The following is a 44,962-nucleotide window of genomic DNA, read 5'->3' as shown; positions in this document are numbered from 1 at the left end:
GGCGGGTGCGTGGGGGAGGTCATTCCGCGTGCTCTTCTTCCTTGGTACCTGCGTCTTCAAGTCCCGCGAGCCGCAGCAGCAGCGGCTTGACGTCCGTCGCCGCGAACTCCGTACGTGCCGCCCCGGGCTCCGAACACAGCAGTACGGGCCCGTGGTCCGGATCCTCCGGCAGCCGGCCGTGGCTGCCGCGCACCCCCGACGGGTCCAGCGGGACGGTCTGTATCCGGTAGCGGAACCCGAGCTTCTTGCGGGCGATCTGGCCCACGGCCTTCAGCTTCACCGCCGGGACGGTCTCGTCGTACAGCAGCTCGGCGGGGTCGTAGCCGGGCTTGCGGTGGATCTCCACCTGGCGGGCGAAGTCCGGGGCGCGCTCGTCGTCCAGCCAGTAGTAGTACGTGAACCAGGCATCGGAGTCGGCGACGGCGACCAGCTCGCCTGACCGCTCGTGATCGAGGCCGTACGCAGCCTTGCCCTCCGCGTCCAACACCCGCTCCACACCGTCGAGTTCGCCGACGATCTTCGCGACGGCCGCGGTGTCGGCCGGGTCCCGTACGTACACATGCGCCACCTGGTGATCGGCGACGGCGAACGCGCGGGAGGTCCAGGGGTCCAGGTACTCCATGCCGTCCTGCGTGTAGACGTCCAGCAGTCCGGCGCGGCGCAGGGCGCGGTTGATGTCGACGGGGCGGGAGACCGGGGTGATGCCGTACTCGCTGAGCGCCACGACGGTGGCGCCCTCGCTGAGGAAGTGGTCGATCAACGGGCGGAGCGCCTCGTCGAGTTGGCGGGCGGCGCGGGCGGTGGCGGGGGAGCCCGGGCCGGAGCGCTGGGGCTCGTAGTCCATCTGCGGGATGTAGACGAGGGTCAGGTCCGGGCGGTGCTCGTCGAAGACCTGGCGGGCGGCGCCGAGGATCCACTGGGTGGAGGGCATGCCCGCGTTCGGCCCCCAGTAGGTGAAGAGGGGGAACGGGCCGAGCCGGTCGGTGAGTTCGTCGTGCAGGGAGGGTGGCCAGGTGTAGCAGTCGGGTTCCTTGCGGCCGTCGGAGTAGTAGACGGGCCGCGGGGTGACGGTGAAGTCGACGTCCGCCCCCATCGCGTACCACCAACAGATGTTCGCCACCCTGTAGTTGGGGTCGCTCTTCCTGGCCGTCTCCCAGATCTTCTCGCCGCCGACGAGCGCGTTGTGCTGCCGCCACAGCAGCACTTCGCCGAGGTCGCGGAAGTACCAGCCGTTGGCCACCGCGCCGTGCGTGCTCGGCGGTTCCCCGGTGAGGAAGGTCGACTGGGCCGTGCAGGTCACCGCGGGCAGGGTCGTCCCGAGCCGGGCCTGGAACCCGCGTTCACCGAGGGCGGCGACGGCGGGCATATGGCGCAGCAGCGTCGGGGTGAGCCCGACGATGTCGAGCACGACGAGCCGGTCGGTCATGACGTTTCCTCCTTCAGGCCGAGCCCGGTCAACCGGTCCCTGGCCCAGGCGAGTTCGGCGGCGATGCCCCCGGCCAGGTCGGCGGGCGGCCGGGGCAGCACGGACCAGGTGTAGGTCTCCACCTCGATGTGGTCACAGCCGGCGACGGGGCCGCCGAGCAGTTCGGCGAGTACGGCGGTGAGTTGGGGCGCGGTGGTACGGAGCGGGGGTTCGGGCTCGGCATGCAGCGGGGCGTGGAAGTGGACCCGCCAGGGGCCTCGGTCGGTGGGGAGCCCGCCGGCCAGGGCATCGGGGAGGTCGTCGACACCGAGGATCGTGCCCTCGGGCAGCGCGCTGTGGCCACCGGGCGCGCCGTGCCTGCCCGGCGCTCCGTACCCGCCGGGCGCGCCGTGCCCGCCCGGGCCGCGGGCAGGTCCCGAGTCGGCGTGGCCAGTCGGGTCGCCGGGCCCGCCGACGGACCTCGGCCCGGCGGGAGATCCGTCGGCCTGCCTGTCCGACTGACGGGCGCCGCCGGAGTCGCCGGGACCGTTCGGGTGCCAGGTCCCGTAGACGTGCCCGGTCCCGTCCGCTTCCTCGCCCGCCGCCACACCTCGCTGGCGCGGAATCCGCGGCCCCACGACGGCCAGCCCTTCGCCCGGCACGCCCGAGGCTTCCCAACTGCCCTGCGCAGCAAGCCTCGTACGCGTCTGATGCAGAAACCGCGGCTCCGCAAGCCGCCCCAGCGCCGCCTGCGCAGCCGGGTCCGCCGGATCGTCCGCCTGCACCGCGCAGGATGCCTGGAGCTTGACCACCGGCAGCCCGGCGGCGGACAGCCGCGCCAGTGCGGCGCGCGGGTCCTCGAACTGGACCGCGAGATGGCAGGCGTCCAGGCAGATGCCGAGCCGTTCCGGGTCCAGGCCGCCCAGTTCCCGTGCCGCCTGCGCGGTCGTCTCGACCACGCACCCCGGCTCCGGCTCGAAGCCGACGCGGACCGGACGGCCGGTCTCACGCTCGATCGCGGCGAGTCCGTCGGCCAGCCGGTCCAGGGCGCGGCGGGCGGTGTGGGAACGTTCGGCCGGCCAGGGCGTGCGCCAGGCGAGCGGAAGCGTGGAGACGCTGCCGCGGAGGGCGTCGTCCGGGAGGAGGGCGGTGAGGACGCGGGCGCAGTCGAGGGTGTAGGTAAGGCGGGCCTCGTCCGTCCAGTCGGGGAGATAGACGTCCTTCTTGACGACCTCGCGATGGAAACCGGAGTACGGGAAGGCATTCAGCGTGACGGTCTCCAGGCCCCGCGCGCTCAGCTCGTTCTTCAGCCGCCCCAACGCCCGCTCGTCACCGACGAGTTCGGTGACGACATCGCGGGCCAGCCACAGGCCGATGCCGAGCCGGTCGACGCCGAGCCGTTCCCGCACGGGTTCGGCGTAGGCGGCGAGCTGCGCCAGCACCCCGTCCAGGTCCTCCGCCTGGTGGACGTTGCTGCAGTACGCGAGATGGACGGGCGTCCCGTCGGGGTGGCGCAGGCGCATCGGCCGCTCACTCTCCGCCGCGCTTGATGGAGTTCCCCTGGTAGGTCACGGACTCGTCGGGCTTGGGCTCGTCCAGGACCGGGTCGAGGTCCAGCCGGCCGCTCTGCCCGTAGAAGGCGACCGGGTTGCCCCACATCACCCGGTCGACCTGGTCCACGGCGAACCCGGCCGCCAGCATCGCCAGACCGGTCTTCCGGGTCTTCAGCGGATCGCTGCGCCCCCAGTCCGCCGCCGAGTTGACCAGCATCCGCTCGGTGCCGTGCTCCTGGAGGATCGCCACCATCCGGTCCTCGCTCATCTTCGTCTTCGGGTAGACCGAGAACCCGGCCCAGCAGCCGCTGTCGAGAACCATGCCCACCGTGAGTTCATTGAGATGGTCGAGCACGACCAGCTCGGGCGCGATCCCCGACTCCCGTACGACATCCAGCGTCCGCCGCGTGCCCGCCGCCTTGTCGCGGTGCGGGGTGTGGACGAGGGCCGGAAGCTCGTGCTCGATGGCGAGCTGGAGCTGCCGGGCCAGGGCCTCGTCCTCTTCCTTGGTCATCGAGTCGTAGCCGATCTCGCCGACCGCGACGACCCGGTCCTTGGCGAGATAGCGCGGCAACTCGTCCAGTACCGGCATGCAGCGCGGATCGTTGGCTTCCTTCGGGTTGAGGGCGATCGTGCAGAAGTGCTGGATGCCGAACTGCGCGGCGCGGTACGGCTCCCAGCCCAGCAGCGAGTCGAAGTAGTCGTAGAAGCTCTCGGGCGAGGTGCGGGGCTGGCCCAGCCAGAAGGCCGGTTCGACGAGGGCGCGTACCCCGGCGGCGTGCATGGCCTCGTAGTCGTCCGTCGTACGCGACGTCATGTGGATGTGGGGGTCGAAGATGCGCATGTTCAGGAGACTCCATCGAGGGCGGCGGGGCGGTCATCGGCGGGCGCGAAGGCTCGGATGACGGGCGTGATGTCGTCGGGCACGGCACGTCCGGCCGCGATCCGCTCGCGTGCGAAGTCGGCCAGCATCCGGGCGAGTTCGGCGTCGGCACGCTTGTCGAGTCCGGCGACGCGCTCGAGCGGGATCTCGTAGAAGACGCACTTCAGGACGGCCTGCCGGTACTCGTCGTCCGGGAGATGTCTCGCGGCGTACGGTCCGAGGGCGGCCTCGATGAGGGTCGTGTCGTTGCCGCGCAGCGTCTCCCGCACCAGGAAGAGGAAGCGGCCCTCGTCGTCGATCAGCGGCAGCGCCCGCAGTACGGCCCGCTGCTCGGCCGGATCGCCGTGTCGATGGAGCGCTCCCACGGTCGCGACCAGCGCGGAGTCGTGCAGCGGCAGGGCGGTGAGCAGTACGGCGCGGGCGGCCTCGTCGATGGTCCAGTGGTCATCGATCCTGGCCCGGCCGCAGCGGCGGCGGACGGCGGGGAAGAGGGCGCCGATGGCCGTGGGATCGGCGAGGACGCGGTCGACGGCGGCGTCGAGCCAGGCGCGGGCCTCGGGCTCGAGGGCCGTACGGAGTTCAGGTATGCCGGAGATCATGGTCGCGCTCTCTGTGCTCACTGTGCTGCTTCTTGAACTGCCTCTTGTGCTTTCTGCTCTCTCTGCTCCGTCTGAACCTTCGATGTTTTCGGCGCCGTCCGTCGGAGGAACTCGATGGAGCGCTGGGCGACTTCGGGTGCGTCGAGCGAGCCGCCCTGGATCTCCACGGAGACCAGCCCCTTGTGCCCGAGTTCGTCGAGCGCGGCCAGCACCGGCCCGAAGTCGATCTCACCGTCGCCGAATTCGAGATGCTGGTGGACACCGCGCTTCATGTCCTCGATCTGCACGTTCAGCAGATGGGGCGCGGCCAGCTGTACGCACTCAAGCAGCGGAATCTCCTCGACGCAGTGGGCGTGCCCGATGTCCAGCGTGACCCCGAACAGCTCATGCCCGCCGAGCCGTTTCCCCAGCTCCAGGCACCGCTCCACGGTGTCGACGAACATGTACGGCTCCGGCTCGAAGGCGAGGGCCACGCCATTGGCCTCCGCCGTCCGCAACACCGTCTCCATGCCCGCCGTGAGCCGCTTCCACGCGTCCTCCTCCGGCAGCCCCTTCGGCGCGGCACCACTGCACAGATGGACGGTGGGCGAACCCAGGTCGGCCGCGATCCAGATCGCCCGCCGCAGCAGATCGACGCGCCGCTGCACCCCCTCCGACATCAGCGTCGGCTCGTGCTTGCCCCACGGGTCGAGTAAGTAGGGCGCCCCCGTCTCGACCGTGACGCTGAGCCCGTACCAAGCCAACTCCCCCGCGAGCGCGTTGACTTGGCGCGGCAGATCTTCGGCGTACGGATCGAGGTGGCCGTGGTCGAGTGTCAGCGCCACCCCGTCGTAGCCGAGGTCGGAGAGCACGGCGAGCACATCGCTCAGGCGGTGGCTGGTGAAACCGTTGGTGCCGTAGCCGAATCGCAGATCCATGAGTGGCCGTCCTCGGGTCGCTTTCAGGTCGCTCTTCGGGTCAGGTCGGTGACACGCGCCGGGCCAGCCGCCGCGCCAGCGGATGCACGGCCCCCAGCGCCGCCGCTACCACCGGCGATCCGCCCCGAGCGGTCAGCGCCGTCTGCAAGGGCACAAGCCCCAGAATCCCGGCTCCCACCGCTCGCCGTACGTTCTCTCCGGACGGCTCCCGTACGGCCTTGACCTGCGCCAGTCCGTACGTACCGAGGTAGCCGAGCGCTCCGGCGGCGGCGACCGCGGCGGTACGCGCGTCAGGGTGCCGCCCCGGTCCGGAGGGTGCGGTGCCCGCCGCCGCCAGCGCTGTCGCGGCCGACACTCCGAGCGTGGTCGCGGGCAGCCGCGCCGGGGCGCCGGAGATCTCGTGCCGGCTGAGGGCGGTGAGCGTGTACGTATGCAGCCCGACCAGGGCCGCGGGCACGAGCCCACGCCGCCCGGACTTCGTCCCGCCGGCGGTGACCGCGCCCGCGAGCACGTCCAGGGCCCGTGCCCCGGCCATCGCGGCGGGACCGGCCTTCGTTGACTTCAGCTTCAGGTCGTACGCCCAGATCAGCCCCGTCAGTGGCAGCGCGACGCCGAGGCCGCGGCGACCGCCGGAGAGGGCCGCGAGTCCGAGACCGGCGGCGGTCAGTCCGCCGGCCAGGGAGAGGGCCGTACGACGGGGGACGCGGCCGGAGGGGACGGGGCGCTGGGGGCGTTCGACGGCGTCGATGGTGGCGTCGGCGTAGTCGTTGAGGGCCATCCCGGCCCAGTAGAGGCAGACGGAGGAGGCCATCGTGCCCACGGTCCGCGGTCCCAGGGGGCGGCCGGCGGCGGCGGCCCCCGCGAGGATGTCGCCCGGGACGCTCAGCGCGGCCGGGGCACGTACGAGACTTGCCAGGTCAGCGAGGCGTACGGGGCGGGATCCGAAGCGGACGTCCGCTTTCCGGTCGTTCATGAAAGCAAGTTACACGCGCTGCTTGAACATTCATTCTTGAGCTTTGTGGGAATTCTGTGATGAATGTGGCCACGGGTGGATGTTTCCGTTTGCGTGTTGAGTGGTTCCGTTGAATCGGCCATCCATCCACCTTATTGACTTTCGGTTGGGTGAACCAGAGGATTCCCGGGGTGACCCACACCGAGCACCCGTACGCCGGCGGTCCGGCCCCTCTCCCTCCCGACCTGGACGAGGCCGTCCACCGCTGTCTCGTCGCCGGATTCGACGGCACCACGACCGTCCCCGACACCCTGAAGCGGCTCATCGACCGCGGCCTCGGCGGCGTCATCCTGTTCACCCGCAATGTGCGCGACGCGGAACAAGTCCGCGAACTCACGGACACGCTGCGCGGCATCCGGCCCGATCTGCTCGTGGCCATCGACAACGAGGGTGGCGACATCGGACACCTGGTGAGCGCGGGCGCACCAGAAGTCCCCGGCTCCTTCGCCCTGGGTGTCGTGGACGACACCCGGCTCACCGCCCGCTGCGCCGACGCCCTGGCCGGACACCTGGCCTCCCTCGGCATCACGGCCTCGTACGCCCCTGTCGCCGACCTCCAGCACCACCCCCTGAACCCGATCGTGCGCACCCGCTCCTTCGGCGCCGACCCCCAACTGGTCTCCCGGCATCTGCGCGCCTGGATCACCGCCACCCAGGCACGCGGCGTCGCGTCCTGCGCCAAGCACTTCCCCGGTCACGGGGGCACCGTCACCGACAGCCACCACGATGTGGCGGTCGACCCGCGTCCGTACGACGAACTCGATCTCGACCCCTTCCGGGCCGCGATCGCCGTAGGTGTACCGATGCTGATGAGCGCGCATGTCGTGTTCCCCGCGCTGGATCCCGACCGCCCGGCCACGCTGAGCCCCCGCATCCTGAGCGGCCTGCTGCGCGACGAGCTGGGCTTCGACGGCGTACTGGTCAGCGACGCCCTGGAGATGAAGGCGATCGCGGACAGGTACGGGGAGGCGGCCGGGGCGCGGCTCGCCCTCGAGGCGGGCGCCGATCAAGTCGTCGTCGCCGTACCGGACTTGGGGGTCACGGTCGGCTGCCGGGACGCGGTGCTGGACGCGGTGGGCAGCGGGGCGCTGCCGGCGGAACGGGTGCGGGAGGCTGCGGACCGGGTCCGGCGGCTGGCAGATCGGTATGCGGCGCCGGTGGCTGAGAGCGCGGTCGCGGTTGCCAGGTGGGATGTCGGGGCCGGGTTGGAGGCGGCGCGGCGGGCGGTACGGGGGCCTGTGCCGCATGTACGGGGAGCCCATGTCGTCGACCTTTTCCCGCCGCCGCATCCCGCACTCAACTGGGGCGGCGAGGACTTGCTGACGGAGGTACGGGCCCTCGACCCCACGGCCACGGGGACGGCGGTCACTCGGGCTCCGGCGGATCTGACGGACCTCGCCGCCGAACTCCTGCGCCGGGCCGAGGGCGCGCCGCTGGTGGTCGCCACGTACGACGCGGCCCTGCATCCCTGGCAGGCCGAACTCCGGGATGCGCTGTTGACCGGGCGGGCGGACGCGGTCAGGGTGTCGACGGGGCTGCCGGACGGCGGTGACGTGTGCTCGTACGGGCGGGGGCGGGTGAACTTGCGGGCGGTGGCGGAGGTGTTGGTGGGTGTTGCTTGAGGTCAGGCAGATCTACCCACCTCGGTCATTCACTCATCTACTCATCCACTCGTTCACTTGCGGCGCTTGGCGTAGCGGTTACGTCGTCAGAGGTCAAAGCCCGGGCCGATCGCCGGCGTGCACGCAGCCAGAGGGCTCCACCACCGCTGGTGACCACTACGACGGCAATCCCGCCGGTCAGCCACCACACCCATGAGGCGATGCTGTTCGTCTTGCCCGATACCGTCATCAGCTCGCGGTCTCTCGACGTGTCGACCGAGGGGAAATCCCGCGGCAACGTGATCTCGTCGTCCTCGCTGAGGATCTCGTTGTTCGCGCGGAAGTCATCCAAGTCCTGGTAGCTCTTGCCCTCGTGGTCCACTATCGCCACGTTGCCGTTGGGCTGGCACACGAGGAACAGCGGGATCGAATCGATCCTGGCCTTCCCCTTGTGCTTGACGAAGACCTTCTGGGTGTACACCTTTCCAGGGGATTCGCAGCGGGTCTGCCGAGTCGCGGACGACGCCTGCACGTGGGTCGTGGCCGCAGACGAAGGCGATGCGACCATCAGCACGGCGAGCGTCATCGCAGCCGCACACAACGCGTGGACGGCGATGCGGGTTTGCGTCTCCCTACCGGACACGAGTGATCTCCTCTCACTCCGTCGATCGCCGACGGCAGTGTTACAGCACGTGCCCGGGACCCGTCCCGACATGGTCGTCCTCGCGGTCGGCGGGTCACAGACAGGACAGGCCTCACTCCGGGCGCCGGTGCCGCCGAAGTCCAAGGTCGATCTGTACGCGGCGATCCTCCGTGATGCCCGGGCGGGGATGTCGAACCGGTCCGTGCAGCGCAAGTACGGGGTGGGCTTCCGCTATTGCGGTGCGATGGCTTTGAGCCAGTCCTCGACGGCGAAGACATCTGCCCACTGCGGGAACAACTTTTCGGTGAGCATCGTGTGCACCTCGGGGTCGGTGTCGAGGCAGGCGTCCGCCAGGACGGTGAGGCCGAAGTCCAGGTCGATGGCGTGCCACAGGGTGGACAGCACTACAGCGCTGGTGGCGATGCCGGTGAGAACAAGGCTGTTGATATCGCGAGCCCTGAGTACCAAGTCGAGGTCGCTGCCCGAGAACGCGCTCCCCCGCCTCTTGGTGACCACGACGTCGCCCTGCTGGGGCGCGACGTCGGGATGGATCTCGGTGCCAGGCCCGCCCTCGGTGAACAGACCGGCCCGCACGGCGTTTGTGATCACCTTGTTGCGAGGGCTGACTTCCGGATCGCCCGGCCGTAACCCCATCACCACGTAGATCACGGGGATGCCGGCAGCCCGGGCACCGTCGATCGCCCTGCGCAAGCGCGGCAGATATCCGGAACCGTCGTCGGCGATGGCCACGACGTCCCGTTGGACGTCCATCACCAGAAGCGCGCTGTTCGCCATGCTTGCCGTCCCTTCTCCGTTGGGAAACAAGGGCAAGCCTGGTGGATCAACCGAGCAGCGGTGGAGGTTTCGGAGATCCTCATCAGCGTCGCGCCGCGGTGCGCCCATGACCGGTGTCGGTTCTGGTTCTGGCACAGATCTTGGGGAGCGGTCGCGGAGCGTCACCGCAGTTGTCTCGACAGTGCCCGAGCCCGAACTGAGGCAGCAGTTTGGCTGTCCCGCACTCAGGTCGCAGGCCCGCCGTCATCGAGAGCGGCGGGCCTGCCTCTCCTGACGGCTACGGACGTATGGTCTGGCCTTGCGCGGAGCCTTCCACCGCTGTCACATACGCCCGGGCTACCTCGGAGACAGGAGTTCCGTCGTTCCCGTCTACGCCCATGCTTTCCAGGGTTTCCTTGATCCACCCAGGGCTGATGAGATTGATGCGAAGCCTTCGCGGCAGCTCGCCGGCTGCGTTGCGGACGAAGCCTTCCAGGCCGGTGTTGACGAGAGCTCCCAGCGAACCGCCGGCCAGCGGAGTCGAGAAGGTACCCCCTGTCAGCGTGATGGAGCCGCCGTCGCGTAGACGGCGCACAGCTCGTTGAACCAGCGCGACCTGCCCCAGCAGCTTGCCCTGTATTCCGGCCACGATCTCTTCATCCGCCACTGACTCCAGGTCCACCAGCGGGCCGCTGGCGGCGCAGCACACCACAGCATCGAGATCCGGCACCTCATCGAAGAGTGCGTCCAGGGAAGATGGGTCTTCCATATCCACCTTCACCGGCCCTCTGCGGGATCCCTTGAACACCTGATGAGAAGCCTCTAACGCACTGGCAACAGCGCTGCCGATCGTTCCTGTCGCTCCGATCACAAGTACCTTCATGCCACTGATCATGTCAGGGCCGACAAGACACTAGCGACCTCATTCTCCGCTCGGCCCCAGACCCAGGAGAGCGGCCGTGGAAGGCTACTGAAGCAGGATCATCTCGCGGAGTAATTCGAATCCCGCTCGTCCGTGGAGCTGCCTTTTGCTCTTCTTGATGCGGTTCACGGCGCCTTCGGTGCCGCCGGAGCTCCAATGCACGGTCGGTCACGTGCGGTGGTCGTAGAGCGGTAGGTGGGTAAGGCAGTTGCACAGCCCCATCCGCAGCTGCCGCCCTCGCCGGTCCCGTGGGGCGAGGTGAGCCTGGTGCAGGTCGGGGCCGTCGTTGTCCTGGTGACCCCGCTCTACTTCGCTCCCGGCGTCCGCCGCCTCGCGCGGTCCGCGCGGTTCGCCCTGCTCGAGCCCGTGCCTGCCTGGCGGCCCTGGCCGTGATCGTGGCCCTCCAGGGGCACCTGGTGTGACCTGAGCCACTCCCGGAGTGTTGCCTCCGGCCCGAATCGATGACGTAGGCGGTGACGCCGCGGTATCAGTACGTCAGGTGAAGTCAGGGCATCCGAATGAGTTCCCTGATGCCTCGCGCACTCAAGTACTCCGCATCATCCGCCCATGCCGCCCTCACCACCGCCGGGCGTACTCCCTCGACCCGCAGCCGCATCCACTCCTCGAAGTACGCGCCGCCCGGGCCGGACACGGAACGGGTCGCGGGTGTGCAGTCCAGAACCAGGGCGGTGTCGCGGGGCTGCGCCGAGTGTGGCCCGGTGCGCAGCTTCGCCACCGCGTCCGCGAGAGCCGAAGCGATGGGCTTCGCCCGGCCCGTGGAGTCGAAGAGGCCCAGGGTGTACTCCAGTTCCGGGAAGTCGGCCAGGGAGCGGTCGACGTCGTGGGAGCACCACCAGGTCACGCCCCACAGGTCCGTGCAGTCGGCCGCGTTCAGGACGGTCGCGCGGGCGAAATCAGGGGCGTCGGACGCGGGGATGTGCGGCTCGGGTGCTCCGGTCTCCTGGACCCAGACCGGGCGGGCCGGTTCGGTGGCGTACGCCTTGGCGAGTTCCACTCCGTACTCGGCGAGGTGCTGGACCTGCGGGGAGCGGGGGCCGTAGCGGCGTGCGCAGTTGGCGGAGAACACCCAGGGGTGGACGGTGGTCAGGTCGCCCTTGCGGGCGGAGGCCTCGGGGGTGAAGGGGTGGTCGTCGCCGTACCAGGCGGCGTCGTAGGCGGAGTGGGTGACCAGGCCTTCTGCGCCGAGTCCGGAGCGGGCGGCGGTCAGCAGCGTGTCGAGGTAGTGGTCGACCTCGTCTGGTGTGACCGGGTTGTGTTCGACGAGGTTGTTGAGTTCGTTGCCGAGCTGGAGGCCGAGGAGGTTGGGGCGGTCGGCGAGGGCGCGGCCCAGGACCCGTAGCAGTTCGGCCTGGGCTTCGATGGCTTCGGGGTCGGTGAACACATTGCGGTGGTGCCAGCTGCGGGTCCACTCCGGGTAGAAGTCGAAACTGGACAGGTGGCCCTGGATGCCGTCCACGAGTACGCCGAGGCCGGCCTCGGCAGCCAGGTCGACCAGGCGCACCAACTGGTCGACGGCGGCGGTGCGGATGAGCTTGCGGTTGGGCTGGAGGAGCGGCCAGAGGTGGAAGATCCGTACGTGGTCGAGGCCCAGGCCGGCTATCTGCGCCAGGTCCTCGCGTGCGTGCGCAGGGTCGAAGTCGTGCCAGGAGTGGAACCAGCCGCGACGGGGGGTGTAGTTGACGCCGAAGCGCAGGGCTGCGGGTGCGGTGGGAGTGTGGATGGAGACCTCCTCCGGTTGGGCTCCGTCGAGTTTCGCCGGAGCCCGACGAGCCTCGTCGGGCCTTGTCTCCAGCGAATGTATCAACCACCATGGTCGCCAATGAACAATGATTTGAACCAGGATCTCGTGGTCGGCCTGGATGCGGGCGGCACTCGTACGCGCGCCGTCCTGGCGTCCGCGCGCGACGGCCTCCTACGCGGTGAGGGCGCCGCGGGACCGGGCAACGCCCTGACCGTCCCGGTGCCTCAGCTCACCGACCACCTTGCCGAGGCGGTCGCACAGGCCGTTCCGGAGGGGCTGCGCGGCCGGGTGGTGGCGGTGGCGGGTGGATTCGCGGGAGCGTCGCGTACCGCTGCGGACGAGCCCGGCCGGCTCAACGCCCACTCCGCCCTCACGTCGGCGCTGCGGCGACTGGGCATCGCCGCCGTATCGGTCGAGGTCTACAGCGACATCGAGGCCGCCTTCGCCTCCGCGCCCGGCACCCCCGCGGACGGCCTCGCCCTGGTCGCCGGCACCGGCGCGGTCGCGGCCCGCATCACCGACCGCCGCTGCACCGCCACCGCGGGCGGTGACGGCTGGCTCCTCGGCGACGACGGCAGCGGTTTCTGGATCGGGCGCGAGGCGGTGCGTTCGGCGCTGCGTATGGCGGATGGGCGGGGTGGTCCTACGGTGCTGGCCGCCCTGGTCGGCCGGGAGCTCGGGCTTCCGGACGACGTGTTGCCGGGCGGTGGTGAGGCAGAAGGGCCCGCCTTCACGTCCCGGGGACAGCGCGAGGCGTATCGCATGCGGCTGCTGCCTGCCGTCATGGATCAGCCGCCGATCCGGCTCGCCGGGCTCGCACCGCTGGTGAGCGAGGCGGCCCGTGGCGGAGATGCCGTCGCCACGGCCATTCTCCGCGAGGCGGCCGATCAACTCGCCGAGACGGTACGTGCGTTGGGCTGCCGACCAGGGGAACGGCTGGTTGCCACCGGCGGGTTGCTCGGCGCGGGAGGGCCTCTTACGGAGGCGGTGCATCGTCGCCTGGGCAAGCTCGGGCTGGAGGTCGACCAGGTGACGGACGGCTGTGGCGGTGCTGTGGCGCTGGCCCGACTGGAGCGCGAGTTCGCCCCGGCCAGCCGCATGCTGACCGTTCCTACAGACTGAGCGGGAGTGAGTCCTGGTGCCAGGCCTCATGCTCAGCCGCGTGTCCCGAACGGTGTTGGACACGCTGGTTCCCCGCTGTGACCGCACGGCCGGGCGCCGCCCTCGGGGGGCTGGTTCCGTTCCGTGTCCGGCGGAGTCCCTCACGTCCCCGAGTACCGCGATCGGCCTGGACGTTCCGATGCCCGCCACCATCGCTCTGGTGATGGCGGGGCGGTTTCGTCCGTCGCCGGATCGGATGCCCGAGGGCGCGCCTTCCGATCGCGATGCCCGCCGCGTCATGGCGGGTCATCGCACGCTTGTTGCTGGTCAGGGGCGTCTTCCAGTGCTCGGCGCCCCACTTGGAGGTATACGCCGCATCGACGGCGACCAGGGCCAGGCCGTGCTCGGCGGCCATGTTCACCAGCCGGGCCTTGACCTTGCCGGTGGGGATGCCGTGGATGAGCTGACGGAAACGCTTGTTGCGGCCGAACTTCTCGCGGGTCTTCCCGTCGGAGAAGTCCAGGTCCTCGACGGCGATCGCGCTCACGCCGATCCGGGTGGCCCAGCGCAGCAGCCGGCTGAGCGCGTGCCGCAGCTGCGCGTCGCGGTGGTCCGCGCTGCCGGTCAGGTCGTAGGTGAACCGGCGGGGATCGCCGACCGGGTTGCCGTGCGCATCGAGGCGGTAGGCGGCGAAGTGGTCGGCGTTGGTGTCCACGCCGATCAATCCGCCCGCCCGCGCCGCCTCCAACCCGATGGCCTGCACGGCGGGGCGTTTCCAGGACGCGGTCAGGTACCAGCGGCCCCGGGCCACGTCGTAGTGGATCTCGTAGGCGACCGCCCGGTTGTGGGCGATGCGGTCGGCCCACTCTGCGCCCCGGTGCCGGAACGCGACGCGGGCCGAGAGGACGTACCGGCCGCGCGGGCTGTTGGCCAGGTACTGAAGCGGCTTGGGCAGTTTGATCGAGGCCTCGCCGTCTGGTGTGACACGGATCGTCTCGTTCCCGAACCGCTTGCCCGACTCCCCGTCCGCGCTCAAGGACCAGCGCGCCGCATTCCAGCGTTCCCGCCATACCGTCTCGGTGAGCCCGGCGGCGGTCAGGTTGTGCCGGTTCCTGGCGAGCTTCTTCCCGCCGCGCACGACGTGCACCCGCCCGGTCGCGATGTCCTCCTGAACGGTCGTGAGACGGGCCTCAAGGATGTGCAGACGGCGCGACTTGTGAAACCACTCCGCCGGCGACCGGTAGCCGCCCGGCTTGCCCTTGGTGCCCTTCTCGCCGATCGGGAGGGACAGGCGGTGCCGAAGCGTGCGGATGCCGTCGGCGAGGTTGTCGCGGTGGGTGAACTGGCTGCGACGGGCGAGTGCGTACTGATCGTGTGTGCCCTTGGTGATCGCACCAGCCCACCGCGACGACGACCGTGCGGTCAGGTCCTGCTTGCGGGCGGCCCAGGAGTCGTTGGTGCGCTCGAAACCGGCCCGCGAGTACAGGGCGAGGTCAGCGGCTGCGAGAGAACCGAGGTGGGCGCCGACCAGGCGCAGGACCTTCTCGTCCTGGGGCGTGAGGTCCTTGAGCCGGTCACGGATCGCGACACCCGTCGCGTCCTGGACCACGAACGGCTCCCGGAGCGGACGGAACGGCTTCTTGGCCTCGTTCATTTCGCGGCCGCCTCAAGGGCTTTCTGCGCCCGGTTCCTCGCCGAGCGGCGGCCGTACAGGCGGGTGCAGAACGAGGTCAGCACCTCGGTCATGTCGCGGACCAGGTCGTCCTCGCCCTCGCCCTCGCCCTCGTCCAGGACGACCAGGCGGCGGCCCTGCGCGGCCAGGGCGGCCTCGACGAGCTCGACGTTCATCCGGCCCAGGCGGTCCTTGTGTTCGACGACGACGGTCGTCACCGCCGGGTCGGCCAGCAGACGGCGGACCTTCACCCGTGCTCCGGTCATGCCGGAGGCGATCTCCGACTCCACACGCACGACCCGGTGCCCGGCCTTCGCCGCCCACTCCACCAGCCGCGCCGCCTGCCGCTCCAGGTCGGCCTTCTGGTCGTGGGAGGAGACCCGAGCGTACAGGCCCACACCACCGGTGACATCGACACCCTGGTGGGCCTCGATGTTCACCAGGATCGTGCGCGGACCCACCCGCATCGCGGGCACCGGCAGCGTTCCCTCACGGAACCAGCGGCGCGCGGTCTGCGGGTGGACACCCTGGGCCTTCGCCCACTCGGTCAGATTCACAGAACCGACCGTACGAGGCACTCACCTATGAATGCTCATGATCGCTCGTTCTTCACTGGAACGAGTGCAGTTCAAACCCCCAACCAGACTGCCCTCTACCGCAACCCCACCGCCTCCATCCAAGCCCGTACCCGCGACCTGCTCAGCCGAATGACGTTGCGTGAGAAAGTCGGGCAGCTCAACCAGCGCATGTACGGCTGGAATGCCTACCGCCGCACCCGGTCCGGCTTCGAACTCACCGAAGCCCTCCACGCCGAAACCGAACGCTTCGCCGGACTCGGTGCCCTTTACGGACTGCTCCGAGCCGACGCCTGGTCGGGCGTGGACCACGCCACCGGAGCCGGCGCCGCGGACAGCGCGGCGCTCGCCGACCTGGTGCAGCGCCACGTCGTGGGCGAAAGCAGGCTCGGCATACCCGCCCTGTTCGTCGAGGAGGTCCCCCACGGCCACATGGCCCTGGACGGCACCGTCTTCCCGGTGAACCTGGCCGTCGGCGCCACCTGGGATCCCGAGCTGTACGAGCAGGCCGCGGCCCACGCGGCGGTCGAACTCCGTTCCCGCGGTGCCCACTTGGCGCTCGTCTCCGCACTGGACATCGCTCGCGACCCCCGCTGGGGCCGCACTGAGGAGTGCTTCGGGGAGGACCCGTACCTCGCGTCCCGTCTCACCGAGGCTCTCGTACGCGGCATGCAGGGGAACCCCGGCGAACTCTTCGCCCCCGACAAGGCCCCCGTCGTGCTGAAGCACTTCGCCGGCCAGGGCGCCACCATCGGCGGCCGCAATTCCGCCGAGTCCGAACTCGGCGCCCGCGAACTCCACGAGATCCACCTCCCCGCCGCCCGCGCCGGTGTCCGGGCCGGAGCCGCCGCCGTGATGGCCGCGTACAACGAGGTCGACGGGATGCCCTGCGCCGGCAACCCCGCCCTGCTCACCGAACTCCTCAGAGAGCGCTGGGAGTTCGAGGGCCTGGTCATGGCGGACGGCCTGGCCGTCGACCGGCTGGCACGCATCACCGGCGACAAGGTCTCCGCCGGCGCGCTCGCCCTCAACTCCGGTGTCGACCTGAGCCTGTGGGACGAGGGCTTCACGCACCTGGGGGAGGCGGTCGAGCGGGGCCTCGTACGCGAGGAAACCCTGGACGCGGCCGTCACCCGAGTCCTCCACCTGAAGTTCCGCCTCGGCCTCTTCGAACGCCCCTATGCGGCAGACCAGTTGGCAACCTCGAGAACCCCTCCCGCAGCCGCCGCGGCCCCCGCAACCGCCGGCCGGGATCTGAGCACCGCCCTCGCCCGGGCCGCAATCACCCTCCTCCACAACAACGGCGCCCTCCCGATCCCCTCGACCGCCACCCGTATCGCCGTCCTGGGCCCGCAGGCCGCCACCACCGCGCACCAACTCGGCGACTACACGGCCCCGCAACGCCCCGGCACCGGCACGAGCGTGCTCGCCGGGCTGCGGCGGTTCGCCGCGCCCGGGGTGGAGATCACGCACGCCCGCGGCTGCGCCCTCACCGGCGGCGACACCTCCGGCATACCCGAAGCCGTCGCCCTCGCCGGCGCCGCGGACCTGGCCGTGGTGGCGCTCGGCGGCAGCAGCGCCCGTACCCCCGAGACCGACTTCGCGGCCAACGGGGCCGCACAACAGGCCAGTTCCCAGATGACCTGTGGCGAGGGCGTCGACCTCGCCGGGCTGCGGCTCGGCGAGGCGCAGTACGCGCTGTTGCGCGCCGTCTCGGCGACCGGCACCCCCGCCGTGGTCGTCCTGGTGCAAGGGCGCCCATACGCCGTCCCGGAGGCGGCGGACCTGTCGGCGGCGCTGCTCACCGCCTGGTATCCGGGCCCGTGGGGAGGAGACGCGATCGCCGAGATCCTGCTCGGCCACGCGGACCCGAGCGGCCGACTTCCCGTCTCCGTCCCCCGCTCGGCGGCCCAACTCCCCGTCTACTACAACCACAAGGACACCGAATACGGCGCCTACGTGGACGAAAGCGCCGAGCCGCTGTACTCCTTCGGGCACGGCCTGTCGTACACGACCTTCGCGTACGGTCCGCCCCGCCTGTCGGGGCACACAGTGGCGGTCGATGTCACCAACACGGGGGAGCGGCACGGGCGTACGGTCGTCCAGTTGTACGTCCGGCGGCTGCTCACCTCCGTCTGGCCCCGCACCCTCGAACTGTGCGCGTTCGAGGCCGTCACCCTCGCAGCGGGTGAGCTCCGTACGGTCACCCTGCACCTCGACCCCGACCAGCTCGCCGGCACCGGCACCGCCGAGATCCGCGTCGCGGAGTCCGCCCGGGCCGCGCTGACCGCCGTACCCGTCGTACTGCGCCTCACCAGGTGAGACCGGAGGCCCGGCGGCGGTGTCCGCACTACAGGTCGCCCGCCCGCCACCGGGCCTCTTCCGCATCGAGGTCCGCACGGTTCGGCGTGCGGTCGCGCACGATGGCGAGCCAGTCCAGGACGAGCCCGGCGAATGCCTCGTCGAGGCGGGGTGCGACCGGGCGGCCGTCCGCGCAGAGCAGCGCCGCCAGCAGTGGTCGCGCTGCGGGATCGCTCATGTCGCAGGATCCGCACAGCGCGGTTTCCTTGTGGCCGTCGACCCGTTCTCCCGCACGGTTGCTCCAGGCGTGCGGGTAGCGCGCCGACAGGAGTACCGGGATCGCGCAGCGCGGGCATACGGAGGTCTCGGAGATCCGTACCTCGATGGTCTCCGGCCGGTCCGGCGCGGGTGTCATGCGAGGCCGCCCCAGGCTTCGGCGCCGAAGGTCCCCTTCACGTCGGAGGCGACGGTGGCGGCGTTCACCTTGGCGTGCAGGGCGTAGACGGTGGTCTTCCGTACGCCGTGGACGCTGAGGCGGACCGGGCTGTCGCCCGGATGGTCGGCGAGGATTCTCTTCAGCTCGCACACCCGCTGCTCGGTGAGCCGGTGGGCGGGGAGCGCGAGCCGGACCGATGGCCCGCCGCCGTGCTCGGCCGAGGAGACGTCCAGCACCTCCAGTTCCCTGCCGAAGATGTTCAGGGTGGCGTCGCGGTCCTCGATCCTGCCCCGTACGGAGACGACGTGGTCCTCGGCCAGTGCGTGCTGCACCAGTTGGTAGGTGGCGGGGAAGAACAGGACCTCGACGGAGGCGTCGCGGTCCGCGAGGTACACGACCGCCCACGCGTTGCCCTGCTTGGTCACCTTCCGCTGGACACCGGTGATCAGCCCCGACAGCCTGACCTCTCCCGTGGTGCGGCCGGAGGCGAGGAGTTCGGCGATGGAGCAGTCCCGTGCGGCGGCGAGCATATGTCCGGCACCGTCCAGCGGATGCGCGGACACATAGAGGCCCAGCATCTCGCGCTCCAGCGACAGCAGTTGCCGTCGGGGCCACTCCGCGTCGTCGACGGGGAAGTCCAGGCCGAAGCCCGGTTCGGCGTCCTCGCCGCCGAGCCCGGCGAAGAGGTCGTCCTGGCCGAAGCTCGCGGCCTTCTTCACCGGAGTGATCGCGTCGATGGCGTGCTCGTGGACGGCGGTGAGGCCCTTGCGGGAGTGGCCGAGTGAATCGAAGGCGCCCGCCTTGATGAGCGACTCCACGGCCCTCTTGTTCAGCGCGGAGAGGTCGGCCTTCTCCAGGAAGTCGGAGAACGAGGTGAACCGTCCCTTCCGGCGGCGGGCGTCGATCACCGCCTCGATGACGCTGTCGCCGACATTGCGCACGGACCGCAGTCCGAACCGCACGTCGTCGCCGATCGCGGTGAACCGTGCGACGGACTCGTTCACGTCCGGCTGGAGGACACGCACCCCGTTGGCGCGGGCGTCCGCGAGATAGACGGCGGCCTTGTCCTTGTCGTCGCCGACCGAGGTGAGCAGGGCGGCCATGTACTCGGCCGGGTAGTTCGCCTTGAGGTAGGCGGTCCAGTACGAGACGAGGCCGTAGCCCGCGGTGTGGGACTTGTTGAAGGCGTAGCCGGAGAACGGCAGCATCACGTCCCAGATGGCCTTGACCGCCTCGTCCGAGTAGCCGTTCGCCTTCATGCCGCCGTGGAACTTCTCCCACTCCGCGGCCAGGACCTCCGGCTTCTTCTTGCCCATGGCACGGCGCAACATGTCCGCTCCGCCCAGGGTGTAGCCGGCCAGCTGCCGGGCGATGGCCATGATCTGCTCCTGGTAGACCAGCAGGTGGTGGGTGGTGCCCAGGATCGGGTCGAGGGCTTCCTCCAGCTCCGGGTGGATGGGGTTGGGCGCCTGCTTGCCGTTCTGGCGCAGCGCGTAGTTGGTGTGGGCGTTGGCGGCCATGGGGCCGGGCCGATAGAGGGCGTTGGCGGCCGCGATGTCCTCGAACCGGGTCGGTTCCATCAGCTTCAGCAGGGCGCGCATGCCGCCGCTGTCGAGCTGGAAGACGCCCAGGGTGTTGGCGTCGGCCAGCAGCCGGTAGGTCTTCGCGTCGTCCAGCGGGATGACGACGGTGCCGGGATCCCCGTCCAGAGGGTCCACGGTGGCCAGCCGGATGCCGCGGTTCTCGCGGACGTTCTCGATGGCGTGGTCGATGACCCCCAGGTTCCGCAGCCCCAGGAAATCCATCTTGACCAGGCCCATCGCCTCGCACGACGGGTAGTCGAAACCGGTGATCCGCGCGCCGTCCGCGGCTCGCAGGTGCAGAGGGATCCGGTCCGTGAGCCGCGTCTTGGAAAGGATCACCGCGGCGGCGTGCACACCGGTGCCCCGGGTCAGGCCCTCCACTCCCCGGGCGGTGTCGACCACCCGCCGGACGTCCGGCTCGCTCTCGTACATCTGCCGGACCTCACCGGTCTCGGCGTACCGCGGGTGGCCGGGGTCGAACAGCGCGGCGAGCGGTGCAGGCTTGCCGTTCTGGTCCGGCGGGAGCGCCTTGGTGATCCGCTCGCCGTGGGAGAACGGGTAGCCCAGGATGCGTGACGAGTCCTTGATCGCGTTCTTGGCCTTGATCCGGCCGAACGTGTTCACCAGGGCGGTGAACTCCTCGCCGTACTTCTCGATGACGTAGCGGACCATGCGGTCGCGCTGCCGGTCGTCGAAGTCCAGGTCGACGTCCGGCGGGTTGATGCGCTCGGGGTTCAGGAACCGCTCGAAGAGCAGGCCGTGCTCCAGCGGACACAGCTCGGTGATGCGGGTGGCGTACGCGACGAGCGATCCGGTGGCCGAACCACGGCCCGGGCCCAGGGGGATCCCGTTGGCGCGGGCGTGGCGGCAGATGTCCGCCACGACCAGGAAGTACGAGCTGAAGCCCATCGGGCCGATCACCGACATCTCGGTCTCGAACCGGTCCAGGACATGCCGTGGGACCGGATCGCCGTAGCGCATCGCCAGGCCCTTCAGCACCTCCGAGCGCAGCCACGACTCCTGGGTTTCGCCCTCCGGCACGTCCGGAAACCGCGGCATCTCGTCGACGTGGTCGAAGACCTCGTCGTAGGACTCGACGCGCTCGGTGATCAGCAGGGTGTTGTCGCAGGCCCGCGGAAGCTCCGCGAAGAGGTCCCGCATCTCGGCGGCCGTCTTCAGGTAGTAGCCGGAGCCGTTGAAGCGGAAGCGGTTCGGATCGTCCTTGTTCTTGGCGACGCCGATGCACAGCAGGTTGTCGTGGGCGTCGGCCTGGTCCTCGGTGACGTAGTGCGCGTCGTTGGTGGCCAGGAGCGGGATGTCCAGCTCCCCGGCCAGGCGCAGCAGACCGTCGCGGACCTCGCGCTCGATGGCCAGGCCGTGGTCCATCAGCTCCAGGAAGTAGTTCTCGCGGCCGAAGATGTCCTGGTAGGCCGCGGCGGCGGCCCTCGCCTCGGCGTACTGGCCGAGCCGCAGACGGGTCTGGATCTCTCCGGAGGGGCAGCCGGTGGTGGCGATGACGCCCTCCGGCCGCCGCGCGATCAGCTCGCGGTCCATGCGCGGCTTCCCGGCCGGGAACTGGCCCTCGTAGCTGGCCTGTGTACTGAGCCAGAACAGGTTCCGCAGCCCCTGGGCGCTGTACGCCCACATGGTCATGTGGGTGAAACGGCCGCCGCCGGAGACGTCCTTCGAGCCCTCGCCGTCATCACCCACAGCGCGCCGCCCGCCCGGACCCCAGAACTCCCGCTTCCGGGAGAACCGGGAGGAGGGCGCCACGTACGCCTCGATGCCGATGATCGGCCTGACGCCTTCGAAGTCCTTCGCGACCTGTGCGAACTCGTAGGCGCCGAACATGTTCCCGTGGTCGCTCATGGCGATCGCGGGCATCCGCTGCCGGGCCACCTCGGCGAACATCGGCCGCAGCTTCTGCGCGCCGTCCAGCATCGAGTACTCGGTGTGGTTGTGCAGATGGACAAAGGGATCAGGCATGGGCGAGTGGCCTCCGCTCAACGACACGTTGACTCGGGGTATCAAAGCGAGCGGTGAATCCGCAGATCAAACAACCAACGAACCGCCGTCACTCAACCAGACGTTGTATGGCTAGGGTGGCGGGCATGGATCTCAACGCCGTGCGTACCTTCGTCGCCGCCGTGGACGCGGGTCAGTTCCAGAAGGCCGCCGCCGACCTCGCGCTCACTCAGCAGGCCGTCTCCAAGCGCGTCGCGACGCTCGAGGCGGATCTCGGCGTGCGGCTGTTCACGCGCACGGCACGCGGCGCCGAACTCACCATCGACGGGCAGGCCTTCCTGCCCCACGCCCGTGCGCTCCTCCAGGCCGCGGAGCGGGCGGCCGCCTCCGTACGGCCCGGCGGCCGGGCATTGCGCGTCGACGTGGTCGGGCGCCGCACCGCGACGGGCGGCCTGGTCCGCGACTTCCACCGCGCGTATCCCGACATCGAGCTGGACGTGGTCACCCTGTTCGACGCGGACCGGGCCATCGACGCCGTCCACTCCGGCACGATCGACGCGACCTTCCGCGCCGTGGTCATGCCCGGCCGTCGGCTCCCCGACGGCATCGAGGCCATCCCGATCCTGGACGAACCTCTCCAACTGGTCACCAGCCCCGCCCACGAACTCGCCGGGGCGCAGACGGTCACCCCCGCGCAACTCGCCGGCTGCCGGATCTGGATGCCCGGCAACTCTCCCGGCACGGAGTGGTCGGCGTACTACGACGAACTCGCGGCCACCTTCGGCTTCACCGTCGAGGTGACCGGCCCCAACTTCGGCGTGGAAGGCCTGCTCGACACGATCGCCGCATCGTCGACGCTGGCGACCTTTCTCAGCGAACGGACCCCGCTGGTCTGGCCCTCCGGCTACGACCTGCGGCGTATCCCTCTGCAGGATCCGACCCCGGTCTACCCGCACTCACTGCTCTGGCACGCCGACAACTCCCACCCCGCCCTCGCCGTACTCCGCGACCACCTCGTCTCGGCCCGCCCCGGCCATCCCGGCACCGAAGTGTGGAAGCCCGCCTGGGCCCAAGCCTCGTAAGGCACCGTCAGATCTTCACGGCCCCCGAAGAAACCCCCCGATAGAACCACCGCTGCGTGATCACAAACAGAATCAGCACCGGAATCACCGAGATCACCGAACCCGCCATCACCATCCGCTGGTCGTACCCGAACGACGAGGACGACAGCCGCGCCAGACCCAGCGTCAGCGTGAAGTGGTCCTCCGAGCGGAGCACGATCAGGGGCCAGAGGAAGTCGTCCCAGGCGCTGATGAAGGTGTTGATGGTGACGACGAGGATCGCCCCGTACGCGGACGGCAGATACAGATGGCGGAACCGCTTCCACTCGCCCGCACCGTCCAGCATCGCCGCGTCCTCGATCTCGCGCGGGACGGCGAGGAACGCCGCGCGCATGATGAGGACGTTGATGGCGGCGACGAAGCCGGGCAGCCAGACGCCGACGAGGTTGTCGACCAGGCCCAGGTCGCGGATGCTGAGGAACAGCGACACCATGATCGACTCGAAGGGGAACATCATGGACGCCATCAGCAGCACCCACACCAGCTTGCGGCCCTTCCAGGCGGGCTTGGAGAGCATGTAGCCGGCCATGGTGGAGAAGACGAGCTGGCTGGTGATGGAGATGACGGCGACGAAGAAGCTGTTCCTGATGTACGTCCACACCGGGACCTGGTCGAAGACCTGGCGGTAGGCCCGCAGGGACGGGTCCTGGGGGAAGAGGGAGGCGCCCGCGCCGAAGACGTCCTCGCCCGCGCCCTTGAGGGACGACAGCAGTTGCCACAGCAGTGGTCCGACGGTGATGCCCAGGACGAACAGCAACAGCAGGTAGCGGACGATCAGTTCGCGGGAACGGCCGTAGTCCCGCCAGCGGGGCATCAGGCGGCGGCGTTTCACGACGGCTGTCGTTGTCGTCATGCCTCGTCCTCCTTTGTCAGGCGCTGGGCGAGCAGGGTGAGGCCAAGGGTGAGGGCGAAGAGGGCTACGGAGACGGCGGCGCCGTAGCCGGCGTTGCCGGTGAGGGGGTCGAGGCCGACGTCGCGGATGTAGAAGGGGAGGGTGCGGTCGGCGCCGCCGGGGCCGCCGGTGGAGCCGCCGAGCATGTAGATCTCGGTGAAGATCCGCAGTGAGCCGATGCCGGTGAGTGTGCCGACCAGCATCATCGACGTACGGACGCCGGGCATGGTGATGTGCCAGAAGCGGCGGATGGAGCCCGCGCCGTCCACGGCGGCGGCTTCGTGCAGTTCCTTCGGGACGTTCCCGAGCGCGGCCAGGTAGAAGATCATGTACCAGCCGAGGCCCTTCCACAGCGTCAGGCCCATCGCCGACAGCAGGATCAGCCACGAGTCGGACAGGAAGGGGATGGCCTCCTTGATCAAGTGGCCTTTCTGCAGCCAGGTGTTGACCAGGCCCTGGTCGCTCAGCAGCCACTGCCAGCTCAGGCCGACGACCACGCTGGAGGCGAGGACGGGGGTGTAGAAGGCGGAGCGGAAGAAGCCGATGCCGGGCAGGTTCTTCTCGACCAGCACGGCCAGCACCAGCGGCAGCAGCACCATCAGGGGGACGACGATCACCGCATACAGCAGGCTGTTGCGGGTGGCGAGCCAGAAGTCCGAGTCGCCGAACATCCGGGTGTAGTTGTCCAGGCCCACGAAGCCCGCGGCGCCGCCGAGGGGTTTGGCGTCGGTGAAGGACAGGATGAGCGTGTTGAGGAACGGCCACACTCCGAAGACCGTGACGCCGACGACGGCCGGAGCCATCCACAGCCAGGGCAGCCACCACTTGCGGTAGAGCGCCGCGCCCCCCGCGTCCGGTGCCGGGCCGGGCGTCACGGAGCGGAGGACACGGCGCAGCGGCCCCGGCGGAGGTGGCGCGGGGGAAGCGCCGGGGCGCGGGGCGCCCGCCCCCGGGGAGGTGGGGGCGGGCGCCTTGTCGAGAATGCGCAGGGGGCGTACGGCCATGGGTCAGCTGCCCTGCTCGATCAGCTCGTTGGCCTTGGACTGAGCCTCGTCGAGGGCGTCCTGGGCGCTCTTCTTGCCCTGCATCGCCAGCTGTATCTGGGCGACGACGGCGTTCAACTCGCCGGGCGTGAGGGCGATTTCGTCGGCCGTGGCGGTCTCGCGGTCCTTGGCGACGATCTTCCGGGCCTCCGCGAAGGGGTCGGTGCCCTCGACCTTCTGGAAGAAGGGGTCCTTCAACGACTCGGTGGTGGAGGGGAAGATGACGACGTTCGGGTCCTTCGCCCACTCGAGCTGGTTCTGCGCGTTCGTCAGGAACTGTGCGAAGGCCAGCGCGGTCGAGGCGTTCTTGCTGGTGGACGCGACACCGACGTACTGCGGGGCGCCGACGGTGTGGCCGAGTGCGTCCAGCATGAAGGGGGCGACGCCGGTCTTCTCGTAGACGGTCGGGTTGTTCTGCTGGATGAAGCGCAGGAAGTTGGGGTTGGTGGGGCCGTAGACCAGCTTGCCCTGGCCGTAGACGTTGGCCGGGTCCTGGGTGGAGGAGAGGGAGTCCCTGGGCATCCCGCCGGCCTTGTAGAGGCTGGTCATGGCCTCGACCCACTGCACGGTCTTCGGGTCGTCGGCGAAGGTGAACTTCTTGCCGTCGGCCGACTTCACCTCGATGCCCATCTGCTGCCAGTCGGCGGGGATGCGGTGCTGCGGGTTGGCGAGGAAGGCGTAGTAGTCGCCGTCGGAGGCCTTGGCGACCTTCTCGGCGTCGGCGAACAGACCGAGGACCGTGGTCGCGGGCTTGGCCGGGTCCAGGCCCGCCTTCTCCATCAGCTCGGTGTTGAAGGTCTGCAGAATGCCGCCGGAGTACCAGGGCAGCACGCTGTGCACCTTCTTGCCCTCGGCGTCCGCGTACGTGGTGGACTTCCACATCGCGTCCGTGAACGGCTTGCCCGCGTCCGGCGCCTTCTCGTCCAGGTTGAGCAGATAGCCGTTCTTCGTCAGCGCGATCGCCGTGTTGACGTTGACGTTCACCACGTCCGGCAGGGTGCAGCCCTGCGCGTCGGCGACCAGCCGCTGGGTGAAGGTGGCGTCGCCCGGGTCGTCGATCCACTTGATCTTCGTGTCCGGGTTGGCCTTCTCGAAGGCCTTGATGACGCCGTTGAAGTAGTCCCCGAAGTCCTTCTTCACGTTGGTCGTCTGGAAGGTGATGTCGCCCTTGACGTCGCCGGTGAGCTCCCCCGAGCCGACATTGCCCTCGTCGACCTTGCAGCCGCCGGCGGTGGCCTCGCCGCCGTCCGAGCCGCCGAGGCCGCAGCCGGCGGCCGTCAGGGACAGTACGACGATTGCGGCCACGGATCCGGTCAGTCTTCTCGCACGCATGGGATGCCCTCCTGCGACCAGGTATCTGGGGATGTGCTGGTTCAATTCACCAACTTGGACTCCGATTGATGAAAATGTGGACCAAAATTCATCGGAGGTCAATGGGCTGCTGTGTTGCTTTTGGGTTCCGGGTCGGGGTCGGGGACGGGCGGACATCGGGCGGGTGCCGGGCGTCGGGTCTCGGGCAAGTGCCCGTCGGTGCCCGTCAGTGCCCGTCAGTGCCTGTGCTCGTGGTCCGGGTGCGAGGGGTCGCCCGGGTGTTCGTGGCCGACGGCGTACACGACGCCGGCGCGGGCCCGGTCCAGCCAGGTGAAGAAGGCGCGGCGGCCCGCCGCCTGCCGCAGCCCTTGGGCGATGCCCTCCCGTACGTCCGCGTACGGCAGGAAGTCCACCGGTGCCGCGCCGCCGAAGCCGCCGAAGGGGTCGACTCCTCGCCGCAGGGCGTCCTGGGTGAGGAAGCGGTCCCGGTTGCGGTCGTAGTAGTCCTGTACGGCTGCTTCGGGGAGGTCCTGCTCGTCCGTGAGGTGGGTCAGCAGGGCTCGGGCGGCGGGGGAGTAGGCGAGTACGACCGCGACGATGCTTCCGAGGTCGGCGACGTCGGCCTCTTCCACGGCGAGCGCGTGGGGCTCCGCCCGGGCAGGGGGAGTGAGTCCGCGCTCGGCGCAGGCGCGGTGGGCCAGTTCGTCGGCTACGACGATTTGGGTGGCCCATCGGCGGCGCTGCCTCTCAGCGCGTGCCAGAGCCTCGGGACGTGTCTCCCGATCCCGTGCCGGTACGGCTTCCAGTAGCGCGTCCACCCGTTCCCCGGCGAGGGTTTCGCCGTGCACCATGGCGGCGGCACCGTCGGGCGGGCGCACGTGCGTCACGGCGTCACCTCCAGCGGAATGGCTTCGGTGTACGCGACGCTGCCGTGCCAGGCGACTTTCGCCATCAACCAGTACGAGCCCGGCGGCACCGCCCGCCCGCCCACCTCGATGGCGCACTCCACCTGCTCCCCGGGCGGGACCGTGAATCCCTGGCAACCAGGTACCACCCCCGGCCACGTGCCCCACGAGGAAACGGCCCACAGGGTGCCAGTGATCGGACCACGGGTCGTGTTGCGCACACCCACCGGAACCCGCGCCCGCTCACCCTTGCGCACCCGTACCCGCTCAACTCCCAACCAAGACACGAGAGTTGGGCCAGTACGCCCGTCCGGCTCGCCCTCGCGCCCCTCGCCCGGCACATCGAGGGCCGCGACATCCTCGTACACCTGCCCGCCGTACGACAGCCGCGCCGCGAGCCAGTGCCGACCGGGTACGGCGCCGGGGGCGGGCGTCACGGTGACCTCGGCGAGGGTGAATCCGCCGGGGCCCAGCGCGTACGGCAGTCGGGCGGGCTCGGCGAGCCAGCCGGGCGGTACGTGCAGGGTCACGTCGCCCGAGACCGGTGCGTCGGTGAGCTCCGAGGCGATCCGCACGGTCGCGGTGACGGGCCGCCGCCCGTCGACGGTGAGCGTGCTCGGGGAGGCGTACACGGTCACGGGCATGTTCCCGCGCGGCGCGGGGCCGGAGTTGTGCAGCCAGTACCGGGTGGGGACGGGCTGGGCGGGTTCGTACGCGGCGATCCCGGGCCCCGGCGTCGCGCCGGGGGAGCCCGCGCCTGCCGGGTCGCCGGGCGTCGCCAGGACCGTGGCGACCTCGAACCCGGTCAGCCCGACGCCGAGGGCACCGTCCTCCGGGACCAGCGGCTCCTGCGGGGTCTCCAAGACGTCGGCCCGCGAGCCGTCCGTCCAAGGCAGCGGCCCGCGCACCCGCGCTCGCACCGGGCGGCCCGATACCTCATGCATGCGCACCGCGACCCCACGTACCGGGTCGGCCGGTGTCACACTGCCCCGCGCCAGCGGAGAGCCGAGCGGCTTGAGCGCGTCGAGCAGTACCCGGCCCTCCGGCTCGAGCGCCAGCAGAGCCGTCCGCCTCGGCAGTACGGGGCCGTCCGCTGCCTGGCCTGGGGCCGTACGCAACCGCGCCGTCAGCGGATGGTTGAACTCATGGCCCGCCTGCGGGAGTTGGAGCTCGCGCCAGTCGCCCTCGCCGCCCAGCACCGCGTACTCGAAGGTGTGGGACCAGCGCTGGAGCTGGAAGGACGAGCCGTCGGGGGTGGTGCGGCGCGGCGGGTCGATCCAGATGCCCGAGGGCCAGCCGGTGCAGGAGCGCATCAGGGACATGTAGAGGTCGCCGGAGGAGGTGACCACGCAGCCCGGTGTGCCGCGGTTGAGGACGGCGAAGCTGCGGCCGTCCCAGTCGTCACCCGGTGGCAGGGCCTCTCCACCGCCCGCCGCGGTGGCCCGTACCGTCGCGTCCTCCAGGTCCGCCACCAGCTCGGCGACCGCCTTCGCGTCGTCCTCGGGGCGGGCGCCCGCGACCACGAGGAGCGGCAGCCGCTCCAGGTCACGGAGGTCCGCCCCTGGAATCCACTCTTCGCGCAGCCCTGCGCGCGGCGCTACCCACACCGCCGCCACTCCCTGCTCGGCCAGTTGCCGCCGCAGTTCGCGCCCGGCGGCCGGGTCCCAGCCCAGCGCCTCGGCGACCACAGCGTTGCGTTCGGGGGCGCCGACGGCGATACGGATGTCGGGGAGGTTGGAGTCGACCTCCAAGTCGCCGTACCGAGGACCGTCCGCGATCGTCGAGGTCGCCGTGACGCCCGCGCGGACGAGGGCCGCCGCGAGCGGGGCCCCGAGCTCGCCGGCCTCCTCCCAGGAGGCGTAGATCAACTCGGCGACCCCGATCGACCGGTGCCCGAGCAACGCGCCCGCGTCGTCCCGGAGTTCGGTCCGCGCGGTGGAGCCGAGCCCGAACCACGTGTTGGCCGGGTTGTCCAACGTCCACGGGAACTGCTCGCTGTCCACGTCCACGAACCCGAACCCGCGCCCGATCACCGCGTCCGCGACCTCGTGCACCGGCAGCCCGCCCCGTACATCCGACGGCCACCGCACCCGGATGAGCCGGTCGGCGCCGTCGTACCCGTCGATGGTGGTGGACACGTCCAGCCGCGCGACCCCCTTCCACAGACACAGCCGCTGCGTGTAGCGGAAGAGGCCGAGATCGGCTGTGACGGTGACACGGGATCCGGCGGGCGAGTGCTCGACCCGTACGTCCGCGGTCACCTCGCCGCTGCGGGCGACGGTCGTGCCGGTCGGCGTGAGATGCCAGGGGCCCTCACCGAAACGCGGGTGCCTCGGGTACTCCTCCTGCACGACCAGCTCGTTGCCGATGTCCCCGGCACTCAGCAGGTCGCGGCCGCCCTCCGCCATCGCGCGCAACCGGCTGACGCCCCCGCCGCGCGCCGGATCGACGGTCACCTCGTAGAACTCGTTGCGGATCGTGGTGCTTTCGCCGGGCGTCCACCCGGGCACGGTGCCCTCGGCGAGCGGCAGGGCGCGCAGGCCCATGCCCGGCACCTGCGGTACGACCACGCGGAGTTGGCCATCGTCGTCGCGTACGGCGGGCAGCGGCAGACCGGTGTCGTCGAGCGGTACGAGACCCGGGTCGGCCACGGTGAGAACGTCCCGCCGCTCCCGGGTGGCGGAGTTGAAGACAACCAAGTCCGGGGCGCCGCCGGGGAGCTGGGCGACCCGCCCGGCCAGGGCATCGGTCGCGTCGGCGTGCACCGTGCCGGCCAGGTCGTACAACTCCCGCCAGCCGGTCAGCAGGTCGATATAGACCTGGTCGGACTCGGAACCGGTGATGGCGTCGTGATGCGCTCCGTAGATCAGCTGCCGCCACGCCTTGTCGAGCGCCGCGTCCGGATACGGATGCCCGGTGACCATCGAGGCGAGCGTCGCCCACGCCTCCGCGTCGGCGAGCAGCGTCTCCCCGTACCGCTGGGCCTGCTTGGTGTCGATGTACGAGACGTCCTTGCCGGTGTAGACGGGGTTCATGTCCCGCGTCTGCGGCGAGGCCTTGCGGCCTTCCTCGTCGAGTTGCGCCCGTACGGCGGCGAAGAAGTCCCTCGGGATCGCGCTGACGAAGCGGGGCCAGACGTAACGGGCGTTCCAGTCCCGGTGGATGTCCATCACCCAACGGCACGGCGGCGCGTAGTCCCCGCCGACCGGAACCAGCACATTGCGCGTGAGCGCCACCTGCTTGAGCCCCTTGAACAGCTTGTACGCGGCCTGCTCGGCCCGGGGGAGGGTGGGCGCGTTGTCGATCGCCCAGCCCGCCCCGTAGTGGTTGACCATGTACGCGGTCAGCAGCCCGCGCCCCGAGGGAGCGATCCACGAGAACTCCGCCGGGAACTGCATCCGGTTCGGATCCCGCGGCTCCTCCCCGAAGACGGACAGCGTCGGCCCCCACTGATGGAAGGGCCCGCGCGCCCATGAGCTGGAGCTCAGCCCCGCGTCCGCCATCAGCCCCGGGAACTGGGGATCGTGCCCGAAGGCGTCCAACTGCCAGGCGGTTTCCGGCGACGCGCCCATGACGGCTCGCTGGAAGCCGTCGCCGTACACGGCGTTGCGTACGGTCGCCTCGGCGCCGGTGAGATTGGTGTTGGGCTCGTTGTACGTACCGCCCATGATCTCCACACGACCGGTGCGGATCAGTTCGCGCAGAAAGGCGCGCTCCTCCGGGAAGGCGTCCCAGTACGGCTTCAGGTAGTCGACCTCCGCGAGCACGAAGGTGTACGCCGGATCGCGCCGCGCCAGGTCGCAGTGGGCCCGCACGAGGCTCATCCCGGACTGGCCGCGCGAGTCGAAGGTGCGCGCCGGGAGGCCGGTGGAGGCGGGGTCGTCGGCGACGTCCCAGGTCTCGGTGTACGCGGCCTGGGTGTTCCACCAGACGGGGTCGTAGTGGAAGTGGCTGACCATGAACATGGTCCAGCCGGGTTCGGCGACGGTGAACTCGCTGGTGTGGTAGGCGAGTTGGCCTCCGTCGGCGGCTGTGATGGTGATCTCGCGACGGTCGCCGACGGGGAGATCGGTTGCGACGGGGATCTCGGCGCGTACGGTGCCGTCCTCGGCGGTGGTGGCCTCGCCCTCGCCGGTCACACCGGGGCCCTCGACGGTGAGGCGGACGGTCCGGCCGGGAAGGTGGCTCAGCTCGACGGCGACCACTTGGCGCGGCTGCTCGGCTGTTCCGACGAAGAGCTCGGTCGACTCGACAGAGGTGACGCGCATGGGGCTCCTACGAGGGGGCTCGGGGGAGCCACATCCTGACACCGGGGGGTTGGTTCAAACAACCATGCGGGTGCGTTATTGGTGGTTCATCCATGCAGCGCGTACCCACGCGAGAGGTCCGGCTCAGCGAGTGCGGCGGGACTTCACCGCATGCTGCGGCGTGATGTGATCGGTCAGCGCCAGCGACGAGCTGGCCCGCTGGTAGGAGAGCTGTGCGACCCGTACGTACAGGCAGTCGATGAGCACCAGCACGGAGTGCCGACCACCGATGCTGCCGGTGCGCCCGGGAAAGATGGTCTCCGTGGAAGTGGAGATGAGCCGGATGCCGCCGGCCTTGGCAAGTGGCGAGCGCGGATCGGAGGTGATCGCCACCGTCGTGGCACCGCGCGACTTGGCGAGCTCGAACGGCTCGATGGTCTCGCGGGTCGCCCCCGAGTGCGAGATGCCGATGGCGACGTCCGCCGGGGTGAGCAGGGCCGCGGAGGTGGCCGCGGCGTGCACCTCGGTCCAGCCGCGTACCGAGCAGCCGATGCGGAACAGCCGGGTCTCGGTCTCCTGCGCCACCGCGCCGCTGCCGCCGACGCCGTAGATGTCGATGCGCCGGGCGCGGGCGACGGCCTGGGCCGCGCGCTCCATCGCGTCGAGATCGATCCGGTCGATCGTCTGCTGCACCGCGCGCAGGTCGGCGCTGCCCACGACCTGGACGACGCGTTCGAGGTCGTCGTCCGGGGAGATATCCGGGCCGATCTCGGCGCTGCCCCAGTCGGAGACCTCACCGCGACCGCGTTCCTGGGCCAGTTCGATCAGCAGATGCTGGTACGAGTCGAGCCCGATGGCCCGGCAGAAACGGGTCACCGTCGCCTGGGAAGTCCCGGTCCGGCGGCCCAGCTCGGCGGCCGAGGCGTGCGTGACGCTCGCCGGATCCTCCAGGATCAGCTCACCCACCTTCCGCAGGGAGCCGGCCAGTCGCGGCAGCTCGGTGCGGATGAGTGAGGTGACGTCCGTCGGGGGCATCCGATCTCCTTGGTGCTGGTACGTGGTGCTGGTACGTGGTGCTGGTACGCGGTGCTGGTACTTGGTACTGCTACTGGCTGGCTGCTGAGAATGTGACAGCCACCGTATAACTCGACTGTTGAAATTCAGGACCGGAAGGACCTCGGCGGGTACGGGCTGCTGTGAGCGCGTGGTGAGCGAGCGGGTGTGCACGGGGCGGGCACGGGGGTGGATGTTGCCCGACGATCGCCCTCTGTGTTTTATTCATTCACGTATGGATGTACGCGATGGTGGTTCAATCCACCGGTGGGGAGTACCCCGTGTCTGTCGAGTCCGTGAACGGCGACTCCGTGAGCGCTGACTCCGTGAACGCCGACGGGTTCGCGCGCGAGAGCCTGGCGGTCCTCGACCGCATCAAGGGGTCCGCGCGAGGTGAGGTGAGGCGTGCCGCCGAGCTGATCGCCGACTGCGTACGCGCGGACGGCGTCATCCAGGCCTTCGGTACCGGGCACTCCCAGGCCATGGTGCTGGAGCTCGCGGGCCGCGCCGGCGGCCTGGTGCCCACCAACCGGCTGACCATCGCCGACCTCGTTCTGTACGGCGGCGAAGACCCCGCCGTCCTCGACGACCCGCTTCTGGAGCGCAAGTCCGGCGTCGCCCGCCGGATTTACGACCTCGCCGCCCCCCGCCCCGAGGACCTCTTCGTCATCATCTCCAACTCCGGCGTGAACAACGTGATCGTGGAGATGGCCCTACACGCCAAGGAACAAGGCCACCGCCTCCTGGCCATCACCTCGGTAGCCCACACCCGCGCAGTCCCCGCCGCCCACCCCAGCGGCAAGAAGCTCGCCGACCTCGCCGACGTCGTCCTCGACAACGCGGCCCCGCCCGGCGACGCCCTCCTCGAACTCCCCGACGGCGGCGCCGTATGCGCCCTGTCCACCCTCACCGGCGTACTGCTGATCCAGATGGCAGTCGCCGACGCCACCTCCCTCCTCCTGACCTCCGGCCACCGCCCCCCGGTCTACGTCTCGGCCAACGTCCCCGGCGGCTTCGAAAGCAACCTGAAACTGGAGAAGCACTACGCGGGGCGCATCCGGCGTACCGCCAGCTGAGCGTGGCGACTCGTTCCCAATCTCGCCTCGATGCGGGGTCAGGGAGAACTGATCCGGCCGATCAGCTGACGTGGGCGGCGATGGTTCTCGCGCACACCACAGACTCGGTGCGCGTCGTGTCCGCCTCCAGGTCATAGACCACGCCCTCGTGAACCACATCCGCCTGCAACGCGGCCATCCCTTGGACGCGATCGCCTCGTGCGATCTCACGGCCTGCGGCGACCGCGCTCTCACACCTGACGCCGACCCACAACACGGCCATTCCACCCAGAGCCTTCTGCCACCGCTCCTGGGACGCCGCTCCGCCGAGGAAGACGTCATCGATGATGACCCTGGCCCCCGCACGGGCCATCGCCACGACGCCCTCCATCCAGGCCGCCTCCAGTGCCCGGAAGTCCGCCCCGACGCTCACCCCGCCGTCCGCCGCGAACGCGATCCCTTCCTCCGACGACTGCATCTTCGCGGGCAGCGCGTCGACGAACGAGTCGCACCCGAACGCCAGCCACGGATCCGGCAGTTCGGCCTGCAGACACCGCACGATCCCGGACTTCCCCGAGCTGGAACCACCGTTGAGAATGATCACCCGAATCGCCACCGCGCCACGGTAAGGCGCTTCCCACCCAGCACGAAACGAATATCGCCGGTCTCAGTCAAGGTGGGCGATGAAGGTGCGCCAGGCGTGGGCGGTGAAGGTGATCACTGGGCCGGTGGGGCGCTTGCTGTCGCGGACCGGGATGAGGGCGGGGATGTTCTCGGCGATCTCGACACAGTCATGCTCCGCGCCGCTGGCGGATGCCTTGCGCCAGATCGCGACGGCGAGGTCGGATGCGTACAACTCGGCCTTGTGGTCGGTCACTTCCGGTGGGCCTCTTCCAACTCGGCGATCCTCGCGAGCGAGTCCTCCACGGGAAGCGCCGTCGCACGGATGCGTTCGAAGGCCTTGGCGAAGGGCGTCGCGTCGTCGCCCTCAACGTACGTCGCGCCGCTCAGGTTTTCCAAGAGCACTACAGATGGCATGGGTTGGGGAAATCCGGTCAGGTTGAAGCCGCCCACCACGCCGGGGTGCGCGGTGGAGTCCAGCGGCATCAACTGAACGGTGACGTTCGGCATGTCCGACACGTCGAGGAGCCGCCGGAGTTGCTCGCGCATGGTCGGGGGACGCACCGCGAAGCGCTGGTGCAGCGCTGCCTCGTGGACGATGGCCCACAGTTCCGGAGCCGTACCCGGACGGGAGAGTACGGACTGCCGGGCCATCCGTACCTCCGCCAGGGCGGTGACCTCCTCCGGCGTGCGTGACGTCGTCACGCCGGCGATCGTCTCGCGCGCGTAGGCCGCGGTCTGCAGCAGCCCGGGCACGACCAGCGGGGACCACGCGCAGATCATCTCGGCGTCCGCTTCGAGGGAGATGTAGTCGGCGTAGGTGGGCGAGACGATCGCGCTGTACGTCTGCCACCAGCCCTTCTTCCCGGCGTCGCGCGCCAGGGCGCCCAGAGCGCCCCTCACCCGGGTGTCTTCCACGCCGTAGACCGTCAGCAGGGAGTCGACATCCGCGGGCCTGATCGACTGGGTGGCACTCTCGATCTTCGAGAGCTTCGGCGCCCTCCAGCCCATGGCTCCAGCGGCGGCGTCGAGCGTCATCCCCGCTTCGTTACGCAGGCGCCGCAGGCTCGCGCCCAGTCGGCGGCGTCGAACGGTCGGTACGAGTGGCGAGTTGGGCATGTGCGGAGTCTGGCAACGCCCGCGAGGAGATCGCACACCATCGCGAGAGCTTCACTCATTCGGGTCGGAAGTTTTCTACCCAAGGGAGAAAAGCTCGCGGGTAGCTGAAGCTGGGACCGTTCCGATCGCCGACCAGGGAGACCCCACGCCATGCAGCCCCCTCCGCCCCTCACCACACTCCTCGACACCGCCACAGCCCATGTACGAACCATTCCCGGCTTCTACGTCCGCTCCCGCCCCCACGGCTTCGCCGCGCACGTCTGCGCCTCGCCTCAAAACCTGTGCCAGGTACGTCAATTGACAAGCACTGAACTGCTGGCACAGGGCATGAAGGCCGACACCGTCGACTCCGCCCAGCTCGTCCTCTCCGAACTCGTCGGCAACTCGGTACGGGCGTACGGCGATCACGTACCGCTCGTGGTCGAGGTGTACGTGACGTCGCACGGCGTCGCGGTGAACGTCCACGACCCGGACCCCAGCGCCCTGCCCAGGCGCCGAGCGACACCGCTCGACAGCGCGGAGGCGGAGACCGGGCGAGGGCTCGGGCTGGTCGACCTCCTCGCGCCGGGATGGCACGTACGGCGCTCGGCAATCGGGAAGCAGGTGCGCTGCCGCCTGCCCGCCGAACCCGGCTGGAACTGAAGGACTTGCTCCTGCCCGCATCGCAGGACGGCGTGGTCCGGAAGTGCGACGCCCTCGCGGGGCGGCATCGACACCGGACGGCGCTACGTGCGGGGGACGGTCACGCAGCGGATGACTGGCCCGGCATAACCGCCGGGAAGGCGAGTTGGGCTCCACGCACGTGAGCGCGAAAGGCCGCGGCAGCAGGGCCGCCTGGTGCTTGGTTTGTTTCGCACCTTCGAGCTACCAACCCGAGCTACCAAGAGGCTCTGCTGCCATGCGCCGGCTCCCGTGTGATCACCGATCAGGAACGCTGCTCAGTCCTCCCACCAGACGGAACCTGCGTAGATCCAGCCACACCAGTCGTTCGTACGGTCAGAGTACTGAACCTTGAACCACTCATTTCCGTGGCTGTTCCTGTGGCCCTCGAAGAAAGCCAAGGACGCGTCCCGGGGCACGGTCTTTACGACGGAGGAAGACTTGTAGTAAGTCCTCCTGATGTACCCCTTGTCGACGACGACCGAGACCCTGTCGATTGCCGTGCCGCCGCATGCGCCCTGGACGGCGACAGGTAGTTCGGGCGGGGTGGCGGCAGCAGCAGGCGACGCCCCCAGGGTTCCGATCATGATCGCGGATGCGGCTGTGGCTCCGGCCAGACGATGAAGCTTGCTCATCAGGTCAACTCCCCGTTGAGGATTGTCATTTCTGTCCTCGGCCAAGCTAGGGGCAGAGCGCGTCAGCCCGAACCTGGAACTCTTCAGGTTGACCTCGGGCCGCGGCGTGCATCCGTCGCGTCGCGAGTCGGCGCCGGCTACTCCACCGGTACAGGTGTGAGCGCCACCGCGAGCGGATAGGCGCCGGTGGCCAGAGGCGGCCCGGTGGTGCCCGACGAGGTGTCGACCGGGACCAGGACGTTTCCGTCGGCGGTGGTGACGTAGGCCTTCGCGCCGTTCCAGTCCAGGGCGACGTCGAAGGCGGATCTGCCGACCTTGATCGTGGTGCCGGGGGCGCCGGTGACCGTGTCGACGGGGGTGACGGTGTCGCCGGTGCTGGGGCTGACCCACAGGGTCCGTCCGTCCGGGGACAGGGCGAGACCGTAGGCCTGGCCGGAGACCAGGAGCGTCGGCTCGGTGTCGTTGGTGGCCGTGTCGATCGGAGTGACCGTCGAACCGCCGGAGTTGGACACGTACACCGTCCTGCCGTCGGGTGCGGCCACCACGTTGAAGGGGCGGGGGCCCACCGGAATGGGAGCGCCGGCCTTCTGGGTGGCCAGGTCGACCGGCGTGACGGTGTTGTCGTGGATGTCGGCCACGTACAGCGTCCTGCCGTCAGGCGTGACCGCCATGTTCTCCGGGCCGGAGCCGACCGGGACGGGGGTGCCCGCCTTGAGGTCGGCGGTGTCCACCGGCTGGACCGTGTTGTCGGAGTAGTTGGCGACCCAGAGCGTGCCGCCGTCCGGCGTGAGCGCGAGCCCGGCCGGGACGCGGCCCACTGCGACCGTGGCGGTGACCGTGCCGCGTGCCACATCGATGACACTGACCGAGTTCGAGCCCTGGTTGGCGGCGTAGGCGGTACGCCCGTCCGCGCTGAGGATCACCTCACCGGGGTTGCTGCCCACCGAGATGCTGGTGCTCTTCCCGGAGTCCAGGTCGATCGAACTCACCGAAGCGCCGCTGAAGTTGGCCGTCAGCGCCCGCGGCGTGCCCGCGCCGTCGCCGACCTGGACCGGGATCGCCCGGTCCAGGACGGCCGTGCCGTCCGCCGAGCCCGTCGCCACGACGGAGCGGACCCCGTCTGCGGCGCCGTCCCGCGCCGTGAAGGTGACGGTGGCGGAGGCACTGCCTCCGGCGGGGACGGTCAGGGTGCCCTCGTCGGGTGAGGCGGTGACGCCGTCGGGCACGTCGAGCTTCCAGGAGACCGTCCGGGCGGACGTGGACCGCTTGTCGGTCAGAGCCAGGGTCACCGTCTCGGTCGCGCCGGGCTTCAGCGCGAGGGCACCGGGATCGAAGGAGATGTCGACGCCGGGGTCGGGCGCGTTCTCGATCACCGTCGTGTAGAGGAACTGGTCCATCACTCCCGGCGAGACCTGCTGGGGAAACGCGTCCAGCTCCTTGCGCTCGGCCCTGAGCTTCTTCCCGTACGTGGCGACCGCGTCGGCGTCACCCTCTTTGTTCGCCAGGAGCAGGTCCACGGCCGTCTGCCCCGCCGTGCCGTAGCGGCCGAGCTTGTCCAGCCAGGCGGATGTCTCCGTCAGGAAGCCGGGGTTGTCGAGCCGGGCGCGCAGTTCGCGGGGCGTGGCGGCCATGTCGGAGAAGTACGCCCTGAGCGCCTCGGCGGCCTGGTCGAGGCCGCTGTCCTGCTCGTACGCCTTGCGGAAGGCGGCGATGAGCGGGGTGAGCGTGGGCGATTCGGTCGCGTCGAGCAGCGAGGAGTAGTTGTTCTCGGCGAAGATCCGCAGCCATTTCGCCGCCGCGGGTCCGCCGAGGTCGCGGACGGAGGCGAGGAAGGACGTACGGGGATCGTAGGCGTCCGGGTTCCAGAGGTAGTCGGCGGAGGTGAACAGGGCGATCCGGCTCGCCTCGGCTTGGACCATGGGGTTGGCGGTCACTCCGGTTGCCGCCGCGGCCACGCCGGGTTCGCGGCCGGTGTAGGGGCCGAGGAGCAGGCGGCTGGTGACGTAGTCGTTGACGGGGTAGTTGTCCCAGATCAGGATCGGGTGGCCGTACACCTTGCGGGCCTGCTCGACCTGGTCGGCGGTGATGGTCGGCGCGATCACGCCGACGCCGGTCCACTCCACCACCACGGAGGGGTCCAGCTTCTCCCGCAGCGCCTTCTTGTAGGGGGAGTCGGCGAGGTCGGAGTACTCGGTGGGGACCATTTCCAGCGGTTGCAGGCCGGAGTGGTCGGCGGAGAAGTCCTGCCACACCTGGTTGAGCAGTTGGGCCTGTGCCGTGCCCGCCGCGCCGCCACCGGTGCCGAACTCCTTCTCGTCGGCGTCGCAGTTCCACTTCGTGTAGCTGATGTCGTCGAGCGGGATCGCGAAGGAGCGCACGCCGATGTCGTACAGCGAGTCGAACTTGGCGGTGAGGGCCTTGATGTCGGCGTCCGAGGAGTAGCAGACCGACAGTCCCGGCGACAGGGCGTAGGTGAAGCGGACGTGGTTGGCGTCGGCCCGGTCGACCAGTTCCTCGATCCGGGTCAGTTCGGCGGACGGGTACGTGTCGCGCCACTTCGCCCGCAGGTACGGGTCGTCCTTGGGCGAGTAGACGTAGACGTTCTGCTTCGTACGGCCGTAGAAGTCCAGCTGGTTCAGCCGCTCGGCGTGCGACCAAGGGGTGCCGTAAAAACCCTCGATGACCCCGCGCAGCGCGGCTGCCGGCCAGTCCCGCACGGTCACTTCGGGGATTACGGAACGGGATCCGTGCGTCTTGGTGACGAGCTGGCGCAGGGTCTGGGCCGCGTAGAACGTGCCGGTGGTGTCGACGCCGGACAGAGCGACGAGGGCCCGTCCGTCCTTGCGCCCGGACGCCAGGACGTAGCCGCCCGAGGCCAGGCCGGTCGGCGGCTCGGCGCCCAGCCGTTTCAGCGCCTTCCCGGTGGCGCCGCTCTCGTCCGGGCCGCCCACGTAGACCGTGAGCCCGGCGGCGGGGGTCTTGTCACCGTCACTCACGGTGATGATCTTGTCGGCTCCGGCGTCGCGCAGAACGGACTCGACGAGTCGCCGGGCCGACGGGTCGGTCCGACGGCCGACGACCTCCACGACCCGGTCGGGGACGGTGAGTCGGCCCGAACCGGCCTTCATGCTCTGGGGAGTCGGCCACACCTTCGGCACGGTGCTCGGCGGCCGCTCCGCCGCGTACGACGGCTGCGGGGCCGCCACCCCCGCGGCCGTCAGCAGCGCGGCGACCAGCATCGCCGGTCGCCGCGTCCGTCTCCTACTCCTACCTCTGACACGAGTGGCTGAGAGCACGGGATCTCCTCGGTGGGTGAATGGACCCACCGAGCGATGCTAGAGATGCTGAATGGAACATTCAACGGTGCCTACGGGCCAGGACACGGCCTGGCTCAGGGCTTACGGGCAACCGCCCCGTACATAGCGATGTCCTCATCCTGGATCGGCTCCGAATCGCTGCCGTCCGGACGCCACTTGTGCACCTGCGTGATCCCCGGCTCGACCAGTTCGAGGCCCTCGAAGAACTCCTCGGCCTCCGGGAACGTACGCAACCGCATCGGCATGTTGCGCGCCGCGTATTCGCGCGCGACCCGGCCCACCTCCTCCGGCGCGAACTCCGCGGTGCCGATGGACATCGCGAGGTAGCTGCCGGAGGGGAGGGGTTCGAGGAGGCGGCGGACGATGCCTACCGCGTCGTCCTCGTCGAGGACGAAGTGGACGATCGCGATGACGGTCAGCGCGACCGGCTTGGACAGGTCGAGGGTGTCGCGGAACTCGGCGGAGTCGAGGATGGCCTCCGGGTGCTGGAAGTCGGCCTCGATGTACGACGTCCTGCCCTCGGGCGTGCTGGCCAACAGGCCCTGGGAGAGGGTGAGGACGATGGGGTCGTTGTCGACGTAGACGACTCGGGACTCGGGGGCCACCGACTGGGCGATCTCGTGGAGGTTGGGGGAGGTGGGGATGCCCGTGCCGATGTCGAGGAACTGGCGCATCCCCGCCTCCTCGGCCAGCCACCGCACCGCGCGGTTCATGAAGTCGCGGTTGGCCCGCATGTGGACCGGCAGGGCGGGCCACTCATGCGACATGGCGTCGCCGGCTTCCTTGTCGGCGGGGTAGTAGTCCTTTCCGCCGAGGATGTAGTCGTAGATACGCGCGGAGTGCGCGCTCTCGGTGTCGATTCGGTCGGCAGGCCATCCGTTGTCGGACAACGCGGCCCTCCCATCAAGTCGTAGGTCAACAAGGGTGTTTCGGGTGCCAGGGGTTTCAGATCTCACTTACGGGTGTTTCGGAACAGCGGTTGAATCAGAGCAGGAAGTCGGCGTCGCCCGCCTTCACACCCGCCAGGAAGCTGGTGATCTCGCGGTCGGTGAAGACCAGCGCAGGACCGCCGGGGTCGGTGGACTGACGCACCGCCACCCTTCCGTCGCCCAGCTTCTTCACTTCGAGGCAGGCGCCGCCCGCGTCGTCGCTCCACGGCTTGTGCCAGTCCTGCGCGCCGAGATCACGGGCCGGCATGCCATTGCGTATGTGGTGGTGGTGCACGTCAGAGCTCCTTGCGTATCGCACCGAGGAGAGCCTCGGTCCTGCTGGCGGGCGTCGACTGGGCGCCCAGCCGGTCCAGGGCCTCGCGATAGACCAGGACGTCGTCGGCCTTGTCGAGATACACAGCGCCGACCAGGCCGCTGAGATACACGATGTCGGGCAACTCCCTGGCCCTGAACCGGAAGAGATGGAAGGCGCCGGCCCGCATCGCCGGATGCGGACCGTTGCTGAACGGCATGATTTGTACGGTCACATGGGGTAGCGCGTTCAGCGCGATCAGGTGGTCGACCTGGGCGCGCATCACTTCGGGTCCCCCGACCGGCCACCTCAGCACCGTCTCGTCCATCACGATCCACACGCGGGGCGGGTTCGGACGGGACAGCAGTTCCTGACGCTGCATGCGCAGCGCGACCCGGCGCTCCGTCGCCTCCTCCGGAGCGTGCGGATTGCCCGCGCCGAGCAGGGCGCGCGCGTACGCCTCTGTCTGCAGCAGTCCGTGCACGAACTGCGCCTCGTACGCCCGGATCTGCAACGCCGCCTGCTCCAGGCTCAGATACGCGGCGAACCAGTCGGGCAGTACGTCACGGTAGGTGTGCCACCAGCCGCGCTTGTTGGCCTCGCGGACCGACTTCAGGAAGGTGTCGATCTCCTGCTGGTCCTTGACGCCGTAGATCTGGAGCAGCTTCTCGGCGTCCGCGAGCCTGAGCCGGGCCACCTTGGCGGACTCCATCCGGCGGATCGTGGAGTGGCTGACCCCGATCGCCATGGCCGCCTGCTCGTACGTCAGACCGGCCCGGTTGCGCAGCTCCTCCAGCTGTTTGCCCAGGATCATGCGCAGGACGGAAGGCGCGCCGCCCCAGTCGGTTTCCGAGGTCACGCCCTACCTCCTCACCCGCAGTCCGGGCCAATGCATCGCAGTCTGTCACGATCATCGTCGACGAGGGCGGTCTGCGCCCTACAAAATGCAATTTTCAACTTGCTGGTTGCGAGACGTTGTCGGCAGGTGTCAGAGTGGTGGTACGTCCCGGACGGTGAACGAAGGGGCTATGCGGTCCAGTTGGGGGATCACGGCCCGCGACTCGGAGTGTTGTGCTCTGCAGACGAAAGGCGTACGGCGATGGTTTCGCCCTCCTTCCCTCAGTCCTTGGGCCGACTTTCCGGTGACGAACTCCTCCACAAGGCAGGCGTGTTCGGCCTGCCCGCCGTCCCCGTCTCGGTGGCCGCGGCCCGCCGGAATGTGCGGGAGCTGCTGAGTGAGTGGGGCATCAGCCGCGAGACCTGCGACAACGCCGTACTGGTGACCTCCGAGCTCGTCACCAACGCGCTCACGCACACGGAGAGCGACCTGATCGTGTGCAGACTCCGCACCGCCGGCGACCTGATCCATCTCGAGGTCGAGGACCAGAACCGCAGCCGTACGCTCCCCGCACGCAGACAGCCGAAGCCCGACGACCAAGGTGGTCGCGGGCTTTTGCTCGTAGGCATGCTGAGCAGCGACTGGGGGGTCCGGGACGCACCGCAGGGGACCGGCCGCATCGTATGGGCCGAACTTCCGACGGAGGCGGTGGAGGCGGTAGAGGCGACTGAGGCTGCCATGTCACCTGCGGTGCCAGAGCCCCGGGACGGATCGGCCGACGCCCATGCGGCCGATCCGTCCTGGACCTGAACTCCCTTACGCCCGGCGGCAGTTCCGCGTGGCCGAGCAGACGCAGTGGTGACTCCGGCCTTCAGCGCGCGTATCAGCTCTCCAGCGCCAGCCGCGCACCCAGAAGCAGCAGTACGCCTCCGGAGACCTGCTCAAGCCTGCGCCGTACCCCCGCCCGGGACAGCACCGTCTTCATCCGGCCCACGAACCACACGTACAGGCCGTAGTAGCCGACCTCGAAGACCGCCCAGAGCGCGGCGAGCCCCACCATGGTGGGCAGATGCGGCGCCCCCTCAGGAACAAATTGCGGCAGAAAGGACATTGCGAAGATCGCGGCCTTGGGATTGGCGAGGTTGAGCAGCAGCCCGCCCCGGTAGGAGGACCAGCCGCTCTGCTCGGCGGCTTCCTCTCCGTCCGCGTCCGCCGCGCCCTTGACGTGCCGCGCCTGCCACAGCGCCTGCACACCGAAGACGACGAGTATGACGGCGCCGACGATGCGCATCACGTCGTACGCCACTTCCGATGCCGCCAGCAGCGCCGTCAACCCGAACGCGGCGCAGATCCCCCAGACGAAGACACCGGTTTCGTTGCCGAGCACGGTCAGGAAGCCGGAACGTCTGCTGCGGATCGACTGCTTGATGATCAGTACGGTGCTCGGGCCGGGCGAGGCGGCGATGAGCAGACAGGCGCCGAGGAAAGCGAGCAGGGTGCTGAGCATGGGGTCATCGTCGCCCGCGGGCGGAAGCGGGGCCAGTTCTTTTCCCGAGGCCTGGTTCGACGGGCGTACACCGTGGTGTCGGCTGTCCGACAGACCCGCTTCACCGTCAACCCGAGAGAATTCCCAACCCCCTTGTGGGGGCGGCGTCTACGCGCAGAGACTACGGGAGTTCACGTGTTCCCCCTCCTTCTCCGGAGCCCCGATGAACCACCCCAGACCGCAGCGTCCACCGTTCTCGCGCCGTGCCGCGCTCGCCGGTTTTGGCGGCGCCGCGCTGGCGGGTACGACGGCGTTCAGTGCGAACGCGTCCGCCGCGCCCGCGAACTCGTACCGACGGACCGTCCGTTTCGCCACCTTCAACGCCTCGCTGAACCGTGGCGCTGAGGGCGCCCTCGTCAAGGACCTGTCCACGCCGGACAACCAGCAGGCGCGGAACGCCGCCGAGACGATTCAGCGCGTCGACCCGGACGTCCTGCTGATCAACGAGTTCGACTACGGCGAGGACGGCGCGGCGGCCCGACTGTTCCTGCGCAACTACCTGGCGGTCGGTCAGAACGGGGCGAAGCCGGTCCGTTATCCGTTCCGCTTCACCGCGCCGGTGAACACGGGTGTGGCCTCCGGGGTGGACCTCGACGGCAAGAACGGTGCCGTCACCACGCCGGGGTCCGATGCGTACGGGCAGGACGCGTTCGGGTACGGCTGGTTTCCCGGGCAGTACGGGATGCTCGTGCTCTCCAAGTACCCGATCGATGTCCGGGCGGCCCGTACGTTCCAGCGCTTCCTGTGGAAGGACATGCCGGGGAACGTCATGCCGCCGGGGTACTACAGCGAGGCGGCCCGGGCGATCTTCCGGCTCTCCTCCAAGAGCCACTGGGATCTGCCCATCCGGCTCGGCCTCGGCCGGTCCTCGACCGTCCACTTCCTCGTCTCGCATCCGACTCCGCCCACCTTCGACGGCCCGGAGGACCGTAACGGCCGTCGCAACCACGATGAGATCCGTCTCTGGGCGGACTACATCGGTGGTCGCCGCCGTAGCGCGTACCTCTACGACGACAAGGGTGTACGGGGCGGTCTGCGGCCCGGCGCGCGGTTTGTGATCGCGGGTGATCTGAACGCCGACCCGCACGACGGCGACAGTTACGACAAGGCCATCCTTCAGCTCCTCGACCACAAGGCGGTCAACCTGCCTGCCACGCCTCCTGCCGCCGCGGGCGGCGCGGAGGCGGCCCGTCTCCAGGGCGGCGCCAACGCCTCCCACACCGGCAATCCGGCCTACGACACCGCCGACTTCAACGACAACGCCCCCGGCAACCTCCGCGTCGACCACGTCATCCCGTCCCGCGGCCTCGTCCCGGCCGGGAACGGGATCTTCTGGCCGACGCCGGACGATCCGCTGTACCGGTTGGTCGGCGGCGGCGCCGACGTCCCGACGTCGGACCACCGGCTGGTGTGGCAGGACGTACGGCTGGGCTGAGGGCGCGGCACTCCGCTGAAGCCGGGGCACCCCCTCCACACCCCGTGGAATGTCAGACCGTTCCTAGGTTGATTGGCCGGTGTTGGCCGTTTCGGGCATTGCGAACAGTGTGAGCTGGTCGTGGATGCTGGGCCCCCGAACGGTGGTGGGGCCGTGGGGCGGGTGCTTTCCGGGTGGGCGCGCTCGTGTCTGACGCACCACGGGGGTGCTGCGCGAGG

General features: G+C 69.7%; 38 protein-coding genes. 9 read left to right on the top strand and 29 right to left on the bottom strand.

The window, feature by feature from the left end:
* Positions 1-19 precede the first annotated feature (19 nt).
* Genes G6048_RS21345 through G6048_RS21315 form a run of 6 tightly spaced genes read right to left on the bottom strand, consistent with a single transcriptional unit; the run spans position 20 to position 6,330 of the window.
* Positions 20-1,426: an alkaline phosphatase family protein gene (locus tag G6048_RS21345; protein WP_165341172.1), complete on the bottom strand. Its 1,407-nt coding sequence runs from the start codon at positions 1,424-1,426 to the stop codon at positions 20-22.
* Entirely contained in the window at positions 1,423-2,928 is a 1,506-nt protein-coding gene (eboE, locus tag G6048_RS49695; RefSeq protein ID WP_235990125.1) for a metabolite traffic protein EboE, read from the bottom strand. Before eboE ends, G6048_RS21345 begins: the two co-directional genes overlap by 4 nt.
* 7 nt (positions 2,929-2,935) lie before the next feature.
* Positions 2,936-3,802 carry a TatD family hydrolase gene (locus tag G6048_RS21330; RefSeq protein WP_165341171.1) on the bottom strand — a complete coding sequence of 289 codons (867 nt, stop codon included), beginning with the start codon at positions 3,800-3,802 and terminating at the stop codon, positions 2,936-2,938.
* A gap of 2 nt (positions 3,803-3,804) precedes the next feature.
* The gene (locus G6048_RS21325; protein WP_328826565.1) at positions 3,805-4,461 is read right to left on the bottom strand and encodes an EboA domain-containing protein; all 657 of its coding nucleotides are present in this window, start codon (positions 4,459-4,461) and stop codon (positions 3,805-3,807) included.
* A complete protein-coding gene (locus G6048_RS21320) occupies positions 4,458-5,357 on the bottom strand; it encodes a sugar phosphate isomerase/epimerase family protein (protein ID WP_165341170.1) in 900 nt (299 codons plus the stop codon). The genes G6048_RS21325 and G6048_RS21320 overlap by 4 nt, the downstream gene beginning before the upstream one ends.
* 40 nt (positions 5,358-5,397) lie before the next feature.
* The gene (locus G6048_RS21315) at positions 5,398-6,330 is read right to left on the bottom strand and encodes an SCO3242 family prenyltransferase (protein WP_165341169.1); all 933 of its coding nucleotides are present in this window, start codon (positions 6,328-6,330) and stop codon (positions 5,398-5,400) included.
* Between the two features lie 170 nt (positions 6,331-6,500).
* Here G6048_RS21315 and G6048_RS21310 point away from each other — a divergent pair, with 170 nt between their 5' ends.
* Positions 6,501-7,991: a glycoside hydrolase family 3 protein gene (locus tag G6048_RS21310; protein ID WP_165341168.1), complete on the top strand. Its 1,491-nt coding sequence runs from the start codon at positions 6,501-6,503 to the stop codon at positions 7,989-7,991.
* Positions 7,992-8,028: 37 nt separating this feature from the next.
* On the opposite strand, the gene G6048_RS21305 is transcribed toward G6048_RS21310, so the two are convergent.
* The 3 genes from G6048_RS21305 to G6048_RS21295 form a co-directional block, all read right to left on the bottom strand.
* Positions 8,029-8,613 carry a hypothetical protein gene (locus G6048_RS21305; protein WP_165341167.1) on the bottom strand — a complete coding sequence of 195 codons (585 nt, stop codon included), beginning with the start codon at positions 8,611-8,613 and terminating at the stop codon, positions 8,029-8,031.
* Positions 8,614-8,844: 231 nt separating this feature from the next.
* Positions 8,845-9,408 carry a cysteine hydrolase family protein gene (locus G6048_RS21300; RefSeq protein ID WP_165341166.1) on the bottom strand — a complete coding sequence of 188 codons (564 nt, stop codon included), beginning with the start codon at positions 9,406-9,408 and terminating at the stop codon, positions 8,845-8,847.
* A 277-nt stretch (positions 9,409-9,685) separates the two neighbouring features.
* A complete protein-coding gene (locus G6048_RS21295; RefSeq protein WP_165341165.1) occupies positions 9,686-10,270 on the bottom strand; it encodes a short chain dehydrogenase in 585 nt (194 codons plus the stop codon).
* Between the two features lie 234 nt (positions 10,271-10,504).
* Between G6048_RS21295 and G6048_RS21285 the strand changes: the two genes are divergently transcribed.
* The gene (locus G6048_RS21285; protein WP_165341164.1) at positions 10,505-10,702 is read left to right on the top strand and encodes a hypothetical protein; all 198 of its coding nucleotides are present in this window, start codon (positions 10,505-10,507) and stop codon (positions 10,700-10,702) included.
* A gap of 112 nt (positions 10,703-10,814) precedes the next feature.
* Here the strand turns inward: G6048_RS21285 and G6048_RS21280 are convergent, their stop codons facing one another.
* Positions 10,815-12,050 carry a glycoside hydrolase 5 family protein gene (locus G6048_RS21280; RefSeq protein ID WP_165341179.1) on the bottom strand — a complete coding sequence of 412 codons (1,236 nt, stop codon included), beginning with the start codon at positions 12,048-12,050 and terminating at the stop codon, positions 10,815-10,817.
* Positions 12,051-12,149: 99 nt separating this feature from the next.
* Here G6048_RS21280 and G6048_RS21275 point away from each other — a divergent pair, with 99 nt between their 5' ends.
* Entirely contained in the window at positions 12,150-13,193 is a 1,044-nt protein-coding gene (locus G6048_RS21275) for an N-acetylglucosamine kinase (protein WP_165341163.1), read from the top strand.
* On the opposite strand, the gene G6048_RS21270 is transcribed toward G6048_RS21275, so the two are convergent.
* Complete coding sequence (locus G6048_RS21270) at positions 13,183-14,826, bottom strand: transposase (RefSeq protein ID WP_165341162.1); 1,644 nt, start codon at positions 14,824-14,826, stop codon at positions 13,183-13,185. The genes G6048_RS21275 and G6048_RS21270 overlap by 11 nt on opposite strands.
* On the bottom strand, positions 14,823-15,401 hold the full coding sequence (locus tag G6048_RS21265) for an IS607 family transposase (RefSeq protein WP_165341161.1): 579 nt from the start codon (positions 15,399-15,401) through the stop codon (positions 14,823-14,825). The genes G6048_RS21270 and G6048_RS21265 overlap by 4 nt, the downstream gene beginning before the upstream one ends.
* A gap of 150 nt (positions 15,402-15,551) precedes the next feature.
* Between G6048_RS21265 and G6048_RS21260 the strand changes: the two genes are divergently transcribed.
* Positions 15,552-17,741, top strand: coding sequence for a glycoside hydrolase family 3 N-terminal domain-containing protein (locus G6048_RS21260; protein WP_235990124.1), 2,190 nt, complete (start codon positions 15,552-15,554; stop codon positions 17,739-17,741).
* A 28-nt stretch (positions 17,742-17,769) separates the two neighbouring features.
* On the opposite strand, the gene G6048_RS21255 is transcribed toward G6048_RS21260, so the two are convergent.
* Both G6048_RS21255 and dnaE read right to left on the bottom strand, forming a co-directional pair.
* Complete coding sequence (locus tag G6048_RS21255; RefSeq protein WP_165341159.1) at positions 17,770-18,135, bottom strand: DUF6300 family protein; 366 nt, start codon at positions 18,133-18,135, stop codon at positions 17,770-17,772.
* Complete coding sequence (gene dnaE / locus G6048_RS21250) at positions 18,132-21,725, bottom strand: DNA polymerase III subunit alpha (protein WP_165341158.1); 3,594 nt, start codon at positions 21,723-21,725, stop codon at positions 18,132-18,134. Before dnaE ends, G6048_RS21255 begins: the two co-directional genes overlap by 4 nt.
* Before the next feature lie 125 nt (positions 21,726-21,850).
* Here dnaE and G6048_RS21245 point away from each other — a divergent pair, with 125 nt between their 5' ends.
* Positions 21,851-22,786, top strand: a complete 936-nt coding sequence (locus G6048_RS21245; RefSeq protein WP_165341157.1) for a LysR family transcriptional regulator — start codon at positions 21,851-21,853, stop codon at positions 22,784-22,786.
* A gap of 7 nt (positions 22,787-22,793) precedes the next feature.
* Here G6048_RS21245 and G6048_RS21240 read toward each other — a convergent pair whose 3' ends face one another.
* The 6 genes from G6048_RS21240 to G6048_RS21215 all read right to left on the bottom strand — a co-directional run bounded on the left by G6048_RS21240 (position 22,794) and on the right by G6048_RS21215 (position 32,258).
* Entirely contained in the window at positions 22,794-23,678 is an 885-nt protein-coding gene (locus tag G6048_RS21240) for a carbohydrate ABC transporter permease (protein WP_165341156.1), read from the bottom strand.
* On the bottom strand, positions 23,675-24,721 hold the full coding sequence (locus G6048_RS21235; protein WP_235990122.1) for a carbohydrate ABC transporter permease: 1,047 nt from the start codon (positions 24,719-24,721) through the stop codon (positions 23,675-23,677). The genes G6048_RS21240 and G6048_RS21235 overlap by 4 nt, the downstream gene beginning before the upstream one ends.
* 3 nt (positions 24,722-24,724) lie before the next feature.
* A complete protein-coding gene (locus G6048_RS21230; protein ID WP_206341876.1) occupies positions 24,725-26,092 on the bottom strand; it encodes an extracellular solute-binding protein in 1,368 nt (455 codons plus the stop codon).
* 215 nt (positions 26,093-26,307) lie between these two features.
* On the bottom strand, positions 26,308-26,922 hold the full coding sequence (locus G6048_RS21225) for a peptidyl-prolyl cis-trans isomerase (protein WP_165341176.1): 615 nt from the start codon (positions 26,920-26,922) through the stop codon (positions 26,308-26,310).
* A 32-nt stretch (positions 26,923-26,954) separates the two neighbouring features.
* The gene (locus tag G6048_RS21220; protein WP_165341155.1) at positions 26,955-31,244 is read right to left on the bottom strand and encodes a glycoside hydrolase family 38 N-terminal domain-containing protein; all 4,290 of its coding nucleotides are present in this window, start codon (positions 31,242-31,244) and stop codon (positions 26,955-26,957) included.
* Between the two features lie 123 nt (positions 31,245-31,367).
* Complete coding sequence (locus G6048_RS21215) at positions 31,368-32,258, bottom strand: MurR/RpiR family transcriptional regulator (protein WP_165341154.1); 891 nt, start codon at positions 32,256-32,258, stop codon at positions 31,368-31,370.
* 329 nt (positions 32,259-32,587) lie between these two features.
* On the opposite strand from G6048_RS21215, the gene G6048_RS21210 reads away from it, so the two are divergent.
* On the top strand, positions 32,588-33,352 hold the full coding sequence (locus G6048_RS21210) for a sugar isomerase domain-containing protein (RefSeq protein WP_165341175.1): 765 nt from the start codon (positions 32,588-32,590) through the stop codon (positions 33,350-33,352).
* A gap of 61 nt (positions 33,353-33,413) precedes the next feature.
* Here G6048_RS21210 and cpt read toward each other — a convergent pair whose 3' ends face one another.
* Genes cpt through G6048_RS21195 form a run of 3 tightly spaced genes read right to left on the bottom strand, consistent with a single transcriptional unit; the run spans position 33,414 to position 35,071 of the window.
* Complete coding sequence (gene cpt / locus G6048_RS21205; RefSeq protein WP_165341153.1) at positions 33,414-33,947, bottom strand: chloramphenicol phosphotransferase CPT; 534 nt, start codon at positions 33,945-33,947, stop codon at positions 33,414-33,416.
* A gap of 51 nt (positions 33,948-33,998) precedes the next feature.
* The gene (locus G6048_RS21200; protein WP_165341152.1) at positions 33,999-34,208 is read right to left on the bottom strand and encodes a DUF397 domain-containing protein; all 210 of its coding nucleotides are present in this window, start codon (positions 34,206-34,208) and stop codon (positions 33,999-34,001) included.
* A complete protein-coding gene (locus tag G6048_RS21195) occupies positions 34,205-35,071 on the bottom strand; it encodes a helix-turn-helix domain-containing protein (RefSeq protein ID WP_165341151.1) in 867 nt (288 codons plus the stop codon). Before G6048_RS21195 ends, G6048_RS21200 begins: the two co-directional genes overlap by 4 nt.
* Before the next feature lie 150 nt (positions 35,072-35,221).
* On the opposite strand from G6048_RS21195, the gene G6048_RS21190 reads away from it, so the two are divergent.
* Positions 35,222-35,713, top strand: a complete 492-nt coding sequence (locus G6048_RS21190) for an ATP-binding protein (RefSeq protein ID WP_165341150.1) — start codon at positions 35,222-35,224, stop codon at positions 35,711-35,713.
* A gap of 296 nt (positions 35,714-36,009) precedes the next feature.
* Here the strand turns inward: G6048_RS21190 and G6048_RS21185 are convergent, their stop codons facing one another.
* From G6048_RS21185 to G6048_RS21165, 5 genes are all read right to left on the bottom strand, one after another.
* Entirely contained in the window at positions 36,010-36,366 is a 357-nt protein-coding gene (locus tag G6048_RS21185; protein WP_165341149.1) for a hypothetical protein, read from the bottom strand.
* A 137-nt stretch (positions 36,367-36,503) separates the two neighbouring features.
* On the bottom strand, positions 36,504-39,605 hold the full coding sequence (locus tag G6048_RS21180) for a beta-N-acetylglucosaminidase domain-containing protein (RefSeq protein ID WP_165341148.1): 3,102 nt from the start codon (positions 39,603-39,605) through the stop codon (positions 36,504-36,506).
* 152 nt (positions 39,606-39,757) lie between these two features.
* On the bottom strand, positions 39,758-40,573 hold the full coding sequence (locus tag G6048_RS21175; RefSeq protein WP_165341147.1) for an SAM-dependent methyltransferase: 816 nt from the start codon (positions 40,571-40,573) through the stop codon (positions 39,758-39,760).
* A gap of 94 nt (positions 40,574-40,667) precedes the next feature.
* Positions 40,668-40,880 carry a DUF397 domain-containing protein gene (locus tag G6048_RS21170; RefSeq protein WP_165341174.1) on the bottom strand — a complete coding sequence of 71 codons (213 nt, stop codon included), beginning with the start codon at positions 40,878-40,880 and terminating at the stop codon, positions 40,668-40,670.
* 28 nt (positions 40,881-40,908) lie between these two features.
* Positions 40,909-41,784, bottom strand: coding sequence for a helix-turn-helix domain-containing protein (locus G6048_RS21165; protein ID WP_165341146.1), 876 nt, complete (start codon positions 41,782-41,784; stop codon positions 40,909-40,911).
* Between the two features lie 267 nt (positions 41,785-42,051).
* On the opposite strand from G6048_RS21165, the gene G6048_RS21160 reads away from it, so the two are divergent.
* Positions 42,052-42,573: an ATP-binding protein gene (locus G6048_RS21160; RefSeq protein ID WP_235990121.1), complete on the top strand. Its 522-nt coding sequence runs from the start codon at positions 42,052-42,054 to the stop codon at positions 42,571-42,573.
* A gap of 73 nt (positions 42,574-42,646) precedes the next feature.
* Here G6048_RS21160 and G6048_RS21155 read toward each other — a convergent pair whose 3' ends face one another.
* A complete protein-coding gene (locus G6048_RS21155; protein ID WP_165341145.1) occupies positions 42,647-43,270 on the bottom strand; it encodes a LysE family translocator in 624 nt (207 codons plus the stop codon).
* A gap of 202 nt (positions 43,271-43,472) precedes the next feature.
* Here G6048_RS21155 and G6048_RS21150 point away from each other — a divergent pair, with 202 nt between their 5' ends.
* Positions 43,473-44,744, top strand: coding sequence for an endonuclease/exonuclease/phosphatase family protein (locus tag G6048_RS21150; protein WP_165341144.1), 1,272 nt, complete (start codon positions 43,473-43,475; stop codon positions 44,742-44,744).
* Positions 44,745-44,962 lie beyond the last annotated feature (218 nt).

It is taken from the genome of Streptomyces ureilyticus, from assembly GCF_011045025.1.
In the GTDB taxonomy this organism is placed as follows: Bacteria; Actinomycetota; Actinomycetes; order Streptomycetales; family Streptomycetaceae; genus Streptomyces; species Streptomyces ureilyticus.
The sequence above is the reverse complement of the archived record's forward strand: the minus strand, read 5'-3'. Positions and strand labels throughout refer to the sequence as shown.

Excerpts from the sequence above, each read along its gene's own strand:
- G6048_RS21180 (WP_165341148.1), bottom strand. The coding sequence starts at position 39,605 with ATGCTGGTCGCCGCGCTGCTGACGGCCGCGGGGGTGGCGGCCCCGCAG.
- G6048_RS21170 (WP_165341174.1), bottom strand. The coding sequence starts at position 40,880 with ATGCCGGCCCGTGATCTCGGCGCGCAGGACTGGCACAAGCCGTGGAGC.
- G6048_RS21185 (WP_165341149.1), bottom strand. The coding sequence starts at position 36,366 with ATGAGCAAGCTTCATCGTCTGGCCGGAGCCACAGCCGCATCCGCGATC.
- G6048_RS21345 (WP_165341172.1), bottom strand. The coding sequence starts at position 1,426 with ATGACCGACCGGCTCGTCGTGCTCGACATCGTCGGGCTCACCCCGACG.
- G6048_RS21225 (WP_165341176.1), bottom strand. The coding sequence starts at position 26,922 with ATGGTGCACGGCGAAACCCTCGCCGGGGAACGGGTGGACGCGCTACTG.
- G6048_RS21235 (WP_235990122.1), bottom strand. The coding sequence starts at position 24,721 with ATGGCCGTACGCCCCCTGCGCATTCTCGACAAGGCGCCCGCCCCCACC.
- eboE (WP_235990125.1), bottom strand. The coding sequence starts at position 2,928 with ATGCGCCTGCGCCACCCCGACGGGACGCCCGTCCATCTCGCGTACTGC.
- G6048_RS21260 (WP_235990124.1), top strand. The coding sequence starts at position 15,552 with ATGACGTTGCGTGAGAAAGTCGGGCAGCTCAACCAGCGCATGTACGGC.
- G6048_RS21155 (WP_165341145.1), bottom strand. The coding sequence starts at position 43,270 with ATGCTCAGCACCCTGCTCGCTTTCCTCGGCGCCTGTCTGCTCATCGCC.
- G6048_RS21295 (WP_165341165.1), bottom strand. The coding sequence starts at position 10,270 with ATGAAGGTACTTGTGATCGGAGCGACAGGAACGATCGGCAGCGCTGTT.
- G6048_RS21150 (WP_165341144.1), top strand. The coding sequence starts at position 43,473 with ATGAACCACCCCAGACCGCAGCGTCCACCGTTCTCGCGCCGTGCCGCG.
- G6048_RS21315 (WP_165341169.1), bottom strand. The coding sequence starts at position 6,330 with ATGAACGACCGGAAAGCGGACGTCCGCTTCGGATCCCGCCCCGTACGC.
- G6048_RS21220 (WP_165341155.1), bottom strand. The coding sequence starts at position 31,244 with ATGCGCGTCACCTCTGTCGAGTCGACCGAGCTCTTCGTCGGAACAGCC.
- G6048_RS21300 (WP_165341166.1), bottom strand. The coding sequence starts at position 9,408 with ATGGCGAACAGCGCGCTTCTGGTGATGGACGTCCAACGGGACGTCGTG.
- G6048_RS21230 (WP_206341876.1), bottom strand. The coding sequence starts at position 26,092 with ATGCGTGCGAGAAGACTGACCGGATCCGTGGCCGCAATCGTCGTACTG.
- G6048_RS21195 (WP_165341151.1), bottom strand. The coding sequence starts at position 35,071 with ATGCCCAACTCGCCACTCGTACCGACCGTTCGACGCCGCCGACTGGGC.
- G6048_RS21275 (WP_165341163.1), top strand. The coding sequence starts at position 12,150 with ATGAACAATGATTTGAACCAGGATCTCGTGGTCGGCCTGGATGCGGGC.
- G6048_RS21270 (WP_165341162.1), bottom strand. The coding sequence starts at position 14,826 with ATGAACGAGGCCAAGAAGCCGTTCCGTCCGCTCCGGGAGCCGTTCGTG.
- G6048_RS21320 (WP_165341170.1), bottom strand. The coding sequence starts at position 5,357 with ATGGATCTGCGATTCGGCTACGGCACCAACGGTTTCACCAGCCACCGC.
- G6048_RS21190 (WP_165341150.1), top strand. The coding sequence starts at position 35,222 with ATGCAGCCCCCTCCGCCCCTCACCACACTCCTCGACACCGCCACAGCC.
- G6048_RS21240 (WP_165341156.1), bottom strand. The coding sequence starts at position 23,678 with ATGACGACAACGACAGCCGTCGTGAAACGCCGCCGCCTGATGCCCCGC.
- dnaE (WP_165341158.1), bottom strand. The coding sequence starts at position 21,725 with ATGCCTGATCCCTTTGTCCATCTGCACAACCACACCGAGTACTCGATG.
- G6048_RS21255 (WP_165341159.1), bottom strand. The coding sequence starts at position 18,135 with ATGACACCCGCGCCGGACCGGCCGGAGACCATCGAGGTACGGATCTCC.
- G6048_RS21330 (WP_165341171.1), bottom strand. The coding sequence starts at position 3,802 with ATGCGCATCTTCGACCCCCACATCCACATGACGTCGCGTACGACGGAC.
- G6048_RS21215 (WP_165341154.1), bottom strand. The coding sequence starts at position 32,258 with ATGCCCCCGACGGACGTCACCTCACTCATCCGCACCGAGCTGCCGCGA.
- G6048_RS21245 (WP_165341157.1), top strand. The coding sequence starts at position 21,851 with ATGGATCTCAACGCCGTGCGTACCTTCGTCGCCGCCGTGGACGCGGGT.